At 62.2% G+C, this 56,237-nt stretch carries 56 protein-coding genes (2 of these 56 running past the window's edge); 29 read left to right on the forward strand and 27 right to left on the reverse strand.

The genetic code is table 11. The annotated features are described in order from the left end of the window. The 6 genes from VWZ87_RS06455 to VWZ87_RS06480 all read left to right on the forward strand — a co-directional run. On the forward strand, window positions 1-868 hold the 3' portion of the coding sequence (locus VWZ87_RS06455) for an OmpP1/FadL family transporter (protein ID WP_416536002.1). 290 nt of this gene lie to the left of the window's left edge; the window shows 868 of its 1,158 coding nt (coding positions 291-1,158); its start codon lies beyond the left edge, outside the window; its stop codon occupies window positions 866-868. Between the two features lie 200 nt (window positions 869-1,068). Next, window positions 1,069-1,932: an ATPase gene (locus VWZ87_RS06460; RefSeq protein ID WP_416536004.1), complete on the forward strand. Its 864-nt coding sequence runs from the start codon at window positions 1,069-1,071 to the stop codon at window positions 1,930-1,932. A 65-nt stretch (window positions 1,933-1,997) separates the two neighbouring features. Next, window positions 1,998-2,915, forward strand: a complete 918-nt coding sequence (gene metA, locus VWZ87_RS06465) for a homoserine O-acetyltransferase MetA (RefSeq protein WP_340545472.1) — start codon at window positions 1,998-2,000, stop codon at window positions 2,913-2,915. Continuing rightward, entirely contained in the window at window positions 2,905-3,909 is a 1,005-nt protein-coding gene (locus VWZ87_RS06470) for an alpha/beta fold hydrolase (RefSeq protein ID WP_416536006.1), read from the forward strand. The genes metA and VWZ87_RS06470 overlap by 11 nt, the downstream gene beginning before the upstream one ends. Before the next feature lie 60 nt (window positions 3,910-3,969). Continuing rightward, window positions 3,970-4,839, forward strand: coding sequence for a polyphosphate kinase 2 (gene ppk2, locus VWZ87_RS06475; protein ID WP_416536008.1), 870 nt, complete (start codon window positions 3,970-3,972; stop codon window positions 4,837-4,839). Continuing rightward, entirely contained in the window at window positions 4,832-5,449 is a 618-nt protein-coding gene (locus VWZ87_RS06480; RefSeq protein WP_340545469.1) for a TetR/AcrR family transcriptional regulator, read from the forward strand. The genes ppk2 and VWZ87_RS06480 overlap by 8 nt, the downstream gene beginning before the upstream one ends. Window positions 5,450-5,550: 101 nt before the next feature. On the opposite strand, the gene rpsI is transcribed toward VWZ87_RS06480, so the two are convergent. Continuing rightward, a complete protein-coding gene (rpsI, locus tag VWZ87_RS06485) occupies window positions 5,551-6,036 on the reverse strand; it encodes a 30S ribosomal protein S9 (RefSeq protein WP_416536010.1) in 486 nt (161 codons plus the stop codon). A 5-nt stretch (window positions 6,037-6,041) separates the two neighbouring features. Further along, window positions 6,042-6,500, reverse strand: a complete 459-nt coding sequence (rplM, locus tag VWZ87_RS06490) for a 50S ribosomal protein L13 (RefSeq protein WP_260101830.1) — start codon at window positions 6,498-6,500, stop codon at window positions 6,042-6,044. A gap of 296 nt (window positions 6,501-6,796) precedes the next feature. Between rplM and VWZ87_RS06495 the strand changes: the two genes are divergently transcribed. Next, window positions 6,797-7,321, forward strand: a complete 525-nt coding sequence (locus tag VWZ87_RS06495) for a hypothetical protein (RefSeq protein WP_340545468.1) — start codon at window positions 6,797-6,799, stop codon at window positions 7,319-7,321. 96 nt (window positions 7,322-7,417) lie between these two features. On the opposite strand, the gene VWZ87_RS06500 is transcribed toward VWZ87_RS06495, so the two are convergent. Continuing rightward, a complete protein-coding gene (locus tag VWZ87_RS06500) occupies window positions 7,418-8,833 on the reverse strand; it encodes a PLP-dependent aminotransferase family protein (RefSeq protein ID WP_416536012.1) in 1,416 nt (471 codons plus the stop codon). A gap of 91 nt (window positions 8,834-8,924) precedes the next feature. Here VWZ87_RS06500 and VWZ87_RS06505 point away from each other — a divergent pair, with 91 nt between their 5' ends. The 5 genes from VWZ87_RS06505 to asd all read left to right on the forward strand — a co-directional run bounded on the left by VWZ87_RS06505 (window position 8,925) and on the right by asd (window position 12,078). Beyond that, window positions 8,925-9,158: a DUF1127 domain-containing protein gene (locus tag VWZ87_RS06505; protein ID WP_340545466.1), complete on the forward strand. Its 234-nt coding sequence runs from the start codon at window positions 8,925-8,927 to the stop codon at window positions 9,156-9,158. A gap of 212 nt (window positions 9,159-9,370) precedes the next feature. Further along, complete coding sequence (gene speD / locus VWZ87_RS06510; RefSeq protein ID WP_340545465.1) at window positions 9,371-9,892, forward strand: adenosylmethionine decarboxylase; 522 nt, start codon at window positions 9,371-9,373, stop codon at window positions 9,890-9,892. Then, complete coding sequence (speE, locus tag VWZ87_RS06515) at window positions 9,889-10,743, forward strand: polyamine aminopropyltransferase (RefSeq protein ID WP_416536014.1); 855 nt, start codon at window positions 9,889-9,891, stop codon at window positions 10,741-10,743. Before speD ends, speE begins: the two co-directional genes overlap by 4 nt. 102 nt (window positions 10,744-10,845) lie before the next feature. Continuing rightward, window positions 10,846-11,082 (forward strand): hypothetical protein, encoded by a 237-nt coding sequence (locus tag VWZ87_RS06520; RefSeq protein ID WP_260090384.1) that lies wholly within the window; start codon window positions 10,846-10,848, stop codon window positions 11,080-11,082. A gap of 105 nt (window positions 11,083-11,187) precedes the next feature. After that, entirely contained in the window at window positions 11,188-12,078 is an 891-nt protein-coding gene (gene asd, locus VWZ87_RS06525) for an archaetidylserine decarboxylase (RefSeq protein WP_340545463.1), read from the forward strand. A gap of 3 nt (window positions 12,079-12,081) precedes the next feature. On the opposite strand, the gene VWZ87_RS06530 is transcribed toward asd, so the two are convergent. Continuing rightward, window positions 12,082-12,504, reverse strand: coding sequence for a PaaI family thioesterase (locus VWZ87_RS06530; RefSeq protein ID WP_340545462.1), 423 nt, complete (start codon window positions 12,502-12,504; stop codon window positions 12,082-12,084). Window positions 12,505-12,632: 128 nt separating this feature from the next. On the opposite strand from VWZ87_RS06530, the gene VWZ87_RS06535 reads away from it, so the two are divergent. The 4 genes from VWZ87_RS06535 to gluQRS all read left to right on the forward strand — a co-directional run bounded on the left by VWZ87_RS06535 (window position 12,633) and on the right by gluQRS (window position 16,650). Then, window positions 12,633-13,421 carry an enoyl-CoA hydratase gene (locus tag VWZ87_RS06535; protein WP_340545461.1) on the forward strand — a complete coding sequence of 263 codons (789 nt, stop codon included), beginning with the start codon at window positions 12,633-12,635 and terminating at the stop codon, window positions 13,419-13,421. A 365-nt stretch (window positions 13,422-13,786) separates the two neighbouring features. Further along, window positions 13,787-15,130, forward strand: a complete 1,344-nt coding sequence (trmFO, locus tag VWZ87_RS06540; RefSeq protein WP_416536016.1) for a methylenetetrahydrofolate--tRNA-(uracil(54)-C(5))-methyltransferase (FADH(2)-oxidizing) TrmFO — start codon at window positions 13,787-13,789, stop codon at window positions 15,128-15,130. A gap of 33 nt (window positions 15,131-15,163) precedes the next feature. Further along, window positions 15,164-15,778, forward strand: a complete 615-nt coding sequence (locus VWZ87_RS06545) for a class I SAM-dependent DNA methyltransferase (RefSeq protein WP_416536019.1) — start codon at window positions 15,164-15,166, stop codon at window positions 15,776-15,778. Further along, window positions 15,775-16,650 carry a tRNA glutamyl-Q(34) synthetase GluQRS gene (gluQRS, locus tag VWZ87_RS06550; protein ID WP_416536021.1) on the forward strand — a complete coding sequence of 292 codons (876 nt, stop codon included), beginning with the start codon at window positions 15,775-15,777 and terminating at the stop codon, window positions 16,648-16,650. Before VWZ87_RS06545 ends, gluQRS begins: the two co-directional genes overlap by 4 nt. A gap of 57 nt (window positions 16,651-16,707) precedes the next feature. On the opposite strand, the gene hisI is transcribed toward gluQRS, so the two are convergent. Then, the gene (hisI, locus tag VWZ87_RS06555; protein WP_416536023.1) at window positions 16,708-17,085 is read right to left on the reverse strand and encodes a phosphoribosyl-AMP cyclohydrolase; all 378 of its coding nucleotides are present in this window, start codon (window positions 17,083-17,085) and stop codon (window positions 16,708-16,710) included. Between the two features lie 59 nt (window positions 17,086-17,144). On the opposite strand from hisI, the gene VWZ87_RS06560 reads away from it, so the two are divergent. Continuing rightward, the gene (locus tag VWZ87_RS06560; RefSeq protein ID WP_340545456.1) at window positions 17,145-17,597 is read left to right on the forward strand and encodes an iron-sulfur cluster assembly scaffold protein; all 453 of its coding nucleotides are present in this window, start codon (window positions 17,145-17,147) and stop codon (window positions 17,595-17,597) included. A gap of 368 nt (window positions 17,598-17,965) precedes the next feature. On the opposite strand, the gene VWZ87_RS06565 is transcribed toward VWZ87_RS06560, so the two are convergent. The 5 genes from VWZ87_RS06565 to VWZ87_RS06585 all read right to left on the reverse strand — a co-directional run bounded on the left by VWZ87_RS06565 (window position 17,966) and on the right by VWZ87_RS06585 (window position 23,888). Then, the gene (locus VWZ87_RS06565) at window positions 17,966-18,088 is read right to left on the reverse strand and encodes a hypothetical protein (RefSeq protein ID WP_024097384.1); all 123 of its coding nucleotides are present in this window, start codon (window positions 18,086-18,088) and stop codon (window positions 17,966-17,968) included. 191 nt (window positions 18,089-18,279) lie between these two features. After that, the gene (recG, locus tag VWZ87_RS06570) at window positions 18,280-20,370 is read right to left on the reverse strand and encodes an ATP-dependent DNA helicase RecG (RefSeq protein ID WP_416536025.1); all 2,091 of its coding nucleotides are present in this window, start codon (window positions 20,368-20,370) and stop codon (window positions 18,280-18,282) included. After that, entirely contained in the window at window positions 20,367-22,562 is a 2,196-nt protein-coding gene (gene ligA / locus VWZ87_RS06575) for an NAD-dependent DNA ligase LigA (protein WP_416536303.1), read from the reverse strand. Before ligA ends, recG begins: the two co-directional genes overlap by 4 nt. A gap of 202 nt (window positions 22,563-22,764) precedes the next feature. Next, entirely contained in the window at window positions 22,765-23,484 is a 720-nt protein-coding gene (gene ctrA / locus VWZ87_RS06580) for a response regulator transcription factor CtrA (protein WP_340545454.1), read from the reverse strand. Window positions 23,485-23,609: 125 nt separating this feature from the next. Continuing rightward, window positions 23,610-23,888 (reverse strand): DUF1153 domain-containing protein, encoded by a 279-nt coding sequence (locus VWZ87_RS06585; RefSeq protein WP_040104126.1) that lies wholly within the window; start codon window positions 23,886-23,888, stop codon window positions 23,610-23,612. 149 nt (window positions 23,889-24,037) lie between these two features. On the opposite strand from VWZ87_RS06585, the gene mnmA reads away from it, so the two are divergent. Beyond that, window positions 24,038-25,183 (forward strand): tRNA 2-thiouridine(34) synthase MnmA, encoded by a 1,146-nt coding sequence (mnmA, locus tag VWZ87_RS06590; RefSeq protein WP_340545453.1) that lies wholly within the window; start codon window positions 24,038-24,040, stop codon window positions 25,181-25,183. Between the two features lie 271 nt (window positions 25,184-25,454). Here the strand turns inward: mnmA and lpxB are convergent, their stop codons facing one another. From lpxB to pyrH, 13 genes are all read right to left on the reverse strand, one after another. After that, on the reverse strand, window positions 25,455-26,636 hold the full coding sequence (lpxB, locus tag VWZ87_RS06595) for a lipid-A-disaccharide synthase (protein WP_416536027.1): 1,182 nt from the start codon (window positions 26,634-26,636) through the stop codon (window positions 25,455-25,457). Next, a complete protein-coding gene (locus tag VWZ87_RS06600) occupies window positions 26,633-27,421 on the reverse strand; it encodes an LpxI family protein (protein WP_416536029.1) in 789 nt (262 codons plus the stop codon). Before VWZ87_RS06600 ends, lpxB begins: the two co-directional genes overlap by 4 nt. 4 nt (window positions 27,422-27,425) lie before the next feature. Beyond that, window positions 27,426-28,211 carry an acyl-ACP--UDP-N-acetylglucosamine O-acyltransferase gene (gene lpxA / locus VWZ87_RS06605; RefSeq protein WP_416536031.1) on the reverse strand — a complete coding sequence of 262 codons (786 nt, stop codon included), beginning with the start codon at window positions 28,209-28,211 and terminating at the stop codon, window positions 27,426-27,428. Window positions 28,212-28,216: 5 nt separating this feature from the next. Next, a complete protein-coding gene (gene fabZ, locus VWZ87_RS06610) occupies window positions 28,217-28,681 on the reverse strand; it encodes a 3-hydroxyacyl-ACP dehydratase FabZ (RefSeq protein WP_340545449.1) in 465 nt (154 codons plus the stop codon). Between the two features lie 137 nt (window positions 28,682-28,818). Then, the gene (locus tag VWZ87_RS06615; RefSeq protein ID WP_416536033.1) at window positions 28,819-29,469 is read right to left on the reverse strand and encodes an OmpH family outer membrane protein; all 651 of its coding nucleotides are present in this window, start codon (window positions 29,467-29,469) and stop codon (window positions 28,819-28,821) included. A gap of 5 nt (window positions 29,470-29,474) precedes the next feature. After that, the gene (gene bamA, locus VWZ87_RS06620; RefSeq protein WP_416536035.1) at window positions 29,475-31,871 is read right to left on the reverse strand and encodes an outer membrane protein assembly factor BamA; all 2,397 of its coding nucleotides are present in this window, start codon (window positions 31,869-31,871) and stop codon (window positions 29,475-29,477) included. 125 nt (window positions 31,872-31,996) lie between these two features. Further along, window positions 31,997-32,122: a hypothetical protein gene (locus VWZ87_RS06625; RefSeq protein ID WP_340545446.1), complete on the reverse strand. Its 126-nt coding sequence runs from the start codon at window positions 32,120-32,122 to the stop codon at window positions 31,997-31,999. 188 nt (window positions 32,123-32,310) lie between these two features. Beyond that, window positions 32,311-33,660 (reverse strand): RIP metalloprotease RseP, encoded by a 1,350-nt coding sequence (gene rseP / locus VWZ87_RS06630; protein ID WP_340545445.1) that lies wholly within the window; start codon window positions 33,658-33,660, stop codon window positions 32,311-32,313. Window positions 33,661-33,664: 4 nt separating this feature from the next. Further along, window positions 33,665-34,837, reverse strand: coding sequence for a 1-deoxy-D-xylulose-5-phosphate reductoisomerase (gene dxr / locus VWZ87_RS06635; protein WP_416536037.1), 1,173 nt, complete (start codon window positions 34,835-34,837; stop codon window positions 33,665-33,667). Beyond that, window positions 34,837-35,628, reverse strand: a complete 792-nt coding sequence (locus VWZ87_RS06640) for a phosphatidate cytidylyltransferase (protein ID WP_260103190.1) — start codon at window positions 35,626-35,628, stop codon at window positions 34,837-34,839. Before VWZ87_RS06640 ends, dxr begins: the two co-directional genes overlap by 1 nt. Further along, window positions 35,625-36,383 carry an isoprenyl transferase gene (locus VWZ87_RS06645; protein ID WP_416536039.1) on the reverse strand — a complete coding sequence of 253 codons (759 nt, stop codon included), beginning with the start codon at window positions 36,381-36,383 and terminating at the stop codon, window positions 35,625-35,627. The genes VWZ87_RS06640 and VWZ87_RS06645 overlap by 4 nt, the downstream gene beginning before the upstream one ends. Before the next feature lie 9 nt (window positions 36,384-36,392). Next, the gene (frr, locus tag VWZ87_RS06650) at window positions 36,393-36,956 is read right to left on the reverse strand and encodes a ribosome recycling factor (RefSeq protein ID WP_340545441.1); all 564 of its coding nucleotides are present in this window, start codon (window positions 36,954-36,956) and stop codon (window positions 36,393-36,395) included. Between the two features lie 275 nt (window positions 36,957-37,231). Then, window positions 37,232-37,981: a UMP kinase gene (gene pyrH / locus VWZ87_RS06655; protein ID WP_340545440.1), complete on the reverse strand. Its 750-nt coding sequence runs from the start codon at window positions 37,979-37,981 to the stop codon at window positions 37,232-37,234. A gap of 145 nt (window positions 37,982-38,126) precedes the next feature. On the opposite strand from pyrH, the gene miaA reads away from it, so the two are divergent. The 6 genes from miaA to VWZ87_RS06685 all read left to right on the forward strand — a co-directional run bounded on the left by miaA (window position 38,127) and on the right by VWZ87_RS06685 (window position 47,050). Continuing rightward, entirely contained in the window at window positions 38,127-38,999 is an 873-nt protein-coding gene (miaA, locus tag VWZ87_RS06660) for a tRNA (adenosine(37)-N6)-dimethylallyltransferase MiaA (protein ID WP_416536041.1), read from the forward strand. Window positions 39,000-39,305: 306 nt separating this feature from the next. Continuing rightward, window positions 39,306-40,130, forward strand: a complete 825-nt coding sequence (locus VWZ87_RS06665; protein WP_340545438.1) for an AraC family transcriptional regulator — start codon at window positions 39,306-39,308, stop codon at window positions 40,128-40,130. A 410-nt stretch (window positions 40,131-40,540) separates the two neighbouring features. Then, window positions 40,541-42,211, forward strand: coding sequence for an ABC transporter substrate-binding protein (locus VWZ87_RS06670; protein ID WP_340545437.1), 1,671 nt, complete (start codon window positions 40,541-40,543; stop codon window positions 42,209-42,211). 139 nt (window positions 42,212-42,350) lie between these two features. Further along, a complete protein-coding gene (locus tag VWZ87_RS06675; protein ID WP_416536942.1) occupies window positions 42,351-43,403 on the forward strand; it encodes an ABC transporter permease in 1,053 nt (350 codons plus the stop codon). 14 nt (window positions 43,404-43,417) lie between these two features. After that, entirely contained in the window at window positions 43,418-44,860 is a 1,443-nt protein-coding gene (locus tag VWZ87_RS06680; protein ID WP_340545435.1) for an ABC transporter permease, read from the forward strand. A 102-nt stretch (window positions 44,861-44,962) separates the two neighbouring features. Further along, complete coding sequence (locus VWZ87_RS06685; protein ID WP_416536045.1) at window positions 44,963-47,050, forward strand: dipeptide ABC transporter ATP-binding protein; 2,088 nt, start codon at window positions 44,963-44,965, stop codon at window positions 47,048-47,050. Between the two features lie 27 nt (window positions 47,051-47,077). Here the strand turns inward: VWZ87_RS06685 and VWZ87_RS06690 are convergent, their stop codons facing one another. After that, window positions 47,078-47,452 carry a hypothetical protein gene (locus VWZ87_RS06690; RefSeq protein ID WP_340545433.1) on the reverse strand — a complete coding sequence of 125 codons (375 nt, stop codon included), beginning with the start codon at window positions 47,450-47,452 and terminating at the stop codon, window positions 47,078-47,080. A gap of 292 nt (window positions 47,453-47,744) precedes the next feature. After that, on the reverse strand, window positions 47,745-48,329 hold the full coding sequence (locus tag VWZ87_RS06695; protein WP_340545432.1) for a lytic transglycosylase domain-containing protein: 585 nt from the start codon (window positions 48,327-48,329) through the stop codon (window positions 47,745-47,747). 342 nt (window positions 48,330-48,671) lie between these two features. On the opposite strand from VWZ87_RS06695, the gene ssb reads away from it, so the two are divergent. Then, entirely contained in the window at window positions 48,672-49,199 is a 528-nt protein-coding gene (ssb, locus tag VWZ87_RS06700; RefSeq protein WP_340545431.1) for a single-stranded DNA-binding protein, read from the forward strand. Window positions 49,200-49,472: 273 nt separating this feature from the next. Continuing rightward, window positions 49,473-51,695: a methyl-accepting chemotaxis protein gene (locus VWZ87_RS06705; protein WP_416536047.1), complete on the forward strand. Its 2,223-nt coding sequence runs from the start codon at window positions 49,473-49,475 to the stop codon at window positions 51,693-51,695. A gap of 146 nt (window positions 51,696-51,841) precedes the next feature. Here VWZ87_RS06705 and aroB read toward each other — a convergent pair whose 3' ends face one another. Both aroB and VWZ87_RS06715 read right to left on the reverse strand, forming a co-directional pair. Next, the gene (gene aroB / locus VWZ87_RS06710) at window positions 51,842-52,969 is read right to left on the reverse strand and encodes a 3-dehydroquinate synthase (protein WP_416536049.1); all 1,128 of its coding nucleotides are present in this window, start codon (window positions 52,967-52,969) and stop codon (window positions 51,842-51,844) included. After that, the gene (locus VWZ87_RS06715; RefSeq protein ID WP_340545429.1) at window positions 52,969-53,559 is read right to left on the reverse strand and encodes a shikimate kinase; all 591 of its coding nucleotides are present in this window, start codon (window positions 53,557-53,559) and stop codon (window positions 52,969-52,971) included. Before VWZ87_RS06715 ends, aroB begins: the two co-directional genes overlap by 1 nt. An 81-nt stretch (window positions 53,560-53,640) precedes the next feature. Between VWZ87_RS06715 and VWZ87_RS06720 the strand changes: the two genes are divergently transcribed. The 3 genes in view from VWZ87_RS06720 to VWZ87_RS06730 are tightly spaced (at most 24 nt apart) and all read left to right on the forward strand, a layout consistent with a single transcriptional unit that may run on beyond the window. After that, window positions 53,641-53,790, forward strand: a complete 150-nt coding sequence (locus VWZ87_RS06720) for a hypothetical protein (protein WP_340545428.1) — start codon at window positions 53,641-53,643, stop codon at window positions 53,788-53,790. Beyond that, window positions 53,780-55,528 (forward strand): hypothetical protein, encoded by a 1,749-nt coding sequence (locus tag VWZ87_RS06725; protein WP_416536943.1) that lies wholly within the window; start codon window positions 53,780-53,782, stop codon window positions 55,526-55,528. Before VWZ87_RS06720 ends, VWZ87_RS06725 begins: the two co-directional genes overlap by 11 nt. Before the next feature lie 24 nt (window positions 55,529-55,552). Continuing rightward, window positions 55,553-56,237, forward strand: partial view of a site-specific tyrosine recombinase XerD gene (locus tag VWZ87_RS06730; RefSeq protein ID WP_416536053.1) — the 5' portion only. 323 nt of this gene lie beyond the right edge of the window; 685 of the gene's 1,008 nt are visible here — the first part of the coding sequence; the start codon lies at window positions 55,553-55,555; its stop codon lies off the right edge, out of view.

Raw genomic sequence — 56,237 nt, forward strand, 5'->3', positions numbered from 1 at the left:
GTGGGGGTCGGACGTCAGGTATCCGAGCGCAGATGCCAACCCGATCACACCCGGCTCTTTCCTGCTTGGCGGAACCACAGCGATTGCCGATTCAGAAGCAATCACCGGGATCGTTCGCTACAAGTTCAACGAGAATTTCAGCGTGCACGGTGGTATTCGTTACCAGCAGATCAAGGGCGACATCACCCTGAAAGGGCTTGCCTATAACAGCCCCTTGACACCCGGCAATGATCTCGACGGTTATAACGTCAGAGTAGCGCGTGATGGCGCGGTTGGCTGGCTGGTTGGTGGTGCCTATGAGCGTCCCGACATCGCCCTGCGCCTGGCTGTGACTTATCAATCTGAGATCGAGCATACCTTCGCCACCACCGAAAGTCTGCCGGATGTCCCGGGCACGACCTTCAACGGATCGACGACAACCAAGACTCCTCAGTCGCTTAACGTTGATTTCCAGACCGGTATTGCTAAGGACACGCTCCTGCTGGCCGGTATTCGCTGGGCCGAGCATAGTGTCGTCAAACTGCGCCCCGGCACTGCCAATGTCGATCTGATCGACCTGTCTGACTCGGTGTCCTACACGCTGGGTGTCGCGCGCCGGTTCAACGAAAATCTGGTCGGCTCGATCAGCCTCGGCTATGAAGCCGAAGACAGCGACAATCTGGTGTCGCCGCTGGCCCCGACCAATGGCTACAAGAGCATCTCAGTCGGGCTGCAATACACCAAGGATCAGTTCAAGATCTCGGGCGGCGTGCGCTATACCGACCTTGGCGATGCCTTTGCTGAGACCGGAACGCCGGATGTCGCCCGCGCCTCCTTCAGCGGCAACAAGGCGGTCAGCGTTGGCGTGAAGTTCGGCTACTACTTCTGATCCTGACGTAGACCTGCGTGCGCCACAGGCAGCGCTGGAACAAAGACAGGTACAGGACCAGTTCTCCCCCGCATCCTATGGTGCGGGGGTTTTGCGTGGTCCATCGCCAGCCGCCGCGCCCAGGTCCTCCAGCGCTGCCGATTGACCCGCAGGCCCGGGGCGATTAGCAAGGCAAGGAACCAGAAGGGACCGGATTTCACATGCTCTATTCGTCTGCCGAAGATTGGCGCAATGCGGCGCATAAGCGGGTTTTGTTCTTTGGCATGTCCGGACTGGGCAAGACCTATATCAGCAATATTCTGCGCGGCGCGGGCAGCTGGTTCCACTACTCGATCGATTATCGGATCGGCACCCGATACATGGGCGAATATATCGCCGACAACGCCAAGGCAGAGGCGATGAAAGTGCCGTTTCTACGCGATCTGCTGCTGTCGGATTCGATCTATATCGGCTCCAATATCAGCTTTGAAAACCTGACACCCGTTGCCTCCTATCTGGGCAAGCCCGGCAATCCGGCCAAGGGCGGGCTGGCAATGGCGGAATATACCCGCCGCCAGGACCAGTTTCGCAGCGCGGAACTGAACGCGCTGCGCGATACCGGTTATTTCATCGACCGGGCCGAGCGGCTCTATGACTATCCGAATTTCATCTGCGACACCGGCGGCAGCATCTGCGAATGGGTCGATGCCAATGATCCAAGCGATCCGCTGCTGAGCGAGCTTGCTAAACACACGCTGATGGTCTGGATCAAGGGGGACGACGCCCATACCCAGGAGCTGATCCGCCGGTTTGATCGCGCCCCCAAGCCCATGGCCTATGAACCGGCTTTCCTCGCCCGCGTCTGGCAAGAGTATCTAAAGGAAAACCACCTATCTGAAAACGAGGTGGACCCTGACAGCTTCATCCGCTGGACCTATGCCCAGGCGCTGGCCCATCGCCAGCCCCGCTATGCCGCCATGGCTAAGAACTGGGGCGTGACGGTCACGGCGGATCAGATTTCGGGCATCCGCAACGAGGCCGATTTCACAGATGTGATTGCGGGCGCTCTTGAGGCGCGCGGCTAGGCCTTCTACATCACAGCGCCAAGACTCCGTCCAGAACGGGCGGAGCATAGACCAAAGGACACGACATGCCGATCAAGATCCCTTCTGACCTGCCCGCCTATGACGTTCTCACGAACGAAGGCGTGATGGTCATGTCGCCGGATCAGGCGGCCCGTCAGGATATCCGTCCGCTGCGCATCGGCCTGCTCAACCTGATGCCGAAGAAGATCCAGACCGAGAACCAGTTTGCCCGGCTTATCGGCGCCACACCTTTGCAGATCGAGCTGTCCCTGATCCGCATGACCGAACATCAGACCCGCAACACCGCCGCAGAGCATATGGCGGAGTTCTACCGGCCGTTCCAGGAGATCAAGGACGAGCGTTTTGACGGTCTGATCATCACCGGCGCGCCGATCGAACATCTCGAGTTCGAGGATGTCACCTATTGGGATGAGCTGTGTGAGGTCTTTGACTGGACCCAGACCAATGTGCATTCCACCTTTGGTGTCTGCTGGGGCGGCATGGCGATGATCAACTATTTCCACGGGGTGAAGAAACACCTCTTGGATCACAAGGTCTTTGGCTGTTTCCGGCATCAGAACCTTGATCCCGCATCCCCCTATCTGCGGGGGTTTTCCGATGACTGCGTCATTCCCGTGTCGCGCTGGACCGAAATCCGCCAATCCGAAATTGATGCCCGACCCGGCCTGCGCAGCCTGCTGGGCAGCCCCGATGCCGGCCCCTGCCTCATCGAGGATCCCAGCCACCGTGCGCTCTATATCTTCAACCATTTCGAGTACGACAGCGATACGCTGAAGCAGGAATATGATCGCGATATCGCCAGCGGCACGCCGATCAATATTCCGATGAACTACTACCCGGACGACGATCCCAGCCGCAAACCGCAGAACCGCTGGCGCAGCCACGCGCATCTTCTTTATGGCAACTGGATCAATGACATCTACCAGTCCACCCCGTTTGATATGGCGCAGATTGGGCGTTAAGCGCGTGCTGACAGCCGGTCTAATTCTGGCGCTTGCAGCTGGCGGGACGCTGTGGCGGGCCAAGGCTCGCGAGGCGGACGCCATCGCCGCCTATCCGCCGCTCGGCAGCTTTGTCACGGTTGATGGCCAGCAGCTGCACCTGCTTGATCTGGGGCAGCCGACACCCCGGCCCGACGGGCTGCCTGCGGATGCGGCAGCGCCGGATCTGGTGTTGATCCACGGCGCCAGCGGGCACATCCGCGATATGACCTTCCGGCTGGCCCCGGCCCTCAGCAGCCGCTTCCGGGTGATCATCGTGGATCGCCCCGGGCTGGGCTATAGCGATCCCACCGGTGGCGCGCAGGCGTCCCTCAGCAAGCAGGCCGCCATCATTCGCCAAGCGGTTGCCGCTCTGGGTGCGGAGCATCCCATCGTGCTGGGCCAGAGCTATGGCGGCGGTGTCGCCCTCGCCTGGGCGCTGGATGCGCCCGACAGCCTCTCGGCGCTGGTCACTGTCGGCGCGGTCTCCCATCCTTGGCGGACGCCGCTCAGCACCTTTTACAAGGTCACTTCCTCGCCGCTGGGCCAGCGGCTGGCGGTGCCGCTTCTGACCGCCTATGTGCCCGAAAGCACCATTCGCGACACCCTGACTGAGGTCTTTGCGCCGCAGGCCGTGCCAGCGGGGTATTTCGAACATTTCGGCCCGGGGCTGACCCTGCGCCGCTCCGCGCTGCGGGCCAATGCCCGCCAGCGGGCCGACCTTCTGGCCGAAATCAGAGCGATGGCCCCCCGCTACGGCGATCTCAGCCTGCCCATTGAGGCGGTTCATGGCAGCGCCGACACCACGGTGGGGCTGGATCTGCACGCGCGCCAGCTGGAGCGCGATGTCTCCTCGCTGAACCTCACGGTGCTGGATGGCGTCGGCCATATGCCACATCAGGTGGCCACCGATGCGGTTGTGGCGGCAGTAGACCGGGCGGCGGCGCGGGCAGCTACGGCACGGAATTTGCGTTAAAACGATTCACATTTCGCCGCAAAGCCCCATATAAGGGACAGAAGACAGAAGGAATTTTCTATGCCCCTGCCCTTTGACGGCGCAATCAGCGCGTTCTACGAGACCAAGGCCCCAGAGGAAATCCGCGCCGCGATCAAAGCTTCGCAGAAGGATGACCTGCTGGATCCGGGCTTTCCCTATGACACGCGGATGAGCCGCAAGCGCTATGAGAAAGAGATGGCGCGGCTTCAGATCGAACTGGTCAAGATGCAGTCCTGGGTGCGTGAGACCGGGGCACGTGTCGCCATTCTCTTTGAAGGGCGCGACGCCGCTGGCAAGGGCGGCACCATCAAACGGTTTCGCGAAAACCTGAACCCGCGCGGGGCGCGGATCGTGGCGCTGTCAAAACCCAGCGAGCGGGAACAGACCCAGTGGTATTTCCAGCGCTATATCACCCATCTGCCCGCCGCAGGTGAGATCGTCTTCTTTGATCGCAGCTGGTACAATCGCGGCGTGGTCGAGCCGGTCTTCGGCTTTTGCACCGACGGTCAGCGCGAACGGTTCTTTGATCAGGTCAACGGCTTTGAGGAGGCGCTGGTCGAGGACGGGATTCAGCTGTTCAAGATCTGGCTCAACGTCGGACGCGCCGAACAGCTGCGGCGGTTCCTCTCGCGCGAGACCGATCCGCTGAAGCAGTGGAAACTCAGCCCGATCGACGTCAAAGGGCTGAGCCTCTGGCAGGAATACTCCACCGCCATTACGGATACGCTGACACGTAGTCACACCGAGCACGCCCCCTGGACCATCGTGCGCTCCGACGACAAGCGCCGGGCCCGGCTGGCCGCCATTCGCCGGGTGCTGCACTCCGTCGATTACACCAACAAGGACGCCAAAGCGCTTGGCGATCTGGATGATTCCATCAGTGGCGGACCGGATCTCTGGGATGCCTAAGCGGGGGTATCACCACGGCAACCTGCGCCAGGCGCTGGTCGAAGCCGCACTGAAGCTGATCGAGGCCAAGGGCCCCACCGGCTTTACCCTGTCGGAGGCGGCCAAACAGGCCGGCGTCACCCCGGCCGCGGTCTATCGTCACTTCAACGGGCGCGAGGATCTGATCGCCGAGGCAGGCCGTCAGGGCTATGTGATGTTTGCCGATCTGATGCAGCACGCCTATGACAAATATCAACCTTCGGCCCTGGCGGCGTTTGAAGCGACGGGCCGGGCCTATCTCGCCTTTGCACGCAAACATCCAGGCCATTACATCGCGATGTTCGAAAGCGGGATCTCCGTCAACCGTACGCCTGAGCTGGCCGAGGCCGCCAACCGCGCCCGCGCCATTCTGGAACGCGCCGCCGCAGATCTGAGCAAACATATCCCGGCCGAAAAACGCCCGCCCGCCTCGATGTTCTCGGCGCATGTTCTGGCGATGAGCCATGGCGTGGTGGAGCTCTATGCCCGGAACTCTCCCGGTGCGGCCTCCCCCTTCCCGCCCGAGGATCTGCTGGAGAGCGGCATCGGCATCTACCTGCGCGGGCTGGGCCTGATCGAACCGGACAGCTAAGACTGACCGCTGCGCAGGCTCAGGCAGCATTCGAACAATCCACACAAAGAAAAGGCCGCAGATTGCTCTGCGGCCTTTTCCAAATCCATGTGATCCAGCGATTAACGCTTGGAGAACTGGAACGAACGACGCGCTTTGCGGCGGCCGAATTTCTTACGCTCGACAACACGGCTGTCGCGGGTCAGGAAGCCTGCGGCTTTCAACGCGCCACGCAGCGACGGATCGTACAGCTGCAGTGCTTTGGAGATGCCGTGCTTGACCGCGCCGGCCTGACCGGAGAGGCCACCGCCCTTGACGGTTGCGTAGACGTCGAATTCGCCTTCGACACCGGCAACCTGGAACGGCTGGCGCAGGATCATCTGCAGCACGGGGCGTGCAAAATATGCGTTCAGCTCTTTACCGTTGACGGAGACCTTGCCGGAACCCGGCTTGATCCAGACGCGGGCAACCGCGTCTTTCCGCTTACCGGTGGCATAGGCACGGCCCAGCTCGTCGCGAACGGGTTCGCGCACGATGGTTTCTTCGGCTACGGTTTCTACGCCTGCAACGGCGCCGAGCTCTTCGAGAGTGTTGATCTGATCAGCCATCGGTCTCAGCTCCGGGTGTTTTTCTTGTTCATGGATTTGACATCCAGAACCTCGGGGGACTGGGCTTCATGCGGGTGCTCGGCACTTGCATAGATGCGCAGGTTGGTCATCTGCTGACGCGACAGACGGTTGCCGGGCAGCATCCGCTTGACGGCCTGATAGACAACGCGCTCGGGGTGGGCACCGTCCAGGATTTCCTGTTTGGTGCGGGATTTGATACCACCGGGGTGGCCGGTGTGCCAGTAGAAGTGCTCTTCGCGCTTCTTGCCGGTCATCTGGATCTTGTCAGCGTTGATCACGATGACATTGTCGCCCATATCCATGTGAGGAGTGAAGGACGGCTTGTGCTTACCACGCAGGCGCATGGCGACGATCGAGGCAAGACGGCCCAGCACCACGCCTTCGGCGTCGATGATGATCCACTTCTTCTCGATGTCTGCCGGTGTAGCAGAGAAGGTTTTCATAGCAGGTCAATCCTGTTTGACGTGAAGGGCACCCCCAAAACGGCGCGCCCGAATTCGATGGACGGGGTTTACGGCAGGCCTGCGCATAGGTCAACACCCTGAAATCAGATTAAAGCGTTTAAAAACAGCACCTTACAAAATAGGTATTACAATACCCCATATTTGAGCACCCTCGGATACGCTCCTGCCCCGATCCTGACCGCATCTGTCGTCGCGGAACAGGTCTGGGCGCCTTTTCAGCCGGTGTTTCACACGCTAAAGCTGCACCGGAAAGACAAATTATAGGATCCTACTACATGTTTCGAAAACTTGCTCTGGTTGGCGCCCTGCCGCTGGCCCTTGGTGCCTGCATGCAAAACGCCGAAGTCACCGCCCCCCCGGTAACGGTCGCGCTCAAGAATCAAGGCTCAACAGCGCCGCGCGTTCAGGGCTACAAAGAGCTGACCTTCCGCACGCATGTCGTGCTGGACAAGGAAAAGATGAAGGCGACAGGCGGTCAGCCCAGCAGCGCCAACATGCGCGAAGTTGTAGGCGCCCGGTGCACCGTCGAAAGCGCCGAATTCAAGGCGACATTCATCACCCCGGCTCTCGTCAACGTTCCGGTGCTCAAACGCCGTCCGACCCCGGCCTATGTGCAATGCGACGCGGGCCAACAGTCCGGCCAGACCACGCTTAAACCTGAGCTGAACGGCACAGTGGTTGGCGGGGCCTCGGCAGCAGGTCTTCTGGCCGCTGCCATCACCGCTGGCATCGCTGCTGGTCGCGACAACTGGTCTTTTATCGGGAACCACACCTCGGGCGTGTCGATCCTGGTCGAATAAGCACCCCGGTCGATCACCGCTTACATATAAGGGGGGCCTGAGTGTTCAGGTCCCCTTTTCCTTTGCCAAACAGCCCGCCTCGAGCCGGGCAGCAGTTCAGACGCTGATTTGCTCCGGTGGGTTGTCAAGCAGTGCGCGCAGCCGCAGCATTGCCTCCTCAAACCGTTTGGGCGTGACGTGGCCGTTCACCGCGATCCGCACCGCATTTGGGGCGCGGCCGTCGCGCAGCGCGAATTCATCAGCCGAGCGGATCTGAACCCCCTGCGCCTCTGCCGCGCGGGTGAACGCGGCCGAACGCCAGCCCGATGGCAGCCTTAACCACAGGAAGGGCACGCTGTCCGACCAGACAAGTTCAAAACTGCCCAGAGCGTTGACGGCAATGCGGACGTATTTGGCCATCTCCTTGCGGACATCGCGCACCAGCTGCGGCGTGCGAGGGTCGGACAGCAGGATACGGGTCAGCTCCGCCAGTGGCTGTGCGATTCCGAAATAACTGTATTCCGCCGTGCGCCGCAGATCGGCGCCACGCCCCTTGGGGGCGAGTGCGAACCCCACGCGCAGCGCCGGTGTTATCGTTTTGGAAAATGAGGTGACATGCCAACCCAGCTCAGGAGCAAGCACGCGGTAGCTTGGCGCACGCGCCTCCCCCATCCGGTAGCAGTCATCTTCTATGATCTGGACCTCGTGACGCCGGGCGATCTCGACAATCTCCTTGCGACGCTCCAGCGGCGTATAAAGCCCGGTCGGATTATGCACCTCCGGGCTGGTGCATAGAACGGTGGCGCCTGTCTTGCGAATGGCGAGTTCCAGTGAATCCGGCAGGATGCCCTTGTCATCCATCGCCACCCCCACAACGCGGGCGCGTGCCAGCTCTGCGGCGCGCCGAAACCCAGCATATGAGAGATCTTCGACCAGAATCGTCGGCTGCGGCCCCTCAAGCACGGTTTGCAGCACCGTCAGGATGCCGTTCTGCCCGCCGTGGGTCAGCACGACGTCATTCTGATGCACATTGCCCAGCAGCTCATCCGAGAGCCAATCGGCAACCACCTCGCGTACCGGTTCATAGGCATCGCGTGTGGGGTAGTTCAGGAATTGCAGCGGATCGCCCTGGGACACTTTCACCATCGCCTCGCGCAATGCCGCAACCTGACCAACATCCGCGAGGCGGGGACTGAACAGGCTGACGTGGCCAGGATTACTGGCCTCCAGCAGATGCAGCTGCCGCGACCAGACATCATCCAGCACTTTGGTTTCCGGTTCCGCAACAAAAGTCCCGCGCCCGACCTCCGCCTGCAACAGCCCGTCATCGGTCAGGAGCGAATAGGCCCGCGCCACCGTGCCGGGGGTGATCTTCAGCTGATAGGCCAGCTCCCGCACCGGCGGCAGCTTTGTACCGATACAAAGTGTGCCATCTTCAACCGCCGCCCGGATGGTATCAGCCACCCGTTGATATTTCGGCCCGGATCGCCCGGAAAGATCAGCCGGCAGCTCGTTTGGCCAAATTGTACCCATTACAATCCTTTCTTGGACAAGACGTCGCGCTAATTGTACCCATTGATTGTGATATAAACACAGGATTGTATCAATACAATAGGAAACTACCATGACACAGAACGCAACACCCTCTTCGCCCGACATGATCTATCTTTCCAGCCGCCCCACCCTGCCGGTGCTGGCTGAGATCGCGGTCTCCTTTGCGGTTCTGGTCACCAAATGGACCGTGCGTCAGCGCACGCGACAGGCATTGCGTCAACTGCCGCCGGAACTGCTCAAAGATGTTGGGCTGACCCGCGAGGACGCCGAGTATCAAGGGACTCTTCCGTTCTGGCGCCCATGATCCCCGGGCAACGGAACCACCTGATGACCGGGGCTTGCCCCGGTCTTTTTTATGGCACGATGGTGTTCATTTTACAAAAAACCCCTTGATCGAATCCCGCCCCCACAATAGATGCCCCCTCACTTTCGGTACCGATCCCAACCCCGGACTCTTATCCGGGGGGGCGCTAAGGGCCGGCTGGATTGTCATCTACTGGAACGAAGGGGAGTGTCATGACGGACGCCAACCTCTTCCAACTGGGGATCGGTCTGGAGACAGGCGCCCAAGAGGAAGATACCGCCCGCAGTGCAACCACTGCGATCGTAAACTCACTTGTGGATTCGGATCGCGAAGACCATTTCATCCGTCGGGATGGAAAGGTATTTGCCGGAACCCATCTCATTATCGAGGTCATGAACGGCAGCGGTCTGGATTGCGAAACCCGCATTCAGAACGCCTTCCGCAAATGTGTCGAGGTCTGCGGCGCGACGCTGCTGCACATCCATACGCATAAATTCTCGCCGCAAGGCGTCTCCGGCGTGGCCGTTCTGGCCGAAAGCCATATCTCCGTCCACACCTGGCCCGAGATCGGCTATGGCGCCTTTGACGTCTTCATGTGCGGCGATGCCGAGCCCTGGAAAGCGGTTGACGTGCTGAAAGAAGCCTTCGACACGCCGACGGTTGCGGTGCGTGAACTGCTGCGCGGCGAGGAGTTCCTGGCAAAGGGCATCCTGACCAAGGAAGTGGCGGCATGAGTGATCACACCTGGATCACCGAAGGCCTGCACGCCCATTACGCCCAGCGTTTGCGCGTCGATGAGATGCTCTATGACAGCAATACCGAGCACCAGCGTCTGAAGGTGTTTCAGAACGGCCAGTTTGGCCGCGTTCTGACGCTGGACGACGTGGTGCAGACCACCGAAGGCGATAACTTCATCTACCACGAGATGCTGACCCACGTGCCGATTCTGGCCCATGGCAATGCAAAACGGGTGCTGATCATCGGTGGCGGCGATGGCGGCATGGCGCGCGAAGCGCTGCGCCACCCATCGGTCGAGCATGTCACCATGGTTGAAATCGACGGCGGTGTGGTGGAATTCTCCAAAGAATACCTGCCGATGCTGAGCGATGGCGCCTTTGATGATGCCCGCCTCAATCTGGTGATCAACGATGGTGCGCTCTTCATGAAAGAGAACACCGAGAAATTCGATGTGATCATCGTCGATTCCACCGACCCGATCGGCCCCGGCGAGGTGCTGTTCACCGATACTTTCTATGGCCACGCAGCCCGTTCGCTGACTGAGGATGGCATCATCGTGACGCAGAATGGCGTGCCCTTCATGCAGGGCGATGAGCTGACCGGCACCCTGCGGGCGTTTCAGGCGCTGTTTGCGGATGCCTCCTGCTATCTGGCCACCGTGCCGACCTATGCGGGTGGCCCGATGGCGTTTGGCTGGGGCAGCCATTCGGACAAGGCGCGCAGCGTGAGCCTTGCGGATCTGGAGGCACGTTTTGCCGCCGCGGGGATCGACACCGGCTATTACAACCCGGAGGTTCACAAGGCCGCATTCGCCTTGCCGAACTATGTGAAAAAGCTGTTCCCGTAAGGGGCAGGCATCTGGGGGCTTCGGCCCCCTTTTTCGTTGCGCTGACTTTGCGCTTGCAGCCCGTGCCCTGCCCGGCAGACACTGTTCGCAAGAGAGGTACATATGGCTCATATCAATAAGGTCATCAAATCGGTCAACCTGGACGGTGAGCTGATCTGCACAGATATTTTCCAGCGGCCGGACGGAAGTTATGGCTTTGACGAGTTCCGGCGCGACCCCGAGGACGGGCGCGGCTGGTACAGCATCGGCCACTACGGCGGACAGGTGTTCGCAGACGCAAAAGCTGCGATTGCCGCAGCCAAAACGCAAATTCACTGGCTGCACGATAAGATTGACTAAAGAACACGACCGAGTGGCGATGGTCCTTAATCCCCCTTGGCCCCTTGGCGTGACTGCTGCTTCTTGCTAGGCGCGGCGGGAGCGAAACAAAATCTGGCAGGCCCCATGCAGCGCGACCCTATCCTAGTTGTTGACCGCGACACCGGAGACACCTTTGAAGAGGTCGTTCTGGGTGAAAAATGGATCCGCTGGGCCTATCAGAACGCCAGCGCAAAACCGGTGGAAAAACTGTTGTTCCGCTCCGCCCTGATCAGCCGCCTGATGGGAGCATGGTTTGATTCGTCCCTCTCCAGAGGGAAGATCCAGACCGTGGTCGACGATCTTGCCATCGACATGAGCGAGGCGACGGAACCGACGGAAAACTATGCAACTTTCAACGCCTTCTTTGCCCGCCACCTGAGGCCGGAGGCACGCCCCTACAGCGACGATCCCAGCGAAATCGTCAGCCCCGCCGATGGTCGGGTGCTGGTCTTTCCCGAGCTGGCGGAGGATGTCTTTGTCCCCGTAAAGGGGCATCCGATGTCGGTGCGGACCATGCTGCCCGGTATTTCTGACCGCTTTGTTGGTGGCGCGTTGGCCATCGTCCGGCTCTGTCCTGCGGATTACCACCGCTACCACTTCCCGGCCGCCGGTCGCATCACCGCCGCGCAGGATATTCCGGGCGCGCTGCATTCGGTGAACCCCATCGCGCTTGGCGCAGGTCCGGATGTCTTTGGCGAGAACAAACGCAGCTGGACCCTGATCGACACAGACACCATTGGCAGCTACGCCTTTGTCGAGGTCGGCGCCTTTGGCGTTGGCTCCATCGTCAACACCCGCACCTCGGGCGCGGTGCAGAAGATGGACGAAAAGGGCTATTTCAAATTCGGAGGCTCCACCGTTGTGGTGGTGTTCGAACCGGGCCGCGTGCAGTTCAGTGACGATCTGGTCACCAATAGCGCCAGGGGCCGCGAAACCCTGGTGAAAGTTGGCCAGCCGCTGGCCACCGCGCTCTGACGCCTATCGCTCTGGCGGGATGGCATAGGTCATGGTGGAGCGGGCCACCGGACGCGGATCCCCTTCGGAGAATAACAGCACATCGCCCACCGCCAGCTGGCGTCCCAGTTTCAGCAGCTTGCCTTCGGCAATCAGGGGCGTGCCGCCTGCCGGTTTGCGCATGAAGTCGAACGAGGCATTGGTGGTCACCGCCAGCGCCTTGCGCCCCAGCCGCGACAGAACCAGCGCATAGATGGTGACATCGGCCAGACCAAACATCGACGGTCCTGAAACGGTCCCACCGGGGCGCAGGTGACGCTCATCCACCAGAAGCCGCATCGTGATCCCGTCCTCATCCAGCCGGTCAATCACAAAATCATTGGCCACCTCTGCAAACACCTCATGCAGATAAGCTCCCAACCCTGCGGCATCAAACGCCAAGCCCATGCTGTCTCTCTCCCTCACTGTTGCCGGTTCCCTGCGAGCCGATGTCGCATGGGGTGGCGGCGCAATACCGGTTCCCCCCTAAGTGCAACATGTTCTAACGTTGGCCTTAATCCGGGGAGGGACACAAGATGACAATTTTGGAACGTCACGACAGCAACGGCATCGCCACGCTCCATCTCAACGCGCCCGAGCGGCTGAATGCGCTGTCGGACGGGATGCTGGCCGCACTTCAGGGGCAGATCGACAGCCTGCGCGACGACGACGAAACCCGCGTCGTCATCCTCGCCGGACGGGGCAAGGCGTTCTGCGCGGGCCATGATCTGCGTGAAATGACAGCCGGGCGGCAGGCCGAGGATGGCGGACAGGCCTATTTCGCCGATCTCTTTGCCCGCTGCACCGAGGTGATGCTGGGCCTGCAACAGATCCCGCAGCCGGTAATCGCACAAGTCCACGGTATTGCCACCGCAGCCGGCTGCCAGCTGGTGGCCTCCTGCGATATGGCCGTCGCCGCCGAGGGCACACGCTTTGGCGTCAATGGCGTCAATATCGGCCTGTTCTGCTCCACTCCCATGGTGGCGCTGACCCGGAATATCTCGCGCAAACATGCCTTTGAAATGCTGACCACCGGCGATTTCATTGACGCCACCCGCGCCGAGGAGCTGGGGCTGATCAACCGCATCGCCGCAGCTGAGGATCTGACCGAGACCACAAATGCCCTCGCCCAAACCGTGGCAAGCAAACTCGGCGCCGCCGTCAAGATCGGCAAACGCGCGTTTTATGACCAGCTTCAGCTGCCCACGGCCGATGCCTATGCCCACACCGGCGCCGTCATGGTCGAAAACCTGATGCTGCGGGATACCGTCGAAGGTATTGATGCCTTTCTGGAAAAACGCGACCCGGACTGGAAAAATCGCTGATCTGCTCAAAAAATCTAAAAGACATAGAAAATTTTAGTCTTTGTTTACGATTGGTGATTTATTGTTTCCATGTCAGGTCTTTCAAACAAGGCAAGATCATGGCAAAGATTGGGCAGGGTTGGTGAGACATGGTCACAAACCCCAGCACAATTAGGGTCGCTGATGCGGACCGTCCCTCCACCGGGTCTCTCCCCCGGCCAGACAGTTCCTCAGCGACCCCAATACCCCTCCCGCTCAGACCAGTCGACATTTCCACTGCTTGCAACAGGCTCGCTTGGCCCAAAAGCACCAGTTTTTCGTGCCGATCTGCACAAGCCGCACCGCGCAATATTGCGTGACGGCCCCAGCTGCCCTATGTGGCGGGCATGACAAAAACATTGCATATCGTGGGCGGCGGCATGGCCGGCTCAGAGGCCGCATGGCAGGCCGCACATATGGGCGTAGAGGTGGTGATCCACGAAATGCGCCCAAAGGTGGAAACCTTTGCCCATCAGACCGGCAATCTGGGCGAGATGGTCTGCTCCAACTCTTTCCGCTCAGACGATGACGAGCAGAACGCCGTGGGCCTCCTGCATTGGGAGATGCGCGCAGCTAACGGGCTGATCATGTCCACCGCCGAACAACACCGCCTGCCCGCCGGCGGCGCACTGGCGGTGGACCGCGAGCCCTTTGCCGAAACCGTCACCGCGCGGCTGAAGGCGCTGCCGAATGTCACCGTTTCCTATGAGGAAATCACCGAGCTGCCCGCCGATGGCCACTGGATCTTTGCCACCGGCCCGCTGACTTCGCCTGAACTCGGCAAGGCCATTCAACGTGAGACCGGCGCCGAGGCGCTGGCCTTCTTCGACGCCATCGCCCCGATCATCTACGCCGACAGCATCGACATGTCGCAGGCCTGGATGCAGTCGCGCTACGACAAGGGTGAGACCGAAGAAGAGCGCACCGCCTATCTCAACTGTCCGATGGACAAGGATCAGTACGAAGCGTTCATCGACGCGCTGCTGGCCGCCGACAAGACCGAATTCCACGAGGGTGAGACCGCAGGCTATTTTGATGGCTGCCTGCCGATCGAGGTGATGGCCGAACGCGGCCGTGAAACCCTGCGCCATGGCCCGATGAAACCGGTGGGGCTGACCAACCCGCACCAGCCGGAGGTCAAGGCGCACGCGGTGGTCCAGCTGCGGCGCGACAATGCGCTGGGAACGCTGTTCAACATCGTCGGCTTCCAGACCAAGATGAAATACGGCGCCCAGACAGAAGTGCTGCGGATGATTCCGGGGCTGGAAAACGCCAGCTTTGCCCGCCTCGGCGGCATCCACCGCAACACATTCCTGAACTCCCCCACCCTGCTCGACGCGCAGATGCGGCTGAAATCAAAACCGCACCTGCGGTTTGCCGGCCAGATCACCGGGGTCGAAGGCTACGTGGAAAGCGCCGCCATGGGCCTGCTGGCCGGCCGTATGGCCGCTGCCGAGATCCTGGGCCAGGAACTGCCGGAAGTGCCGCAGGACAGCGCCATGGGCGCCCTGATCCATCACATCACCGGCGGCGCCGAGGCCAAGACCTTCCAGCCGATGAATGTGAACTTCGGCCTGTTCCGCCCGGTCGATGGTCTCAAAGGCGGCCGCCGTGGCCGCAAGGACCGCTACAAGGCCTATACCGACCGGGCCAAAGCCGCGTGGCAGGACTGGCTTGGCAACTTTTCCTAGACGCTTCGGGCGGCGAAGGCATAAACTGTCGTCATGAGCAAAAAGTTCCTCGACAAATCCTATGACCTGGAAACACCGGAAGCGACCCTGGCGCATTACGACCAATGGGCCGCTTCCTACGATGCCGAAATCGCCGAGAACGGTTACGCGACGCCGGGACGGATTGCCCTGGCGCTGGCGAAATTCCAATCGGATATGAGCGAACCCGTTCTGGATTTTGGCTGCGGCACCGGCCTGTCAGGTCTGGCACTGCGCCTCCAGGGGTTTGAAACCGTCGACGGGATGGAGCCCTCCGCCCGGATGCTGGAGCAAGCCCGTGCCAAAGACGCCTACCGCCAACTGACGCAGATCGACGCCGCCGACCGCCAGCCGATCCCCAAGGGCGCTTATCGTCTGATCACCGGCTGCGGCGTTCTGGGCACCGGTGCCGCTCCGCCTGCGGTCTTCGACAGCATCCTGCACGCCCTGCCGCGCGGCGGCCTCTTTGCCTTTTCCTACAATGATCACGCACTGGAGGATCCCGCCTATACCGGCAAGCTCAACGAATGGCTGGATTGTTCGGCGGCACGGCTGCTGTTTCGGGAACACGGTGACCACCTGCCCGGAATCAACCTGAAGTCCACCGTTTATGTGATTGAGAAAGCGTGACATTCGCAACCCGATTTGCGCCATCCCCAACTGGACCGCTGCACCTCGGCCACGCCTATTCGGCGCTTCTGGCACATGATATGGCGCGGGCAGCGGAGGGCATTTTCCTGCTGCGCATCGAAGATATCGACCAATCCCGCTCCCGGCCCAGCTGGGAGGCGCAGATCTATGACGACCTGCATTGGCTCGGCCTCCGCTGGCCGCAACCGGTGATGCGCCAGTCCGAACGGCTGCCACGCTATCGCGCCGCGCTGGATCAGCTTGCGGCAATGGGGCTCACCTATCCCTGCCGCTGCAACCGCGCCGATATCGAGGCCGCCGCAGGCGCGCCGCAAGAAGGCGTACCGCAATTCGGCCCCGACGGGCGCATCTATCCGGGCAGCTGCCGCAGCCGCGCAATGGCCGACGCCGCACCGCAGGACGTGATACGGCTCAACATGGCAAAAGCGCTGGATGCGGCCAGCCTGCGCAGCTTCTCGGAAACCGGCCTATCCCATCAGGGCCGGCACCGGCTGAACCCCGATCAGCTGCTTACCGCGGTCGGCGATATTATCCTCGTCCGCCGCGGCATGGGCAGCGCCTACCACCTCTCCGTAGTTGTCGATGATGCCGATCAACAGATCACCCATGTCGTGCGTGGAGAGGATCTATTCGAGGCTACGCAGATCCACGTGCTGCTCCAGGCACTGCTCGGCCTGCCGACACCCATCTACCACCACCACGGGCTGATGCGCGACAATCAGGGCAAGCGACTTGCCAAGCGCGACGATGCCCGTGCCCTCGCCAAATACCGCGCCGAAGGCGTCAGCCCGTCGCAGATCCGCGCCATGGTCGGCTGCGCTGCGGTGCCCGAACAGACATCTTCTGGCTAGAAATATCCCCGCCGGAGGCACGGCCCGCACCGGGCCGTCCCCTTCAGCCGGTTGCTGTCAGACCATCGGCGCCATCAGCTCGACCTCCTCGCCATCGCGAAGGGCAGTATAAAAACAGCTGCGCCGGTTGGTGTGGCAGGCAGGCCCGGTCTGACGCACCACCGCCAGCAGGCAATCGCGATCGCAATCCACGCGCAGATCGACCAGTTCCTGCAAATGTCCCGAGCTTTCGCCCTTGATCCAGAATGCCTGCCGCGACCGCGACCAATAGGTGACCCGGCCACTGTCCAGCGTCTGTCTCACCGCATCGGCATTCATCCAGGCCATCATCAGGACCTCGCCGCTGCCCTCCTGCTGCGCGATGCAGGGGATCAACCCGGCCTCATTGTACTTTAGGCTAAGAGGATCAAACGACATGGCAAAAACCTTTTGCATCTGGAGACTGGCTCCCTATGTATTGGGAACAGCACGTAAGGGAAAGCCCGAGGTATCCGATGTCCGGCGAGACTGATCTGATAAAACTCTACTCCGCACGGATCCTGGCCCTGGCCGCCGATATCCCGCATCTGGATCGTCTCGACGCCCCGGATGTTACGGTGAAAAAACGCTCGCCCCTGTGCGGCTCGACCGTGACCGTCGATCTTCGGATCGAGGATGGCGCGATTGTCGGATTCGGTCAGGACGTCAAAGCCTGTGCGCTTGGCCAGGCCTCGGCAGCGGTTGTCGGCGAGGTCATCCTGGGTCGCACCCTGCCCGAGGTTGAGCGTGCCCGCCAGCAGCTGAAGGCCATGCTGACCGAAGATGGCCCGGTTCCGGACGCGCCGTTTGACGGGTTCGAAGTCCTGATCCCCGCCCGAGAGTTCAAGAACCGCCACGCCTCGATCATGCTGGCGCTCGATGCCACCTATGAGGCTATGCAGACCCATCAGGAACAGAGCTGCGCCTGATGGTCGCCTGCCGATCCAGCGTTACAAGTTCAACATGTTGGATCAGTCGCGCACGCCAACAAGGCAGATCCGCAGTCATGATCCAAGGCCGCCATCTCAGCCGCCGATTGATATGCCTGCCTCACCAGCGCCCGTGACGACAGCCAGAACAACCCTTCCAAACGGGCCACATGAAAAAACCGCCGCACACCTGACAGGTGGCGGCGGCAGTATGCTCTCTCATGCGGGACCCGAACGGGGCCTGTTGACCTGAGGCAGGTCGGCCAGACCGGCAGGCAAACCGGGCAGGCTTGGGACAGGCGGCCCCGTCCGGCATAAAGAGTGCGATCAGGAAATCTCAAAAACTCAAGGCTGGTCGCCCGGCGTCATCACAGCAGACCCGGCAGGTGCAACCCCGCGACCAGCATCACAACCAGTGCCGCCGCGCCAATGGCGTCTTGCAACAGTGTCGATTGGGCATTCTGAACAGTCGTCTTGATTTGGGTCATCATGGTGCATCCTCCTGTCTGTCTTGCGCTCGCTCTCTGGCGTGTTGTTGCCTATTTGTTCTCATATTCAAACGCGGCTGTAAAGAACTTTATGAGAACATTTGCGAACACATGAGAACACGGCGCAAAAACACAAAGCAGCGTCTCGATCATAAGGGCCGCCGCTGATGAAGGTTTCAGCTCAGGAAGACGTGCTAACCGACAGAAATCAAACGGATCGCCTGATCCTGTTTCATCAGCCACAGAAGAACCCGCGCCGCCTGTCCGCGCGGGCTGGACAGATCGGGATCGCTGGCCAGCAGGGCCCGCGCGTCGCTTTGTGCAACAGCCATCAACCCGGCCTGACGGTCCAGATCGGCGATGCGGAATCGCGGCAGCCCCGATTGTGCGGTGCCGATGACATCGCCCGCACCGCGCATCTCAAGATCGGTTTCGGCAATGCGAAAGCCATCCTCGGTCTCGCGCAGGATCTCCAACCGTTTCTGGCCGCCCTTGCTGAGCGGCGCCTGATAGAGCAGGAGACAGGTCGAAGCCGCATCCCCGCGCCCGACACGGCCGCGCAGCTGGTGCAGCTGTGCAAGGCCGAATATCTCGGCCCGCTCGATCACCATGATCGACGCATTGGGCACATTGACTCCGACCTCGATCACCGTTGTGGCCACCAGAACCTTGGTCTCTCCAGCCTGAAAGGCAGCCATCGCCGCGTCTTTCTCCGCCGGGGGCATCTGTCCGTGAACCAGCCCGACCACGCCCTCTCCCAGCGTCGCCCGCAGATGTTTGAACCGCTCCTCGGCGGCGGTCAGATCCATCACCTCGGATTCCTCAACCAGCGGACAGACCCAGTAGCATTGCCGCCCGGCTTCGATGGCGCCGCGCAGATGGCTGACCACCTCCTGCATCCGCTCGGTGCTGATAACCGCAGTCTTGACCGGTTTGCGACCGGGCGGTTTTTCATCCAGTACCGAAACTTCCATATCGCCATATTGCGTCAGCGCCAGCGACCGCGGAATCGGTGTTGCGGTCATCACCAGCACATCCGCGCCTTTGCCCTTTTCCGCCAGCTCCATGCGCTGGCGCACGCCAAACCGATGCTGTTCGTCGACAATCGCCAACCGCAGATCCCGAAACACCACATCCGGCTGAAACACCGCATGGGTGCCGACCAGAATATGAATGTCCCCCCGCGCCAGCGCCGCGCATTTTGCGGCCCGCTCCCGGCCCTTGTCGCGGCCTGTCAGGAGTTCCAGAACCACGCCTGCGGTTTCCGCCAGCGGGCGCAGCGCCTCCAGATGCTGACGGGCCAGAATTTCGGTCGGCGCCATCATGACACCCTGCCCGCCTGCTTCAACTGCGACCAGCAAAGCCATGAAAGCAACAAGAGTTTTGCCAGCGCCGACATCGCCCTGCAACAGACGGTTCATCCGCGCGCCAGCCGCCATATCGGCGGTGATCTCCGCAATTGCGCGGGCCTGCGCATTGGTCGGCCGATAGGGCAAGGCCGCAAGCACCCGCGATTGCAACGCCCCGCTGGCCAGGCTGCTGCGCCCCGGCAACGTCCGATCCCGCAGCCGCGCCAGCGCCAGTGTCAGCTGATGGGCAAACAGCTCATCATAGGCAAGACGTGTCCGACCGGGTGCCTCTGCTGCCAGCGCATCCGGCCCGTCGGGGTTATGCGCAGCGCGCAGCGCCTGCTGCCAGCTTGGCCAGGATTCCTTGGTGATCTGCGAGGGATCTGCCCATTCGGCCAGCTCCGGCAAGCGCGATAGCGCGCTTTGCGCCGCCTTGAACATGGTTTTCTGCGACACACCATGGGTCAGGTGATAGACCGGCTCAAAATCGGGGATCTCGGCAGCCTCTGCCAGCGGCAGCATATGGTCAGGGTGCACCATCTGCGCCATGCCATCAAACAGTTCCAGTTTGCCCGACACCACCCGGCGCGCCCCCTCCGGCAGCTGGGCCTCCAGATAGCGGCTGCGACCGTGGAAAAATACCAGCTGGAATTCCTCCTCGGCGTCGCTCACCTGGATCCGGTAGGCGCCCCCCTTGTTCCGCGCCGGCCGATGCGCGCCGATGGTCACCTCAACCGTTGCAACCGTGGGAAAATCAAGCCCGCGAATACTATCGCGCCGCCGTCGATCCACCACCGAATAAGGCAGCGAAAACAACATGTCACGCGGCGTTTCTATATCAATCTGCGCAAAATGCTGCGCCGTCTTCGGGCCGATACCCTGAAGCGTTTCCAACCCGGCAAACAGCGGGAAGAGGATCTCTGGTCTGCCGCTCATGCGCCCGCAATCAGCTCCAGCCAGCCGTCTTCGTCGAGGATCCGCACACCAAGATCGCGAGCCTTCTGCTCCTTTGACCCCGCACCGGGACCTGCGACCAGAATATCCGTCTTTTTCGACACCGAGCCGGCCACCTTCGCCCCCAGGGCTTCGGCGCGTGCCTTAGCTTCGGCGCGGGTCATTTTCTCCAGCGTCCCGGTAAAGACCACCGTCAGGCCGGTGACCGGGCTGTCGTTCTTCGGAGCTTCGGGCGGAATGATCAACAGATGGCCGCGCAAGGCGTCGAAGGCCGCCCGCTCATCGCTATTGGCAAAAGCATCGGAAAGCGACAGACCCAGCGTTGCGCCAATGCCGTCAATCCCGATCAGATCCTCCCATGCCGCGGTGGCCCCCGCAGGCACGTTCAGCGCCGCAATGGCCCGGTCTCGCGCTTCCTTGATGCGGGCGCGACGGCCCTGCTGGGCTGCTGCAACCCGCTCGGCCTCCTCGGCCTCATCCGCTGCGCGCTGCGCCAGGGCGGCCGGGCGGGCCAGATCAACAGCCGCCGCCATCGCGTCCCAATCCGCATAATGGAGCGCCAGATCGCGCGCGCCGACCTCGCCCACGTGGCGAATGCCAAGACCAAAGATCAGCCGGGCCAGCGCGATGTTGCGCTTCTCGTCAATCGCGGCGAAGAGGTTGGCGGCAGAGGTCTCGCCCCAGCCATCGCGGTTTTTCAACTTGGCCAGATTCTGCGCATCCCGCGCCTGAAGGGTAAAGATATCGGCCGGCGTTTTGATCGCCAGACCCGCGTCACTGTAAAAGGCTTCGATCTGCTTGGCGCCCAGACCTTCGATATCGAAAGCCTTGCGCGAGACAAAATGCTTCAGCTTCTCAACCGCTTGTGCCGGACAGATCAAGCCGCCGGTACAGCGTCGCACCGCGTCGCCCTCCTCACGCACGGCCGGGCTGCCACATTCCGGGCAAACGGTCGGAAAGGCGAAGGCAACCGCGCTCTCGGGACGTTTGGACAGATCCACATCGGCAATCTTCGGGATCACATCCCCGGCGCGGTAGACCTGAACCCAGTCGGCGACCCGGATATCCTTGCCGTCGCGGATCTCTTCGCCCTTGGAATCCAGCCCGGCGATATAATCCTCATTGTGCAGCGTCGCATTGGAGACAACAACGCCGCCCACCGTCACCGGCTGCAACCGCGCCACCGGGCTGAGTGCGCCGGTCCGTCCAACCTGAATGTCGATGCCCTCCAGCCGCGTCCAGGCCAGTTCAGCCGGAAATTTATGCGCAATCGCCCATCGCGGGGTGGTTGAGCGGAAGCCGAGACGGTCCTGCAAGGCCAGCGCATCCACTTTGTAAACCACGCCGTCGATATCGTAGCCAAGCGTCGCCCGCTGTTCCTCGATCAGGCGATAATGCGCAATCAGCTCGGTTGTGCCCTTGCAATATTTGGTCAACGGGTTGGTCTGAAAGCCCATGCCCTTCAGGCGTTCAAGCGCTGAAAACTGCGTATCGGCGAGCGGCTCCGACAGCTCGCCCCAGCTGTAGGCAAAAAAGCGCAGCGGCCGCGACCGGGTGATTTCAGCGTTCAGCTGCCGCAGGGATCCCGCCGCCGCATTGCGCGGATTGGCGAAGGTTTTGCCACCCTGTGCGGCGTGCCGATCATTCAGCGCCGTAAAATCCGCATGGCTCATGTAGACCTCGCCGCGCACCTCAAGCACCGCCGGAGCATCGTCGATCCGCTGCGGAATATCGGCAATGGTCAGGGCGTTTTCGGTGACATTCTCCCCCACCGCCCCGTCGCCACGGGTGGCCGCATGGATCAGCCTGCCCGCTTCATAGCGCAGCGACAGCGACAGCCCGTCGATCTTCGGCTCCGCCGTATAGGCCAGCGGGTCCTCGGCGCCGAGGCCAAGATATTTGCGCAGACCTTTGTCGAAATCGCGCACGTCCTCGTCGTCAAAGGCGTTGCCCAGCGACATCATCCGCTGTGCATGGGTGATCTTGCCAAAGCCGGAGGCTACCGGCGCACCAACCGTCTCCAGCTCGGTTGCGATCTCAGCCAGATCGGGAAATTGCTCCGCCAGCGCGCGGTAGCGGCGTTTCTTAGCGTCATATTCCGCATCGCTGATCTCGGGATCGTCGGCCTGATGATAGGCAAGATCGGCGGCGCGCAACTGCTCCTGCAACGCCATAAATTCGCGGCGCGCCTGATCCTTGGTCAAACCGTTCAAATCGCTGTTGCCTGACTGTGTCACGTCTGTCGCCTCGCTTTATCTTAGCTAGGTGATAGGACGGTGACGCCATCGCGTCCAGCCACAGCGCAGGTGACAGACGTGAAAAATCCCGCCGTAGCGGGATCGTTCGGGAACCGGGTGAGATGAAGGTCGCGCCGGATCAGGCGCCAACAGCCATCCGGTGACCCCCAGTCAGCTGATCGTCCTGCGGATCGCGCAGCACATAACCGCGGCCCCAGACTGTTTCGATGTAGTTATCGCCACCTGTCGCCGTGCTCAGCTTCTTGCGCAGCTTGCAGATAAAGACGTCGATAATCTTCAGCTCGGGCTCATCCATGCCGCCATAGAGATGGTTCAGGAACATCTCCTTGGTCAATGTGGTGCCCTTGCGCAGGCTCAGCAGCTCCAGCATCTGGTATTCCTTGCCGGTGAGATGCACGGCCTTGCCTGCAACTTCCACCGTCTTGGCATCCAGATTGACCGAAATCTTGCCGGTGTTGATAATCGACTGGGAATGCCCCTTGGAGCGGCGGATGATGGCGTGAATACGGGCCACCAGTTCCTCGCGATGGAAGGGTTTGGTCAGATAATCATCGGCGCCAAAGCCAAAGCCCTTGATCTTGTTTTCGGTGTCATCTGCACCGGACAGGATCAGAATGGGCGTCTCGATACGGGCCATGCGCAGCTGCCGCAGCACCTCGTGGCCGTTCATATCGGGTAGGTTAAGATCCAGCAGGATCAGATCGTAATCATAGAGTTTAGCAAGATCGATCCCCTCTTCGCCGAGATCGGTCGAATAAACGTTGAGGTTGGCATGAGTCAGCATCAACTCAATGCTCTTCGCCGTTGTTGGATCATCCTCAACAAGAAGAATGCGCATATTATTTTCTCCGCCTGTACACTGTTTCCCTCAGGTCGAATTAACCTTGGTGGAAAAAAGTTAATGGCCCGTTACCATGATGGTTAATTTGCGCGTTCACCTCAAGTCTGAATGATTTTTTTGCGTCAGGATTTACGATAGTCTTTGAGACGGGTGGCTTTCAGGGCGTCCTCGCCAAAGTCCGCAACAGCGGAAACCCAGCTGCGAAACTCCTCTTCGGAGAGGCTGTATCTGCGCAATGCCTCGCTTTGCGGGATCAAGCCGTAGAGGACACCGCGCACAACCGCCGCCTTGCGTGAGGCCACCCAGCGCCGCGTGGTCTTTGGCGGCAGATCCGCGCGCGTCATCACCGTGCCATCCGGCAGGGTCACAGCGCGCGGGCCATCGACTTTCTTCAAGAACATCTTTTCTTCCTTCGTGTGGAGCATAGAAATTGGTCCGTCCCCACATTTCGCGCAAACGCCTTAAGGAGGGGTGAACCTGCCCCCTTGAGGATCATTAGGATTTTCCTATATTCTGCGGTGTCTTTCCCACATATCCGAGGAGTCGCCTGATGGCGCAGGATGCCAATCCCCAACTGAATTCGCTTGGCTTTGCCAAACCACCGTCGGAGACGCGGGTGGTTGTCGCCATGTCGGGTGGCGTCGACAGCTCTGTTGTTGCTGCACATTTGGCCGATGAAGGCTATGATGTTGTGGGCGTGACGCTACAGCTCTACGACCATGGTGCGGCGCTTGCAAAGAAAGGCGCCTGCTGTGCGGGGATCGATATCCATGATGCGCGCCGAGTCGCCGAGGAGCGCGGCTTTCCGCATTACGTGCTGGATTATGAGAACATTTTTAAGGATGCGGTGATCGATGAGTTCGCCGACAGCTATCTGGCTGGCGCAACCCCGGTACCCTGTATCCGCTGCAACGAACGGGTCAAGTTCAAGGATCTGCTGGAAACCGCCCGCGATCTGGAAGCCGACTGCATGGCCACCGGCCACTATATCCAGCGCAAGGATGGGCCAAACGGGCCGGAGCTGCATTCGGCCGAGGATGCCAACCGCGACCAGAGCTATTTCCTGTTCTCCACCACCCCCGAGCAGCTGGACTATCTGCGATTCCCGCTGGGACATCTGCCGTCAAAGGACGCCACCCGCGAGATGGCGGCACAATATGGTCTGGCGGTGGCCGATAAACCCGACAGCCAAGACATCTGCTTTGTTCCCAATGGTGATTATGCCAGCGTGATCGAGAAACTGCGCCCCGGCGCGGCGGAGCCGGGGGACATCGTTCATGCCGATGGCCGGGTGCTCGGCCGTCACAACGGTGTCATCCACTACACCATCGGCCAGCGTCGCGGCCTCGGCATCGGCGGGCTGAGCGAACCGCTTTATGTGGTGAAACTGGATGTGGACAAGAAACAGGTGGTCGTTGGGCCCAAGGACTTGCTGGCCACCCGCACCATCCCGGTGCGGGAAATCAACTGGCTCGGCGATGAGCCTTTCACCAGCCGCGACGAATGGCATCTGAAGGTCAAGGTCCGCTCGACCCGGCCCCCGCGCGATGCGGTGATCCGTCCGATCTCGGAGACCGAAGCCGAGGTCGAACTGCTGACCCCGGAAGAGGGTATTTCCCCCGGACAGGCCTGCGTGTTCTATGCTGAGGAGGGCAGCCGTATCTTTGGCGGCGGCTGGATCTGGCGCGGCTACTGACACGGCCAGGAACACGGTGCGTCTGTCAGGGAAGGCGCAGCCTCCGCGCGATACGCGCGGCTTGTCCTTGACAGGCCCTCCCCAAATCCAAAATCGAGATAGCGCCTGAGGGCAGACCTGCCCTTAGGCGCGTCTCAGCAAAATATAATCCACCACAACACCACGCCCAACGGCACATGCTCAGTTACCCGCATTGCGGCGCGCACCGCGCGGGTGCATAGCGCCCGCGCTACGAGAGGCCACCTGCCGGAGGCTCTGCATCCGGCAGGCTTCAGGAGACGGCGGAGGTCTGCGCAGACAGACGATCCAACACTGCGCGGGCCGCGCGCAGACCGGGGTCTTCGCCCCCCTCGCCCAGCCGCTCCATCGTGATCGCCATGGCAGAGGATTGCGCGGTAGGCGCCGCCTTGACCTTGATCAGCGCCTTGGCGATAGCCTCCGGCGTACACTCAGGGCCGAGGCATTCCGGCACCACGCGTGTATCGCTGACCAGATTGACCAGCGTGACGGTGTCAATCAACGCCATGCGCCGCATGATATGCCAGGTGAGCCACTGGAATTTATAGGCAATCACCATTGGGGTGCGCGCCGCCGCCAGCTCCAGCGAGACCGTACCAGAAGCCGCAAGCGCCAGATCCGCCGCCGCAAAAGCCGCGCGTTTATGTGCCTTGGCCACCTCACCGTCCAGCGTATTGGGGTCGATCACCACCGCGGTATCCGACCATTCCGCAAGATGGCTGCGCACCAGATCGGCAACCGGAGCTGCGGCCGGCACCACGATCCGGTATTCGGGATGGCTGTCCTGAAACTGTTTCAGGGCCGCACCGAATACCGGCGCCAGACGTGTCACCTCAGAGCGCCGCGATCCCGGCAGCGCCAGAATGCAGGGCGCCTCCTCCAGCTGGTACTGGCTGCGAAAGGCGGCAATCTCCTCCGCCGTGGCCTGTGGCTCCCCCACAACGGGGTGGCCAACGAAATCGCACTCCATGCCAGCCGCTTCCATATAGGGCGGCTCAAACGGCAGCAGCGCCAGCACATGATCGATGACCCGGGCCATTTTTTCGGCCCGCTTGGGGCGCCAGGCCCAGACCGATGGCGCCACATAATGTACCGTGCGAATACTGCTGGCTTCTTTCACCAATGCGGCGACCCGTAGGGAGAAATCCGGGCTGTCGATGGTGATCATCACATCCGGCTTCATGTCCAGAACCGCCTCTGCGGTTTCGCGAATGCGGCGCTTCAGCTGGCGGTATTTCGGCAGCACCTCGGCCAGCCCCATGACCGACAGCTCCGACATATCGAAGCGCGACTTTAGGCCTTGTTCAGCCATCAGCGCGCCGCCAACCCCCTCAAAGATGATATCCGGGCGCAGCTGCCGCAGACCTGCCATCAGCGCACCGCCAAGGCGGTCCCCAGAAGGCTCGCCTGCGAGGATGAACACCCGTAGGCTCATGCGCTGCGCAGCCAGAGAAACAGCCCGAGCCGGTTGCAGGTGGCCACCACCTCATCCTGATCGAGCACGATAACACCGCCTGCCTCCAGCACGATCCCCGACAGCCCAGCCTTGGCCGCCAGCTCAACCGTCTGCACGCCGATCGTGGGCAGATCCGCGCGGCGGTCCTGTCCGGGTTTGGGCGCCTTGAACAGCAGACCTCCGGTGCCGTCAGGCCGGTTCTGCAACGCCGTCAGCATCCAGTCGGTGCCAAAGAGGTTCTCGACCGCAATCGCCTGTCCGCGCCGCACCGCGCAGGACTGGCCGACATCGGCGCGGCACATGGCCTCGACAACCTCTGCGCCGCGTTCTGCATCGCGCCGGTCCAATTCGCCGGGCTGCACCTCGGTCGGGATGCCCTCGGCCATCACCAGATCTGGTGCTACCTCATGGGCAGCGCGCACGCACATGCCCGCCTGCTCAAAAAGGCCGATGATTGCGCGCAATGCCCCGTCGTCACCTGCGGCAATCGCCCCCTGCAGGATCGGAACCAGCGGCATGGTCTCGGCATCAATCTGCGATGGATCAATGGCCGGGCGGCGCACTGCGCCCGCCAGGCAGATCTCGCGCACGCCGCTGGCCGACAGGCGCGCGATAAAGCTGCCGAGCTGTTCCAGGCGAAAGGTCAGCTCCGACTCAATGTGATCGGGCTCGGAGCCGCGCATGGCACAGACCAGCGGCCGGTCGGACAGGCGCGCGGCCAGTTCGGCAGGCAGTGCGCCCTGCCCTGCAATCAATGCCAGCATGGTCTCAGCCTCCCGGCGTCAGGAAAGAGCGGTCACTCTCGCCGGTAATGAAATCAACGATTTCCTGCACGTATTCGCTGTCGCTCTCTGCGCCAAGACGGCGCGCGCGCTCCTGAAACGTGCCCTCGCCCTGGGCCAGCATCTGAAAGGCCGCCCGCAGCGCGGTGATATCCGCACGCTGCACGCCCCGGCGTTTCAGGCCGACAAGGTTCAGCCCGTCCAGCTCACCGCGCGGCGCCTGCACCAGCCCGTAGGGAATCACATCATTGGTCACCATCGTGACCGCGCCGACAATGGCGCCGTGACCGATGCGCACCCATTGGTGAATGCCGGACAGGCCGCCGATGATGACGTCATCTTCCAGCACGCAGTGGCCCGCAACCGCAGCGGAATTCACCACGATCACACGATCTCCGATCTGCGCATCATGGGCGATGTGGCAGCCGGCCATAAACAAGCCGTCATCACCGATCCGCGTGATCCCGCCGCCGCCTTCGGTGCCGGCATTCACCGTCACATGCTCCCGGATGCGGTTGCGCTTGCCGATCACGGTCTTGCAGCGCTCGCCCTTGAACTTCAGATCCTGCGGAATCTCGCCCAGCACGGCAAAGGAGAACACCGTGGTATCCTCTCCGATCTCGGTATCTCCGGCGACGACCACATGGGATTTCAGCTCAACCCGGTCGCCGAGCACGACCTCAGGGCCAATCAGGCAGAACGGACCAATGACGCAATCGGCGCCAATCTTCGCCCCTTCTTCGACCACCGCGCTGGGATGGATCCGGGTCATCTGTGTCAATCCTTCTGCACGTCGATCATGGCCGAGAACTCGGCCTCCGCCGCAGTCTCACCATTGACGGTTGCAACACCCTTGAACTTGAAGATCTTGCCACCGGGCTTACCACGTGTGGTCTCCACCCGCATCTCCAGCACATCGCCGGGGATCACCTTGCGGCGGAATTTGCATTTGTCGATGTTCATGAAATAGATCAGCAGCTCGGTGTCGATCATATCCATGCCTACGCCCAGCATCACGCCCGCAGTCTGTGCCATCGCCTCGACGATGGTGACGCCCGGCATAATCGGCGTGCCCGGGAAATGGCCCTGGAAATGCGGCTCGTTCATGGTGACGTTCTTGATCCCGCAGGCCGAGGAATAGCCGTCGATCTCGACCACCTTGTCGACCAGCAGAAACGGGTAGCGATGCGGCAGGATCCGCTGGATCAGGTGAATGTCGGCGCTTTTCAGCTCGGTTGTCATTGCGGTTTCCCCGTTTTCTGAATGTTAGGTATGTCCTAGCAACTGCCCACAGCTTCGGCAAGCGGCAGACCCGGCGATGGCTGCACGGTCGGCGCCCTGCCTCCGCCTGAGGCAATCGCCAGCCGGGCGCGGTAAGCCTATTCGCCGGTGGCCTCGGGCAGGCTCTCACGCCCGTCGCCGAGCACTTCGTTCACCCGCGCAATCGCCAGATCGGTGACATCCGCGGCATCCGCGCTCAGAAACACGCTGGCGTGTTCCAGAATGGCCCCGGCCCCGGCTTCCAGCATGATCTGTTGCAGCACAGGCAGCGAAGCGGTGAAGAAATCACGCCGCGCATCTTCGCCGATCTGGTTGATATCGCGCAGTTTCTGATCCTGTTGACGACGGGTTTCCTGCACCTTTTTGTCAAAAGCATCGGCCAGAGCGCGAAACGCCGCAGGATCCATGCTGCTGCGGCGCTCGGTCAGCTCAAGTTCCTCTGCACGCAGCTCCGCCTCGATCCGGCGGTTTTCGGCCGTCAGGACCGCACCCTCGGCATCCAGTTCCTGGGAAACACGCTGACCAAAGGCGCTCTCGGCATAGAGCCGCTCGGACTGGATGGTCAGCAGCCCGGTCTGCGGTGCGCCCAGCTGCAATGTCTCGCCAAAGGCAAAGCCCGCCCCCGGCGACGCCGTCTCCTGCGCCATCGCAGGCAGCACCAGCAGCGGCAGCATCGCAAGCCCGCGCACAAAAGGCGCCAGCATCTCAGCCAGCGCCCCCGTGTGCCGTGTGTCCACAGCTCGTGTCATTGCGATCAGAACCGCGCCTGCAACGTCAAATCAAAGCTCTGCTCTTGGTCGAAGTCTTCTTTCTTCAGCGCCTTGGAGAAATTGAACCGCAAAGGACCAAATCCGGTTGTCCACAACAGCGAGAAGCCGACCACATGACGGTACGACCCGCCGCGCCCGACAATATTGCTGCCCGCCGCGCCGGTATCGGCATTGTTCAGACCCCAGAGGTTGCCCACATCATAGAACAGACCGCCACGCAGGCCGATCTCTTCTGGCAGGCCCAGCGGGAATTCCGCATCGAAGCGGGCCGCCGCGTAATAGTTGCCGCCGAGGAAGTCGTTATAGGTCCCGCCTGCGCCATTGGGCGACTGGTCCCGTGGACCGATACCACCCGGTTCAAAACCACGCAGGATATTGGGCGACAGGACAAACCGATCAATGGAGCGGCTGAAGCCATCCCCCTGCCAAGCAAAGGCGCCTGCCTCGATCGTTGCCCGCAATGTCACCTCTTCGTTGAAGACACGACGCTGGGCGATGATCTTTGCGGTGGTGCGCAGATACTCGGAATCCCCGCCAAGCCCGGCATAATCGGCCCCAACCTGGAACAGATAGCCCGAATTCGGATCCAGTCCGTTCAGGCGGCTGTCAACAGTATAGGTAAAGCCGATGGAGCTGGCGTTGATCGCACCCTGGTTGATCTCGCTACGAACCACAGGACCGGCCAGCGGGATCCCGGCGGAATCATCACCACGGGTGATCATCTCATCCTCATCCCAGGTGTACCGGATCTGAAGGCTGCTGTTTTCCGAGGTTTGGAAGGTCAGCGCGGGCGAGAAGAACGCACGTTTGGTGTCGTAAAGCGCAAAGCTGGAATCCGTCTCAGACAGACCCAGATCCAGATCGAGACGCAGGTCGCGCCCCAGAAGATAGGGCTCGGTGAAGCCAAGCGTGTATTCCTCGGCGTCCTGAGCGGTCGAGATATTGAACGAAAGGCGCTGCCCCCGACCAAGGAAGTTATTCTCCGACAGGCCGATGCTGAGACCGAAGCCATCGTTGACCGAGTAGGCACCACCAAGGCTCAGCGCACCCGTAGGCTTTTCCTCGACGTCCACATCGACAACCACCTCACCGGCGCTGCTGCCTTCGCGCACGTCCACCTCGGCGGTTTCAAAGAACCCCAGCGCACGGATGCGTTCAGCGCTTTCGCGGATTTCGCGCGGATTGAACGGGTCGCCCTCGACGGTGCGGAACTGCTGACGGATCACCCGGTCCAGCGTGGTTGTGTTGCCTTCGATGTCGATCCGCTCAACGAACACGCGCGGACCACGGGTCAGCACAAAATCCACGTCCAGCGTCAGCTCGCGATCATTGCGGCTGATCCGCGGCTCGGCCCGCAGGAAATCAATCCCCTTGCGGATCGCATATGTTTCCAGGCGCCGGATGGCATTTTCCACCACGCTCGGCGAATAGGTTACCCCGGGGCGGACCCTCAGAACCTTGCGGAACTCATCGGCGTCAGCTTCCGACATCTCGCTGGTGACCGAGATTTCGCCAAACTCGAACTTCTGGCCCTCGCTGATATCCACCACCAGGAAGGCGGCGTCGCGTTCTTCGGTTACCTCGGCATTGGTGCTGTTGATACGCACGTCAACATAGCCGCGCGACAGGTAGAAATCGCGCAGCACCTGCTTGTCGAATTCCAGACGGTCCTCGATCAGCGTATCGGCGCGGATGAAGGTGCGCAGCAGACCGGCCTGTTTGGTCTCCAGCACGCGGCGCAGACGCCGATCGGAATAGACGCGGTTGCCGATGAAGGACACGCGCTCGACCTCGATGGTGTCACCTTCGGAGATTTCGAACACCAGATCGACACGGTTGTCGCTGCGCCGGATGATCCGCGGTGTCACGGTTGTGGCCAGACGTCCCTGTGCACCATAGGCTTCGGCCAGATTGGAGGCATCACGCTCGGCGACCGTGGGGTTGAACACCCGGCGCGGCGCCGATTCGATCAGCTCGGCCATGGCATCGTCCTTGATGCGGCGGTTGCCTTCAAAGCTGATCTTGTTGATGGTCGGAAATTCGGTGACCTTGATCACCAGCGTATTGCCCTGCGGAACAATCTCGACGCTTTCGAATACGCCGCTGTCCAGAATGCGCTGATAGGCATCGTTGAGCTGCCCGGCGCTCACCGATTTGCCCCGCTCAATGCCGGTATAGGCCACAATTGTTGAGGTCTGGATGCGTTGATTGCCCTCGACCTGAACGTTTGTGAAACTATAACTCTGCGCCACTGCGAACTCTGGCGTCAGGACAAATCCCAAGGCAACAGCCAGCGCTACAGCAGATGCGTTTCTATACAAAATATGGGCACCTAATTTGCGCCCCCCACAGGATCTACCTGTGTGCTTCCCCCGAACCATCAGTCAAAACCCGATTTTTTTACAGCTTAATCCGTGCGTATCGGGTTTATCAGCGCTTGTCAAAAACAACAAAAAGGCGCGCGGGAGGACCCCACGCGCCAGATTGCTTGCAACAGGTTGAAAACTCAGAGACTGCCGATCCAGGCCCCAGCCACCAGCGCTCCCAAAATCGTCGCCACAGACATGGCGCGGTCCCAGTTCAGGCGCATAAAAAGACCCAATCCCGTATTGGTAATATGCAGGCTGCTCATGGCGTCCACTCTCCCGTTTATCTAAAAAAAGATCCCACATCCGCCACAACCGCGCCGCGATCTGCGGCACCGCTGCCCACCGGCGGCTTACCAAAGGATTAACAGGGGAATGTGGCGACAGTTTGGCGCGCCCTGCTGCTGCGGGATCTGCCGACCAGCCGGATCGTGGCCGGTCGGCAAGAAAGCGCCTAGCAGAAGATATCGTTGAAAAGCGCAAACATCATCAGGCTGAGGATGGCGGAGATGCCAACCGCCATCAGTACCCGCATCACCGCATCATTCGGCGGCTTACCGGTCACCGCCTCATAGGCGTAGAACATCAGATGCCCGCCATCCAGCGCCGGGATCGGGAACAGGTTCAGCAGGCCAACGGCAGTGGAGAGCACGGCGATAAACCGAATGAAGCTGGCCGCCCCCTGGCTTGCCATCGCACCAGAGGTCTCGGCAATGCCAATCGGACCCGACAGGTTGCAGGTGCTGATCGCACCGGTGATCATATGTTTCAGCCCGGAAAGCGACATTTCGACCACGCCCCAGACCTGCGCCGCGCCACCGCCAAGCGCCTCTCCAAGGCCCAGGCTCTCGGTCGCAGGCTCAAACGCCAGACCACCGACAATGCCCATACGCCAGCGGGTGGCAAAGCCACCATCCGCCTGCGGCTCATCCACACGGCGGGGCGCCAGAGCCATCTCGAACTCTTCGCCAGCGCGCCAGACCTTCAGCAGCAACACCTTGCCCTCGGCGCTTTCAACCGCACGTTTCAGCTGGTCAAAGGCAAAGATCGGCGCGCCGTCCACGGCGGTGATCACATCGCCCGGCTGCAGGTCGATGTCAGACGCGGCACTGCGCGGTGCCACGCCACGCACATGCGGCGGCCAGGGATACGGTCCTTCGACCTCGGTCTGCTGGCCGTCGCGCAGCACGGTATAGGTTAGAGGCTGCTGTTCCGGCACCGCATCGCGGAAGGCCGCAAAGGCGGTGTTATCCTCCAGCGAGGGAACATCGACACCGTTGATCTGCAACAGCGCGTCACCTTCGCGCAGGCCGGTTTGCAGCCCCGGCAGCGGCACCAGCCGCTCCACCGTCAGCGGATCGCGCATGGTGCCCTGCACCATGAAAACACCGGCAAAAATCAGCGCGGACATGATGAAGTTGAACACCGGCCCCGCCGCGACGGTGGCCGCCCGCGCCCAAAGCGGCGCGCCGTGCATCGTGCGCCGCAGCGCCACCGGATCAGCCGCCGCATCCGCCATTGCCGCGCTATCCTTGCCCGAGGCCGCATCCGCATCACCAAGGAACTTCACGTAGCCACCAAACGGCAGCAGCGCCACCTGCCAGCGGGTGCCGCGCTTGTCCACCCGCGAAAACAGCACCGGACCGAATCCCAGCGAGAAGACCTCGGCATGGATCCCGGACCAGCGCCCGACGATGTAATGGCCATATTCATGCACAGCCACGATCACCGACAGGGCCACCACAAAGCTGGCAATCACATAGAGATACCCGCCAAACTGCGGAAGAAAGGAGACGAGATCCAAGGGCTTACCTTACATATTTCAAAATTGCATTGTCGGCGTCCATACGGGCGAGATGGTCGGTCCGGCGCACCGTATCAAGTGTCATTGCCTCATCTAGCCCGCGATCTGCACTGTCAAATTGATCCAGCACCCGCGCCACCACCTCGGCCATGTCCAGAAAGCCGATGCGCCCGGCGATGAAATGATCCAGCGCCCGTTCCTTGGCGGCATTGAACACCGCCCCCATCAGCCCGCCCCGCGCCATCACATCATAGGCCAGCCGCAATGCCGGATAGCGCGCGGGATCAGGCGCCCGAAACGTCAGCTGCGCCAGCCGCGCCAGATCCAGCCGCTCCACCGGCAGCTCGCGCCGTTCGGGCCAATGCAGCGCATAACCAATGGCATGGCGCATATCCGGCGCGCCGAGATGCGCCATCAGCGCACCGTCGCGAAAACCGACCAGCGCGTGAACGATGGATTCAGGATGCACCACCACTTCGATCTGGTCTGGATCGACGCGAAAAAACTCACGGGTCTCAATAACTTCCAGCGCCTTGTTGAACATGGACGCACTGTCGATAGTGATCCGCTGGCCCATGTCCCAATTGGGATGCGAGGAGGCCTGTGCCACCGTGGCGGTCTTCAGCTGCTCCAGCGGCCAGTCGCGAAACGCCCCGCCAGAGGCGGTGATCACCACACGTTCCACCGCCGCGATGTCTTCACCGACCAGCCCCTGAAACACCGCCGAATGTTCGCTGTCCACGGGCAGGAGCCGCGCATTATGGCTGCGGGCGGTCTCCAGCAGCAGCGCTCCGGCGCAAACCAGCGATTCCTTATTCGCCAGCGCCAGAGTCGCGCCCTGCTTCAGCGCCTCGAGCCCCGGAGCAAGGCCAGCCGCGCCGACAATCGCCGACATGACCCAATCCGCAGGTCGCGACGCCGCCTCGACCAGCGCCGCCTGCCCGGCGGCCGCCACGATGCCCGAACCGTCCAGGGCGGCCCGCAGCTCCGGCAGCTTGTCATCATAGGCGGTCACGGCGATATCGGCACGCAGCGCTCTGGCATCCTGTGCCAGCTGGGCAATATTGGCGCCACCGGTCATCGCCACCACATTGTAGTCACCGGGGGCCCGCCGGATCAGGTCAATCGTATTCTGACCAATGGATCCGGTGGCCCCGAAAATCGAGATCTTGCGCATCAGATCGTCCCGCCGGGCAAACCCCACAGGCTGAGTACCAGCAGCACCATGGCCGCCGCGCCCAGCATACCGTCAAAGCGGTCGAACAGCCCGCCGTGGCCCGGGATCAGGCCGCTGGAATCCTTCACAGCCATCTTGCGTTTCAGCGCGCTTTCGGCAACGTCACCGGCCTGGCTGGCCATGGAGACCAGCACCGACAGCAGCACGACGCCAAAGCCAAGCCCGCCCTGCACCGCAAAGACCGCACCAACAGCTGCGGCCGCGATCCAGCCCGCAGAGGTGCCGGACCAGGTTTTCTTCGGGCTGACACGCGGCCAGAATTTCGGCCCGCCAAAGGTCTTACCGGCGAAATAGCCCGCAATATCCGTGGCCACCACAACCGAGATCAGCCAGATCATCCAATCCAGCCCCAGCGCGCTGCGCATCCAGATGAACGCATAGGCCGCGAACAGCACCCAAAGCGCGAAACCGATGTAAATGCCCCGGCGGATGTCGATGGCCAGCGCGCCCAGCACCGCCGGTATCAGCAGCAGGCCAAGCGCCCAGCCGCCGCCCATTAGCGCTGCGGCCAGCACCGCCCCCATCGACAGGACGCCGAGCGGCAGCGCCAGCCCCTGACGATCAGGCACCACCATGCGCAGCAATTCCCAGATCATGCCACCACAGGCCGCCGCGATCAGCAGGTCAAACACCACGCCCCCGCGCCATACAGCCCAGCCACCCACGACGATCATCACGATGGCGGAGATCACCCGCGGCATCAGATCGGCCCAACGTCCCGCGGCGCTCATGTCTTCACCGCGCCAAACCGGCGATCCCGCTGCCCGTAGCTGCGGCACAGCCGGTCCATCTCGTCGGCGGTGAAATCCGGCCACAGCGTGTCGATGAACTCATATTCCGCATAGGCCGACTGCCACAGCAGAAAGTTGGAGATCCGCGCTTCACCGCTGGTGCGGATGACCAGATCTGGATCGGGCAACACATGGGTATCGAGATAACGTGGCAGGGTTTCCTCATCCACATCCGCAGGGTTCAGGCGCCCCGCTGCCACATCCTCGGCCAGCCGTTTGGTGGCCCGCGCCACCTCGTCACGGCTGCCATAATTCAGCGCGATGGTCAGGTGGGTACCGTCATTGCAGGCGGTCTCCTGCTCCAGCTGGTCCATCAGCGCGACCAGCTTTTTGTCCAGCCGCACCCGGTCCCCGATGAAACGGACCCGGACATTGCGCTGCGACAGCGCTTTCATCTCCTTGGAGATATAGCGGCGGAACAGGCTCATGAGGCCTGCGACCTCCACCTGTGTGCGCTTCCAGTTCTCGGTCGAGAAGGCAAAGATGGTGAGGTATTTCACCCCCAACGCGGGGCAGCATTCCACCACCTCGCGCACCCGTTTGGCGCCCGCGTGGTGACCGAACAGACGCGGACGGCCCCGCGCCTGCGCCCAGCGGCCATTGCCATCCATGATGATGGCAACATGTTTCGGGCCGCGTTCCGGTGCGGGGTCGCTCTCATCCGGCGCCAGGACGGTGTCTGTGCTCTGTGACATAAGCAGGTGTCAGACCTGCATAATTTCGGCTTGTTTGGTTTCCAGAGCCGCGTCGACAACCTTAATCATCTTGTCGGTCAGCTCCTGAACTTCGCCTTCCCAGAGCTTCTGGTCGTCCTCGGACATGCCGTCGGCCTTGGCTTTCTTGATCTGGTCCATCCCATCGCGGCGCACATTGCGGATCGACACCCGCGCGTGCTCGGCATACTGGCCGGCCACTTTGGTCAGCTCGCGGCGACGTTCTTCGTTCAGCTCGGGGATCGGCAGCATGATGATGGTGCCATTTAGCTGCGGGTTGATGCCCAGACCGGATTCACGGATGGCTTTTTCGACCTTGCCGACCAGCGCCTTGTCCCAGACGTTGATGGTGACCATGCGCGGCTCCGGCACGTTGACGGTGCCAACCTGGTTGATCGGCGTCATCGAGCCATAGGCGTCCACCATCACGGGCTCCAGCATCGAGGCGGAGGCACGACCGGTCCGCAGCGACGCGAATTCGGTTCTGAGATTGGCCATGGCACCATCCATGCGGCGCTGTAGATCATCGGTATCGAGAATAAAATCGTCAGACATTCTGCTCTCCCCTGACTTGAGGCGGTGTTTGCATTGCTCATAAGACATTGGTGCGGCGTTGTATAGCGATCTTGCCGCAGATTTGAAGCGGCCACAGGCAGGGTTCTGCCCTTCTCCGGGACGGCCCGGCACCGCAGCCGGTCAGCCGCCGCCGCACAAGACCCGCCGCCAGCGCCGCGCGCCACATGAAAAAACCGCGCGCCGGATCTCGATCCGGGCGCGCGGCTCATTGTGCATGTGGCAAGGGCAAGTGCGCCCCGCCCCCCCCGGCGCGGTTAGCCGTGAACCTTCGTGTAGGTCCCCTTGCCCGCCAGAATGCCCCGGAAGCCGCCCGGCTCATCCAGCGGGAACACCATCAGCGGCAGGTTGTTGTCGCGCGCCAGCGCAATGGCCGAGGCATCCATCACCTTCAACCGCTTGGCCAGAACCTCGTCGTAGCTGATGGTGTCATAACGCACCGCGTCGTCATGCTGCGCGGGATCCTTGTCATAGACACCATCGACGCCATTCTTACCCATAAAGATCGCCTCGCAGGCCATCTCATTGGCGCGCAGCGTGGCCGCGGTATCGGTGGTGAAATAGGGGTTGCCGGTGCCTGCGGCAAAGATGCAGACCCGTTTCTTTTCAAGGTGACGCACGGCGCGGCGGCGAATGTAGGGCTCGGCCACCTCATCCATGCGAATGGCCGAGATCACCCGGGTAAAGACGCCCAGACCTTCCAGCGCCGACTGCATCGCCAGCGCATTCATCACCGTGGCCAGCATCCCCATGTAGTCGGCCGTTGTCCGCTCCATCCCCTGGGCCGAGCCGGACAACCCGCGGAAGATATTGCCGCCGCCGATCACCATGCAGATCTCCACGCCCATGTCGCGCACGGATTTCACCTCCTGCGCGATGCGCTGGACGGTCGGCGGATGCAGGCCAAACCCCTGGTCCCCCATCAGCGCCTCGCCTGAGATTTTCAGCATCACACGTTTATAGGTTGCCGCCGGCGTGGCCTCCGGCTGATCGTTTGTAAGGGGCATGTTGCGCTCCGGAATATGACGGGGTTAATTTGCGCGCAAAATGAAGCAAATCGGCGGCAGGATCAATGCGGCCTGAGATGTTTTTGGCGCCCCACCGCAGCAACGCCCCGCGCGCCGCAGAACATCCAAAGAACAGGACGCCCGCATGACCACCGCAACCCAGCTGCCAGACATCCCGCCGCACCAGCCGGTGCTGATCGCCGGGCCAACCGCCTCCGGCAAATCGGCGCTGGCGCTTCAGATCGCCGAAGCTCAGGGCGGCGTGATCGTCAATGCCGATGCCAGTCAGGTCTATGACTGCTGGCGGGTGATCACCGCCCGCCCCTCGCCCGAGGAAGAGGCGCAGGCCCCGCATCTGCTCTATGGCCACCAGCCTTATGACGCCGACTATTCCGTCGGGCATTGGCTGCGCGAGGTACTGCCGCTGCTGGACCACGGCCCCCGTCCGATCATCGTCGGTGGCACCGGGCTTTATTTCAGCGCCCTCACGCAGGGCCTTGCGGAGATCCCTGCCACCCCGGCCGAGGTCCGGGCGCAGGCCGATCTGCTGTCGCTTGAGGATATGCGCGCGGCGCTGGATGCCGTGACGGCTGAGCGGATCGACCTTCTCAATCGCGCCCGGGTGCAGCGCGCCTATGAGGTGCTGACTGCGACCGGTCGTGGCCTGGCCGACTGGCAGGCCGAAACACCGCCGCCGCCGCTGCCGCTGGATCGCTGCACCGCGATTGTTTTTGACACCGACAAGGACTGGCTCGAAGCGCGCATCCGCCGCCGCTTTGATGCGATGATGGAGGCCGGTGCGATGGAGGAGATTGCCGCCATGCAGGATCGCTATGATCCCGCGCTGCCCTCCTGCCGCGCAATTGGCGTGCCGGAGCTGATGGCGCATTACCTGGGCGAGATGACCGAGGCGGAGGCGCGCGAGCGGGCCTCGGTTGCGACCCGGCAGTTTGCCAAACGTCAGCGCACGTGGTTCCGCGCGCGAATGAAGCAGTGGACGCCCTACCGTCCGGCCTGAGGGCCGTCCGAACAGCCTCGAAAACACCGTCTGAACGCCGCCTTGGTACTGCCCGGCACCCCGGCTTGCGTCCGGTCGATAGCGCTTTCGCTGGCCAGAATGACATCGGCGGCACAGTGCGCGGAACAGATGTGGACAAAATGTCCAGATGACCGCGCGTCATACGCACATTGTTGCCCAAACCCCATGCAGAGACCTGCAATTCTATTAAATCCTTAAGCATTTTTCGGCAAAAACTTGCCAGAATCAATTTTTCATGTCCATTTGCGCCAACCGAAAATACGAGCATCACATATCAACCAGCCTATGCCTTTTGACCCCACCCATATCGGCGAGATCACAGTCGCACCGCTGTCGCAGCTGACTCCCGATGGGCCTTGGCAGGTCGAATTGGCACATGACCGCCCCGAAAATCTGCTGATCTGGATCACCCGTGGCCAGGGGCGGGTCTTTCTGAACGGGCAGCAGCGTGGCTTTGGCCCCAACAGCGCCATCTTTGTTCCGGCCGGGACCCTGTGGTCGCTGGAGCTGGGTCGGCAGTGCATCGGCCAGGTCATGAATGTGCCCACCTCGACCCCGATGGATTTCCCCGATGCCGCCGACACGCTGCGCATCCCCGATGCTCAGGATCAGGCGGTGATCAACAGCATGTTCCAGGCCATGCAGGCCGAACAGCAGGATCGCCCCGCGCTGTGGTATCGCGCGATGCAGGCCCATGGCACGTTGATCGCAATCCACATCCGCCGCCTGATGGCGGAACGCAGCAGCACCAGCGGCAAACCCACCGCTGCCCAGCGGCTGGCTCAGGGCTATTGCGGGCGCATTGTCGAATGCTATGCCCAACATGCCAGCATGGCCGATCATGCCGCCGCGCTGAATGTGACGCCGACACATCTGACCCGCGTCTGCAAATCCGAAACCGGCAAGACGGCGGGCGCCCTGCTGACCGAGCGCCAGCTGCACGCGGCGCGCAGCCTGCTGATCAACTCTGAATTGCCGATGCGCGATATCGCCTCGACCCTCGGTTTTGGCAGCGCCGCCTATTTCACCCGCTTCATCACCCAGCACACCGGTGAAACCCCAAGCCGTCTGCGCAAACAGGCGCGCGAAAAGCTGAAACGCGCCGCCTGAGATATCAGGCCGCACCAGATCTCCGCCGCACCGTGTCCACCGGGGGCGCAGCGGCGCCGCGCCTGCGCGCCTGCACCACCTCGCGCCGAATTCCCCAGCCCCTGGACCGCGCTAAACGTCCACGAGTCACCCCGGCGACAGACGCGCGGCCTTCCGGCTGACTGTGCACATATGCCCAGTACTAAAACTTTCGGACTGGCCTCCCTTGGGGAAAAACACAAAACCGACACCAACAATGTCGCAAAAGTCATGTGAAACGTCGACTTCTTACATTGACCTCACCCGCGATCTGGGGCCGAATGATCAAACGGGGAAACAATCTTTGAACACAGCACCTCAAACGGCGCCAGCCAGCTCAGATGGCCCGCCGTTCCAAAAGCGAAAACTTGCGGTGCAACAGGGAGAGCTACATGACAAAAGACACCATCACCGGGACCGATATCCACCCGGCGGCAAAGATGTATGCGACAGAAACCCTTGCTGGGAAGATGGATCGACGCGAATTCATGGTCCGCGCCACCGCGCTTGGCGTCAGTTCGGCTGCGGCATACGGCCTCCTTGGGCTTGACGCCCCTGTTCAGGCCGCAGGTCATGAACAGACCGGCGGCACCCTGCGCATGCAGATGGAAGTGCGCGCCCTGAAGGATCCGCGCACCTATGACTGGGCGCAGATCGCAACCTTTACCTCCGGCTGGCTGGAATTCCTGGTCGAATACAACAGCGATGGCTCCTTTGAGCCGCTGCTGCTGGAAAGCTGGGACGTCAACGAAAACGCGACCGAGTTCACCCTGCATGTCCGCAAAGGGGTGAAGTGGAACAATGGCGACGATTTCACCGCAGAGGACGTGGCCCGCAACATCACTGGCTGGTGCGACAAGAGCGTCGAGGGCAACTCGATGGCAGGCCGTATGGCGTCGCTGATCGACGCGGAGACCGGCCAAGCCGCCGAAGGCGCCATCACCGTTGTCGACAGCCATACCGTGCTGCTGAAAACCAACACCCCGGACATCACCATCATTCCGGGGATGGCTGATTATCCCGCGCAGATCACCCATGCCAGCCATACCGGCGACACCATGCTGGAGAACCCCATCGGCACCGGCTACATGCTGCCTGAGTCGATGGAAGTCGGCGTGAAAGGCGTCCTCGTACGCAACGAAGACCACGAATGGTGGGGCACCGCAGCGGGCAAAGGCGGCTATCTGGACCGGATCGAATTCATTGATTACGGCACCGATCCGGCGTCGTTCCTGGCGGCCTATGAGGCCGAAGAAATTGATATGAACTGGGAATCCGTGGGGGAATACGTCGATATCTTTGACGGCATCGGCCTGAACCGCTCGGAAATCGCCTCCGGCTTCACCATCGTGATCCGCCCCAACCAGCTGGCCGAGGTCAACGGCACCAAGCCCTATGCCGACAAGCGCGTGCGCCAGGCGATTGCCATGGCGGTGGACAACACCGTCTGCCTTGAACTGGGCATGTCCGGCTATGGCATTCCGGCAGACAACTGCCATGTCGGCCCGATGCACCCCGAACACGACCCGACTGTGACGCGGCTGCCGTTTGACCCGGCCAAGGCCAAGGCGCTGATGGAAGAGGCGGGCATGCTCGACTATGAGCACGAGCTGCACTCCATCGACGACGACTGGCGCCGCAACACGACCGACGCGGTCGCAGCTCAGCTGCGTGACGCGGGCTTCAAGGTCAAACGGACCATTCTGCCCGGCTCGACCTTCTGGAACGACTGGGCGAAATACCCGTTCAGCTCCACCAACTGGAACCACCGCCCGCTCGGCACCCAGGTTCTGGGACTGGCTTACCGCTCCGGCGAAGCCTGGAACGAAGCCGGTTTTGCGAATGAAGAGTTCGACAGCCTGCTGGCCGAAGCCAACGCACTTGCAGATGTCGATAAACGGCGCGAAGTCATGGCCAAGCTACAGGCCATCATGATTGACGAAGGCGTTACCATCCAGCCCTTCTGGCGGACCGCCATCCGCCACCACACCGACAATGTGGTCGGCGTCGACAAGCACATCGCCGATCTGCCCCAGATCTACAAATGGGCTTTCAAGGCCTGATCTGACACAGCGGGCCGCGCCGCACGGCGCGGCCCAAAGCTTCTGGCCGCAAGAAAACGCTCAATAGCCAGGCAGGCCGCCGACTGCGGCCTGACCATTGGCCTAACTCAAGGCGTACAGCCACCAACGGGAGCATTCCATGGGACTGTTCATCCTCAGGCGTGTCGGGATCATGATCCTGACCGCGCTCTGCCTGACCTTCACCGTCTTCACGCTGACCAATCTCTACCCGAACCTTGAAAAACTCGCCAAGACCCAAGGCAACTTCCGCATGTCGGACGAGGCGGTTGCCAGCTGGCTGGAAAAGGGAGGGTATCTGCAACCGATGCCGGTAAAATACGGCCAATGGCTGGGAGTGCTGCCGGGCTGGACCACGGTGACAGATGAGGGGACCACAGGGCGCTGCATCACCGGGGTTCAACCCGCCGAAGAGGCAGCCGCCGCCCCACGTTTCTGCGGCATTCTTCAGGGCGACTGGGGCCATTCGAGCGTTTTCAAGGATGATGTCAGTTCCATCATTGCAACGCGCCTTGGCAATACCGGTTTTCTGATGATGTGGGTTCTGATCCTGATGGTGCCCTCGGCGCTCTTGATCGGGATCCTGGCCGGGATGCGCGAAGGCTCGGTCACGGACCGCACACTGTCAACCGCCTCGATCCTGACCACGGCAACCCCGGAATATGTCTCCGGTGTGATCTTCATGGCGGTCTTCACCTCCTCTGCCGTTGGCTTGAAATGGTTCAAGGGCACAGCAAATTCGGCGATGGTCGACGCCAATTTCGAAAACTTCTTCCTGCCGGTAATGACCATCGCCCTTTATGGCATCGGCTACATCGCCCGGATGACCCGCGCCTCCATGACCGAGGTGATGACCGCACAGTATATCCGTACCGCCCGGCTCAAGGGCGTCAGTTTTCCAAAAATCGTCATGCGTCACGCGCTGCGGAATGCGCTGATCGCCCCCTTCACGGTGATCATGCTGCAGTTTCCCTGGCTGCTGAACGGCGTGGTGATTGTCGAGACCCTGTTCAACTACAAGGGCTTCGGCTGGGCGCTGGTCGAGGCGGCTGGCAATAATGACATCGAACTGCTCTTGGGGATTTCGGTGGTCTCTGTCGTTGTCGTGCTGCTCACGCAGCTGATTTCCGACATTGGCTATGTCTATCTCAATCCCCGTATCCGGATTTCCTGAAGGAGGAACGCAGCATGGACCCTCTCAGCTGGACCGGAAGTCTTGCCTTTCTGAACCCGGTGCTGATCCTTGCCCTTGTGGCACTGGCGCTCTGCATCATTGCCTGGCTGGTGCTCAGCATCGTCACGGTCAGCCCGACAACAATGATCAACGCCCATGGCAGCGCCGGTCTCGCGACCACACCCGATGTGCTGGCCGGCAGGGCGGTGCGCCTCAGCTTTCTTGCGGTGATCGGACTGATCCTGATCTATATCCTCTTCGGCGTGCTGTTTGGCGCCAGCGGCGGCATCGTCGGTGCCATGGCGCGGCTGCTGCTCCCGGTCTGGATCGCGCTGGTGGTGCTGTTTGCGGTGTCGATGACCTTCAAGCGGCGCCTAGGTCTTTATGGCAAGCTGTTCGACAGCCCAATCGGTATGATCGGCTTTGCGCTGGTGATGTTCTGGGTCTTTACCGGTGTGCTGGGCGCGATGGATCTGATCTCACCGCACGACCCGCTGACCCAGGTCAGTGGCCTCAAGAACAAGCTGCCCGGCACCCCCCTGCCCGGCGCCGAGGCCGACAGCGGCATTGCGGCCTGGTATCTGCTTGGCGGTGACAACCTGGCACGCGACGTCTTCAGCCGCCTGATAGATGGCGCCTGGGTGGTGGTGCAGATCGCGCCGCTGGCCACGGTGTTTGCCTTTATGGTGGGGATCACGCTGGGGCTGCCTGCGGGCTATTACGGCGGCCTGTGGGACACGGTGCTGTCCTTCCTCGCCAACCTGATCCTGGCCTTCCCGGTGATCCTGCTGTTCTACCTGCTGGTCACCCCGGAGATCATCGCAACCGGGCTGCCTCAATATATCGCCGTGGTGCTCTTTGCCTTTCCGCTGATCTTTGTCGGGGTGCTGATCCACTCGCGCTTCCGCACCCGGCCGCAGCACAGCGCGCTCTGGCTGGCCGTCGTGCTGATCCCGGGCCTGCTGGGCTATCTGTCGCTGATCAATGAGGCGGGATCCAAGATCACCTTCTGGCCGCTCGATCTCTTTGACGTGCCGGGCGGTATTCTGGTGGTCTTTGTCTCGGTAGTCTTTGTCAATTCGCCCACCGTGTTCCGCATCGTGCGCGGGCTCACCATGGACATCAAGACCCGCGACTATGTCGCCGCCGCCCAGACCCGGGGGGAACGGCCCTGGTACATCATGCTGTGGGAAATCCTGCCCAATGCGCGCGGGCCGCTGATCGTCGATTTCTGCCTGCGCATCGGCTACACCACCATCCTCCTCGGCACGCTGGGCTTTTTCGGACTGGGCCTGCCACCGGAAAGCCCTGACTGGGGCAGCACCATCAACGACGGGCGCAAGCTGCTGTCGGTCTACCTGCACCCGCCGCTGCCGCCGGCCCTGGCGCTGCTGAGCCTGGTTCTGGGGCTGAACCTCCTGGCCGATGGCCTGCGCGAAGAAAGCCTGCGCGATTGATCCGAACCGGTCGGACCGGGGGCCAGCCCCCGGACCCCCGGGATATTTTGGGGCCAGAAGAAGGGCAGACCACCCTTCCAGCTCCAACAGGGAGATAAGACGATGAACAAACTGGCAGATTATGACGGCCCGATCCTGGAAATCGACAAGCTGTCGATCTCCTTTTTCACCCGGTTGCGCGAAATTCCGGCGGTGATGGATTTCTCCGTCACCGTGCAGCCCGGCGAGGCGGTGGGGCTGGTCGGGGAATCGGGCTGCGGCAAATCCACAGTGGCGCTTGGCGTGATGCAGGATCTGGGCAAGAACGGCCGCATCACCGGCGGCTCCATCAAGTTCAAGGGCCGCGATCTGGCGGAAATGAGCGCCGAAGAGCTGCGCGATGTGCGCGGCAATGAGATCGCGATGATCTATCAGGAGCCGATGGCCTCGCTCAATCCGGCGATGAAGATCGGCAAGCAGCTGATGGAAGTGCCGATGATCCACGAGGGCGTCAGCAAGGAAGAGGCCTATCGGCGCGCGCTGGAGGTGGTGAGCGATGTCCGCCTGCCCGACCCTGAGCGGATGCTGAATTCCTTTCCGCATCAGCTGTCGGGCGGCCAGCAGCAGCGTATCGTGATCGCCATGGCCTTGATGTCGAAACCGGCGCTGCTGATCCTGGATGAGCCAACCACCGCGCTCGACGTGACGGTGGAGGCCGCCGTGGTCGAGCTGGTGAAGGATCTGGGCAAGAAATACGGCACCTCAATGCTGTTCATCAGCCACAACCTCGGGCTGGTGCTGGAAACCTGCGACCGGCTCTGTGTGATGTATTCCGGCGAGGCGGTGGAGCGCGGCTCCATCCATGATGTCTTTGACGAGATGCAGCATCCCTATACCCAGGCGCTGTTCCGCTCGATCCCGCTGCCCGGCGCGGATAAGAATGCCCGCCCCCTGGTGGCGATCCCCGGCAATTTCCCGCTGCCCCACGAACGCCCGCCCGGCTGCAACTTTGGCCCGCGCTGCGACTATTTCGTGGCCGGGCGCTGTGATGCCCAGGATATTCCGATGGCAGCCGTCCATGGCAACGACCGCCACCACACCCGCTGTCTGCGCCATGATGAAATCGACTGGAACGCCCCGATTGCCGCCGCTGTGCAAAAGGAAAAACCCGAGGTCGGCAAGGTGGTCCTGAAAATCGACAATCTGCGCAAATATTACGAGGTCTCGGCCAATGCGCTGTTTGACAGCGGCGCGCGCAAGGTGGTGAAGGCCAATGAAACCCTGAGTTTCGAGGCCCGAGAGAGTGAGACCCTGGCCATCGTCGGCGAGAGCGGCTGCGGCAAATCCACCTTTGCCAAGGTGCTGATGGGGCTGGAGACGGCGACCGATGGTGCCATCGAACTGGATGGCAAGAATATCGAAGCCACCCCGATCGAACAGCGCGACACCCGCACGGTGTCCGATGTGCAGATGGTGTTTCAGAACCCGTTCGACACGCTGAACCCCTCGATGACCGTGGGCCGTCAGATCATGCGGGCGCTGGAAATCTTTGGCATCGGCGACAGCACGGCGGCGCGCCGGGAGCGGATGCTGGAGCTGCTGGATCTGGTCAAGCTGCCGCGGGCTTTTGCCGACCGGATGCCGCGCCAGCTGTCAGGCGGGCAGAAACAGCGCGTCGGCATTGCCCGCGCCTTTGCCGGTGGCGCCCGCATCGTGGTGGCGGATGAGCCGGTCTCGGCGCTGGATGTCTCGGTGCAGGCGGCGGTCACCGATCTGCTGATGGAAATCCAGCGCAAGGAGAAGACAACGCTCCTGTTCATCTCCCACGACCTCAGCATTGTGCGCTATCTCAGCGACCGGGTGATGGTGATGTATCTCGGCCATGTGGTGGAACTGGGCACCACCGATCAGGTCTTTGCCCCGCCCTATCACCCCTATACGGAGGCGCTGCTGAGCGCCGTGCCGATCGCCGATACCTCGGTTGAGAAACGCCATATCGTGCTGGAAGGCGATATTCCCTCGGCGATGAACCCGCCGCCCGGCTGCCCGTTTCAGACCCGCTGCCGCTGGAAGTCGAAGGTGGCCGATGGGCTCTGCGAACGCGAGGTTCCGCCGGTCCGCATCCTTGCGGGGGGCCATCAGGTGAAATGCCATCTCGACGATGCCGAACTGGCCCAGATGGAACCGGTGATCAAAATCGCCGCCGAGTGATCGGCGGTCAGGGCGCCTGGGAAACGATTAGCCCAGCAGCAGCATCACGATGATCAGCAGGTTCATCGAGGCAAACTGCATCAGTCGCGGCATATCGTGGCGGCGCAGCACAGCATAGGCGGCCAGCGCAATAGAGGCCGCCGCCCCGGCGAGAGAGGCGCCGCCGATCAGCAGCCCGATCTGGCCGGTATTGGGTCCCCAGGGCGCGCCGGGCGTATAGATCCCCTTGAGGCCGACACCGATCAGTATGCCCAGAATGGCGCCCGCCAGCGTGAACTCCACGCCGCGGATCGCCAGCGGTGCGCGGTCGGCAATCACACTGTCAACGATCTGCGGCGACGGGCCGGACTGGGGCTGCCATTGCATCTGATTCAGGCGTTCGTCGAAGCGTTTGAAAGACACCGGGATATTCCTCTTCTGAAGCTTCCGATTAGTTGCCAAGAGATTAAGGCAACTTTCTGGCAGTCAGACGGAGTTAACGCGGCATTAAGGAAGATTATCAGCGTATTAATGCCGATCCCCCGGACGATCGGCAAGCTGCTGCCGAAACTGCGTAGAATTTCAGATTTGAAGCTCAGATTTCAAACAGAGAAAACACGCAGACCCCCGGTCAATTGCGCCCCCAGCGCGCAGGCCCGGCGTGGTCAGGCTGCTGCGCGACGGTCACCCTGGCGCAATCCCCTGCCGGAGGGGCTTAGCTGCCCCAGATCTTCTTCACGTAGTTCTGGGTCTCGCGGTAGGGCGGCACACCGCCATGTTTGCGCACCGCTTCGGGGCCTGCGTTATAGGCCGCCAGCGCCAGCCGCCAGGATCCGAACTTGCGGTACTGCCGGGCGAGATAGCGCGCGCCACCTTCCAGGTTCTGCCTGGGATCTGTGGCATCCACCCCAAGCGCCTTGGCGGTGGCGGGCATCAGCTGTGCCAGCCCCAGCGCGCCCTTGTGGGATTTTGCCGTCGGGTTCCAGCCGCTTTCCTGCTGCACCAGTCGCAGAAACAGATCCTCCGGCACGCCGTGTTTCTGCGCCGCGGCCCGCGCAATGTTCAGATACTGGCCCCGATATTTGCCACTATACGGCAGGCTGCCGTGTTTGGAGGGCGTATGGATGGTGGGCGGTTGCAGGCGGATCGAATTCTTGTACTGCCCGGCAGCGCGCTCATCCAGAACCCGCGCGTGCGAGGCAAACAGCTTGCGCTGGCTCTTTGTGCTGAACATATCTGCCGTTGCCATCTGGCCCGATACAACACCGGCCAGCGTGACCCCCACCAACAGCCTACGCATAAAACGCCCTGCCCTGTCCCTGTTTTTCCGTATCCTGGATTGCGCGAAACTATATCCGGATTGACTAAAAAGAAAAGAACCTTCGCGTTTCCTGCGGCTGCGGCCGGTGATGCGGGCGCCTCTCGCGCAAAATATGAGGATGACCTCAGATATCGCGGCCAGCCGACTTTCATGTGGCGACCCGGAGCGGTAGTGTGGCCGCCAACCCGGCGCGACCAGATTCGGACCGGACAGATTTCATACCCCGACGGGGCCCGCCGAAACCGCTGAGCTGGAGGGGTAGACCACCCGGCTTTTGCTGATTTTCGCGACTCCGAACGACCAGACCAAGAGGACAGACCCATGGCAGGCTCAGTCAACAAAGTAATCCTGATCGGCAACCTCGGCCGTGATCCCGAAGTGCGCAGTTTCCAGAACGGCGGCAAGGTCTGCAACCTGCGGATCGCAACCTCCGAAACCTGGAAAGACCGCAACACCGGCGAGCGTCGCGAAAAAACCGAATGGCATTCGGTCGCGATCTTCTCCGAAGGTCTGGTGCGCGTGGCAGAACAATATCTGCGCAAAGGCTCCAAGGTCTATATCGAGGGCCAGCTGCAAACCCGCAAATGGCAGGACCAGAGCGGCCAGGACCGCTATTCGACAGAGGTGGTCTTGCAGGGCATCGGCGGCACGCTGACCATGCTTGATGGCCGCAACGAAGGCGGCCAGGGTGGTGGCAGCGGCTATGGTGGCGGTCAGGGCGGCGGCAGCTATGGCGGCGGCGGTGGCTACGACAGCGGCCCCAGCGGCGGCGGTCAGGGCGGCGGCTTCGGCGGCGGCAACCAGGGCGGCGCATCGCATAATATCGACGATGACGAGATCCCGTTCTAAAGGCGAATCACAGTCACGAACCGGCGCCAAAAGCCCGGTCGACTGGTGTTTTTCCTGCGCAGACCTCCATCGGTCTGCGCATTTTTTTTTGCAAAACCCTTAGTTCCCATAGCGATAGCGGCGGCGATTGATCCCAGCCAATAACCAGCAAAACAAGGCGATTTTGAATTCATCTTTTATCTAAAATCTCTATCGGGCGATAAAATACATATTCTATTAGCACCTCGAACCTACGGTTTTGCGGACCGATAACGTTAAGCCGGAGCGTAGAGTATGATCAGCCGACTGTTGCAGCGTATGTCCATCCGGGCAAAGATTATGACCCTCATCGGGTTGCCTCTCCTTATTATTATCGGGATATCCGGCGCGGTGCTGTACACGCTGAACAAACGGGCGAGTTTCGACACCACGCTGACCCGGGACATCATGCTGACCGCGAGCGAGCTGGTTCATAATCTACAGCTGGAGCGCGGCATGTCTGCGGAGTTCCTCGCCACCGAGGCGACCGCGCTCCCTGCCCGGCTGGAAACCCAGCGCCAGACATCGCAGGAGTTGCGCGAGCATATGCTGGAGGTGATCGAAACCGCCGATCTGTCACAGTTGCACGACAACACGCGTGTCTTCGTCAGTCTCGCCCATGACGAGCTGGAAGCCCTGGATGACATGCGCCTCAAGATCGCGGATCGGGCCATCAGCGCGCCGGAAGCGGTCGAATTCTACAGCAAACTAAACCTCCACCTGCTGGAAACCGCCCTTGCCTTTGAGGTGTTGGTCCACGACACCGAACTGGCCGAGCGTGCGATGGCCTTTACCTATTTTCAGATGGCCAAAGACGCCTATGGCATCCAGCGTGCGGTCGGTGCCCAGGGCTTCGCCAACGGCTGGACCGAAAACCTGCAATCACGGATGCTCATTTCCTATATGCAGTCAAAAGAACGCATGCGCGTTTTCCATGAGCTGTCCGACAGCGAAAGCGTCGAGCTTTTTGACGGTCAGGCCGCAGGCGAAACCTATCAGGCCTTTGCGAATATCCGGTCGGATGTGCTCGCCGGTCGCGCCCCTCAGGACCTGACCGCCGAGGAGTGGTTCGAGATCGCCACCAACGCGATTCAGATTGTCAAAGAGGTCGAAACCGAGATCCGCGATCAGCTGATGGCCGATTTCGAGGCTTTCGACAGGTTCAACAACAATGCCTTCTACCAGACGTTGGCTGGCCTCTCCTTTGTGATCGTGGCGATAAGCCTGGGCGCGCTGGTGATGGCCCGCGATATCGCAGGCGGGGTGCGGATGGTAACCACCGCGCTGGAGCGCATCAGCTCCGGTGAGCTGGAGATCGACATCTCCGGCAAATCGCGCAAGGACGAGATCGGCAATATCGCGCGACAGGCCGAAATCCTGCGCGGTCACGCCCTCGAAAAACGCGCGGCCGATGATCATCTGGACCGCGCGATGGCCGAACAGAAACTGGTCTCCGACGCCATCGCAGAAGCGCTGAGCCAACTCAGCAACAAGGTGCTGGTCTACCGTCTGAAAGACCATTTCCCCGAAGATTTCAAAAGCCTGCGCATGGATTTCAACGAACTGGCCGCCTCGCTACAGGATGCGATGAGCACCGTCCGCAGCGCCGCCCTGTCGGTTGGCGACGACAGCCAGACCATTGCCGCCAATATGGATGATCTGTCCCGGCGCACCGAATCGCAGGCCGCCGCGCTCGAACGCTCCACCCATGCCATGAACGAGATCACCACCAGCGTTGGCGAATCCGCCAGCAACGCCAAGGAGGCCGAGACCATTGCCGGCACCACTCAGGACAAGGTCAACGATTGCGAAGAGATCGTTCAGAAAACGGTGACCGCGATGGAGGAGATCCGCGCCTCCTCCGACGAGATTTCCCAGATCACCAAGGTGATTGAGGATATCGCCTTCCAGACCAATCTGCTGGCGCTCAATGCCGGGGTCGAGGCGGCGCGCGCCGGTGAGGCCGGCCGTGGCTTCGCCGTTGTCGCCAGCGAGGTGCAGCGGCTGGCACAGCGCTGCTCCGATGCGGTGTCGCAGATCGACGAAATCACCGCCCGCAGCTCGGCGCAGGTCAATACCGGATCCAGCCTCGTCGGCTCTGCCGGCAGCGCCATGTCCGAGGTCAGCACCCAGGTGAGCGCGATTTCCGAATTGATCGTCTCGATTGCAAAGGGGCTGGAGACCCAGTCGACCCAGCTGAGCGAGGTGAACCACGCCGTCGGCGAGATGGAACAGATGACGCAGACCAATGCCGCCATGACCGAGGAGACCACCGCCTCGGCCACGCAGCTGTTCCAGCAGGCACGCGAGCTGAACACGATGATCGGCGCCTTTCAGCTGGAAGGCACAGCAGCCCCCGCCTCAGCGCAGGAGGAGCACAGCGACGCGGAGATGGCGGCGCAGATGGCCGCCGCCGCCGAGCATGACGCCGCAGATATCGAAGCTGGCGTTGACGACGACGAATCCTGGGTCGCCTGATCCTCAGGCCAGCCAGCCAGGTCAGATCCTCATCCGGCATATGACACAGCCCCCGCCATGGCAGGGGCTGTCGTCAGTTGAACGGCGTGCCGAGCAGCGCGCCGTCACGTCGGGATCAGGTCTGGCCAGCGCCGCCGCTCAGGCCGTCACCGCTGCGCCAGCGCCTCGCGCAGCACCTCCAGCACCGCCTCCGGCGGCACGTCCCCGGTGACAAAAGCATGGCCGATGCCGCGCGCCAGAATGAACCGCAGCTGGCCATCGACCACCTTCTTGTCCTGCCCCATCAGCGCCAGCAGCGCCTCGGCATCCGGCAGGTCGCCGGGGATATCGGCGAGGTCGGTCTTCATCCCCATCGCCTTCAGATGCGCCCGCACCCGGCTGGGGTCTTCCTGGCTGCACAGGCCCAACCGCGCCGACAGCTCAAATGCCAGCGCGCAGCCGATCGCCACCCCTTCGCCATGCAGCAGCCGGTCACCATATCCGGTGGCCGCCTCCAGCGCATGACAGAAGGTATGGCCAAGATTAAGCAGCGCGCGGTCGCCCTGTTCGGTCTCGTCACGCACCACGATATCGGCCTTCATCTGCACCGAGCGGGTCACCGCCTCCACCCGTGCCGCGCGCGCACCGGCCGCCAATGTCGGCCCCTGCGCCTCCAGCCAGTCGAAAAACGCCGCATCCCCCAGCAGCCCGTATTTGACCACCTCGCCATAGCCGGCCAGAAAATCGCGCGGCGTCAGCGTGCTCAGCAGCGCGGTATCCGCCAGCACCAGCGAGGGCTGATGAAAGGCCCCGATCAGGTTCTTGCCCTGCGGCGCATTGATGCCGGTCTTGCCGCCGACGGAGCTGTCGACCTGCGCCAGCAGCGACGTCGGGATCTGCACAAACCGCACCCCGCGGCGCAACACAGCCGCCGCAAACCCGGCCAGATCGCCGATGACGCCGCCGCCAAAGGCGATGACGATGTCATTGCGCTCGACCTTCTGCTCCAGCAGCCATTCCACCGCGCGGCTGAACTGCGGCCAGCCCTTGGTGCTTTCTCCGGGGGGCAGCGCCAGCGCCGCCATCTCGATCCCCGCCTCCGCCAGCCCGGCCTGCAAGGCCTCCAGATGATGCGCAGCCACCGTCTCATCGGTCAGCACCGCCACTTTCGGACGGCGCAGCAATGGTTGCAGCCGCGCGCCCACATCCGCAAGAAGATCCGGCCCGATCACCACGTCATAGGCCCGCTCGCCCAGGTCGACATGCACAACCCGTTCCAAGCTGAACTGCACCATCATATCCACTCCAGCACGTCCGGGCGGGCGCGCAGCGCCTCGATCACCCGGTTCACCATTTCATCTATCGACGCCTGCCCGTCCGACACCACGGTCAGATCCGCCTGCGCATAATAAGGCACCCGTTCATGATAAAGCGCCGACAGCGTCGCATGGGGATCCTTGGTGCGCAGCAGGGGCCGCGTGTCGCGGTGTTTGACCCGGTTCCACAGCACCTCAAGATCCGCATTCAGCCAGATCGCAACCCCGCGTTCGGAGATGATCCTGCGGTTTTCCTCGGCCAGGAACGCACCGCCGCCGGTGGACAGCACGCCACGCTCCTCATCCAGCAGACGCCGGATCACCTGGCGCTCCTTCTGCCGAAAGAACGGCTCGCCATCGCGGGCAAAGATTTCGGGAATGGTGCGGTTGGCCGCGGCCTCGATTTCGTGATCGCTGTCCAGAAACGGGGCCTTCAGACGGGCAGCAAGGGCCCGGCCCACGGCCGTCTTCCCTGCCCCCATCATCCCCACCATGACGATGGTCTTCTTCAGCGCTCCGGGCACCCGGCGGTCACCCGCGCCACTGAGTGTTTGCTCTTTTTCGCTCATTCTTCAGTGAATGACGTGATATTGCTAAAAAGGCCATATATAACTTGCACAAAAGCCAAAGAAGCAGTCAGCGGGACACCCATGGGGCGATTGATCAAATACCTACTTTATTTAGTTATACTGGCAGCGATCGGATTGGTGATCTATGCCTATGTCGGGCCGTGGTTCGGGGCGGATTTCGACGCCCCCACCTCCGAGGTCCGCAAACCGGTGGTTCTGAATGCCGACTAGAAAACGGCGCGGTGAGTCGGCCCCTGCGCGCTCTCCCTCGGGCAGAGAATGCGAGGCCGCCCCCGCCCTGATCACCCAGCGACTGGCGCAGATCGCGTCTCTGACCCGCCCCCTGACGCTGAGCCTCGGGGTGGCGGTCGGCGTTGGCCTTGCCGCTTCGGCCCCGGCACAATCGCACGCGACCACGCGCCCCCCCGCACCCGCTGCCACCCCCCCATCAACCACGCCCCCCGCGGCCAAGACGCCGCGACCGGGCAGCCGGGCCGCAAAACCGGATGATCCGCTCGCCGCCATCGACTGGCTGGCCACGCCGGCGCCGGATGCAGGGCTGCCCGGCACCGTTCTGCTGGAACCACCCGTTGCCGGGTCTGCCCAACGCCCCGAGGTCACCGTGACGCCGCTCGCCAGCCTTGTTGCGCCCGTCGGCCTTGTCAAACCCGCCTCCACCGGACTGCCTGTCGACCTGTGGCGCGGCAGCAGCGCCGAGGAGCTGGCCACCCTGCTGGCCGCCGTGCCTGTGCGCAACTCCCCGGCGATGCAGTCGCTGATGTTCACCCTGCTGCTGTCGGAAACCCGCCCGCCTGCCGAGGGCGGCGAGACGCTGCTGCTGGCGCGGCTGGACCGGCTGATGGATCTTGGCGCCCCGGACCCGGCGCAGGCCCTGGCCGAACAGGCAGGCCCCACCCGCAGCACCGCCCGGTTCAAGCGCTGGTTCGGCGCCACCCTGCTGACCGGTGACGAGCAGACCGCCTGCCGTGCCCTGCAGGAACAGCCGCATCTGGCGCCCGATTACGCCGCCCGCATCTTCTGCGCCGCCCGGCTCGGCGACTGGCCGACCGCCGCGCTGCTGCTGGAGGCCGCCCATGCGCTTGAACTGGTCGACAGTCGCCAGCTCGATCTTCTGGACCGCTTCCTCAACCCCGATGTGTTCGAGGATGCCGCCCCCCTGCGAGCGCCCAAATCGCCGGATCCGCTGACCTTCCGCCTGTATGAAACCATCGGAGAACGCCGCCCGACCGCCAATCTGCCCCGCGCGTTTGCAGCGGCAGATCTGCGCGATATCGCCGGCTGGAAGGCGCAGCTGGAAGCGGCTGAACGGCTGACCCGCATCGGCGCGCTGAACCCCAATCATCTGCTGGGTCTCTACTCCGAACGCGCGCCCGCGGCGTCCGGCGGCATCTGGGACCGGGTTGCGGCGCTGCAACGCTTTGAAACCGCACTCGAAACCGGCAGCGCCGAGGCCGTCAGCAAGACCCTGCCAAAGGTCTGGCAGGCCATGCGCACCGCTGAGATCGAAACCGCCTTTGCCGATCTTTTTGCCGACCGGCTGGCGCGGATCCCGCTGGAGGGCAGCGCCGCACAGCTGGCCTGGCGCATCCGCCTGCTGGCCCCGACCTATGAAACCGCCTCCCACAGCCTGCCGGATCTGAAGGGCCACGCCGCATTTGTCGCGGCGGTGGCGCAGGGCGTGCCCACGGCCGAGCTGGCACATAGCGGTCTTGAGCAGGCGATCGCCGCCGCCTTTGCCCCCGAAAGTGCTGCCCCCCGCAAGCTTCAGCGCCTGCTGGACAATGGCCAGCTCGGCGAATCGATCCTGCGCGCGATGCAGCTCTTTGCCCAGGGCGCCGAGGGCAATCTCGGCGATCTCACCGATGCGCTGGCAACCTTCCGCGCCGTCGGACTCGAGGATACCGCCCGCCGCGCCGCCTTGCAGCTGCTGCTGCTGAACCGTCGCTAGGCCCGCCGCCATGGCCCCTCCCCGATGAGCAGCCCCGCCCATGCCCCGCAGGATGATCTGCAATGGATCTCCACCTTTCTGGATGCGCAGGCCGCCGATCTCGGTGCGGCGCGCAACACCTTGCTGGCCTATGGCCGCGATCTGAAGGATGTCGCCAGCTGGCTTGCCCATAAAAACCTCGGTTTTGGCAGGGCCTCCCGCGATGATATCGAGGCCTATCTGATCTCCTGCGACGCCGAAGGGCTGGCCCGCGCCACCCGCGCCCGCCGCCTCTCCGCGATCAAGCAGATCTACCGCTTTGCGTTTGACGAAGGCTGGCGCAGCGACAATCCCGCGATCCAGATCAAGGGGCCGGGACGCCAGAAGGCGCTGCCCAAGACCCTTGAGGTGATCGAGGTCGACCGGCTGCTCTATGCCGCCCGCCAGTCTGGCCGCAGCACCGCCGACCGGCTGCGCAACACCTGCCTGATGGAGCTGCTCTATGCAACCGGCATGCGGGTGAGCGAGCTGGTTGGCCTGCCGGTGGCGGCCGCGCGGGGCGATCCGCGCATGTTGCTGGTGCTGGGCAAGGGCGGCAAGGAACGCATGGTGCCGCTGTCGCCGCCGGCCCGCGATGCGCTGGCGGCCTGGCTTACCGCGCGCGACACCGCTGAGGAGGCCGCCGTAGCCAAAGGGGCCGCCCCCTCGCGTTTCCTGTTCCCGTCGCGTG

Source organism: Phaeobacter sp. JH20_37 (assembly GCF_048056015.1).
Lineage (GTDB): Bacteria > Pseudomonadota > Alphaproteobacteria > Rhodobacterales > Rhodobacteraceae > Phaeobacter > Phaeobacter bryozoorum.

Coding starts and splice junctions, on each gene's coding strand:
- VWZ87_RS06560 (WP_340545456.1), top strand. CDS start 17,145: ATGTCCGGCGAGACTGATCTGATAAAACTCTACTCCGCACGGATCCTG.
- VWZ87_RS06675 (WP_416536942.1), top strand. CDS start 42,351: ATGGGACTGTTCATCCTCAGGCGTGTCGGGATCATGATCCTGACCGCG.
- fabZ (WP_340545449.1), bottom strand. CDS start 28,681: ATGACAACCGAGCTGAAAAGCGCCGACATTCACCTGATCCAGCGGATC.
- ssb (WP_340545431.1), top strand. CDS start 48,672: ATGGCAGGCTCAGTCAACAAAGTAATCCTGATCGGCAACCTCGGCCGT.
- VWZ87_RS06565 (WP_024097384.1), bottom strand. CDS start 18,088: ATGATGACCCAAATCAAGACGACTGTTCAGAATGCCCAATCGACACTG.
- hisI (WP_416536023.1), bottom strand. CDS start 17,085: ATGCAAAAGGTTTTTGCCATGTCGTTTGATCCTCTTAGCCTAAAGTAC.
- pyrH (WP_340545440.1), bottom strand. CDS start 37,981: ATGCCCCTTACAAACGATCAGCCGGAGGCCACGCCGGCGGCAACCTAT.
- bamA (WP_416536035.1), bottom strand. CDS start 31,871: ATGGTTCGGGGGAAGCACACAGGTAGATCCTGTGGGGGGCGCAAATTA.
- dxr (WP_416536037.1), bottom strand. CDS start 34,837: ATGCGCAAGATCTCGATTTTCGGGGCCACCGGATCCATTGGTCAGAAT.
- lpxB (WP_416536027.1), bottom strand. CDS start 26,636: ATGAGCCTACGGGTGTTCATCCTCGCAGGCGAGCCTTCTGGGGACCGC.
- aroB (WP_416536049.1), bottom strand. CDS start 52,969: ATGGTGCAGTTCAGCTTGGAACGGGTTGTGCATGTCGACCTGGGCGAG.
- VWZ87_RS06505 (WP_340545466.1), top strand. CDS start 8,925: ATGACACAGAACGCAACACCCTCTTCGCCCGACATGATCTATCTTTCC.
- speD (WP_340545465.1), top strand. CDS start 9,371: ATGACGGACGCCAACCTCTTCCAACTGGGGATCGGTCTGGAGACAGGC.
- VWZ87_RS06715 (WP_340545429.1), bottom strand. CDS start 53,559: ATGAGCGAAAAAGAGCAAACACTCAGTGGCGCGGGTGACCGCCGGGTG.
- trmFO (WP_416536016.1), top strand. CDS start 13,787: ATGACAAAAACATTGCATATCGTGGGCGGCGGCATGGCCGGCTCAGAG.
- VWZ87_RS06480 (WP_340545469.1), top strand. CDS start 4,832: ATGCCTAAGCGGGGGTATCACCACGGCAACCTGCGCCAGGCGCTGGTC.
- VWZ87_RS06720 (WP_340545428.1), top strand. CDS start 53,641: ATGGGGCGATTGATCAAATACCTACTTTATTTAGTTATACTGGCAGCG.
- frr (WP_340545441.1), bottom strand. CDS start 36,956: ATGTCTGACGATTTTATTCTCGATACCGATGATCTACAGCGCCGCATG.
- VWZ87_RS06600 (WP_416536029.1), bottom strand. CDS start 27,421: ATGCTGGCATTGATTGCAGGGCAGGGCGCACTGCCTGCCGAACTGGCC.
- VWZ87_RS06640 (WP_260103190.1), bottom strand. CDS start 35,628: ATGAGCGCCGCGGGACGTTGGGCCGATCTGATGCCGCGGGTGATCTCC.
- VWZ87_RS06545 (WP_416536019.1), top strand. CDS start 15,164: ATGAGCAAAAAGTTCCTCGACAAATCCTATGACCTGGAAACACCGGAA.
- miaA (WP_416536041.1), top strand. CDS start 38,127: ATGACCACCGCAACCCAGCTGCCAGACATCCCGCCGCACCAGCCGGTG.
- rplM (WP_260101830.1), bottom strand. CDS start 6,500: ATGAAAACCTTCTCTGCTACACCGGCAGACATCGAGAAGAAGTGGATC.
- speE (WP_416536014.1), top strand. CDS start 9,889: ATGAGTGATCACACCTGGATCACCGAAGGCCTGCACGCCCATTACGCC.
- asd (WP_340545463.1), top strand. CDS start 11,188: ATGCAGCGCGACCCTATCCTAGTTGTTGACCGCGACACCGGAGACACC.
- VWZ87_RS06460 (WP_416536004.1), top strand. CDS start 1,069: ATGCTCTATTCGTCTGCCGAAGATTGGCGCAATGCGGCGCATAAGCGG.
- lpxA (WP_416536031.1), bottom strand. CDS start 28,211: ATGACCCGGATCCATCCCAGCGCGGTGGTCGAAGAAGGGGCGAAGATT.
- VWZ87_RS06695 (WP_340545432.1), bottom strand. CDS start 48,329: ATGCGTAGGCTGTTGGTGGGGGTCACGCTGGCCGGTGTTGTATCGGGC.
- VWZ87_RS06725 (WP_416536943.1), top strand. CDS start 53,780: ATGCCGACTAGAAAACGGCGCGGTGAGTCGGCCCCTGCGCGCTCTCCC.
- metA (WP_340545472.1), top strand. CDS start 1,998: ATGCCGATCAAGATCCCTTCTGACCTGCCCGCCTATGACGTTCTCACG.
- mnmA (WP_340545453.1), top strand. CDS start 24,038: ATGGCGCAGGATGCCAATCCCCAACTGAATTCGCTTGGCTTTGCCAAA.
- VWZ87_RS06685 (WP_416536045.1), top strand. CDS start 44,963: ATGAACAAACTGGCAGATTATGACGGCCCGATCCTGGAAATCGACAAG.
- ppk2 (WP_416536008.1), top strand. CDS start 3,970: ATGCCCCTGCCCTTTGACGGCGCAATCAGCGCGTTCTACGAGACCAAG.
- VWZ87_RS06585 (WP_040104126.1), bottom strand. CDS start 23,888: ATGTTCTTGAAGAAAGTCGATGGCCCGCGCGCTGTGACCCTGCCGGAT.
- VWZ87_RS06500 (WP_416536012.1), bottom strand. CDS start 8,833: ATGGGTACAATTTGGCCAAACGAGCTGCCGGCTGATCTTTCCGGGCGA.
- VWZ87_RS06625 (WP_340545446.1), bottom strand. CDS start 32,122: ATGAGCAGCCTGCATATTACCAATACGGGATTGGGTCTTTTTATGCGC.
- VWZ87_RS06670 (WP_340545437.1), top strand. CDS start 40,541: ATGACAAAAGACACCATCACCGGGACCGATATCCACCCGGCGGCAAAG.
- VWZ87_RS06615 (WP_416536033.1), bottom strand. CDS start 29,469: ATGACACGAGCTGTGGACACACGGCACACGGGGGCGCTGGCTGAGATG.
- VWZ87_RS06530 (WP_340545462.1), bottom strand. CDS start 12,504: ATGGGCTTGGCGTTTGATGCCGCAGGGTTGGGAGCTTATCTGCATGAG.
- VWZ87_RS06665 (WP_340545438.1), top strand. CDS start 39,306: ATGCCTTTTGACCCCACCCATATCGGCGAGATCACAGTCGCACCGCTG.
- VWZ87_RS06495 (WP_340545468.1), top strand. CDS start 6,797: ATGTTTCGAAAACTTGCTCTGGTTGGCGCCCTGCCGCTGGCCCTTGGT.
- ligA (WP_416536303.1), bottom strand. CDS start 22,562: ATGGCGTTGCAGGAGCAGTTGCGCGCCGCCGATCTTGCCTATCATCAG.
- VWZ87_RS06535 (WP_340545461.1), top strand. CDS start 12,633: ATGACAATTTTGGAACGTCACGACAGCAACGGCATCGCCACGCTCCAT.
- ctrA (WP_340545454.1), bottom strand. CDS start 23,484: ATGCGCATTCTTCTTGTTGAGGATGATCCAACAACGGCGAAGAGCATT.
- rpsI (WP_416536010.1), bottom strand. CDS start 6,036: ATGGCTGATCAGATCAACACTCTCGAAGAGCTCGGCGCCGTTGCAGGC.
- VWZ87_RS06705 (WP_416536047.1), top strand. CDS start 49,473: ATGATCAGCCGACTGTTGCAGCGTATGTCCATCCGGGCAAAGATTATG.
- VWZ87_RS06645 (WP_416536039.1), bottom strand. CDS start 36,383: ATGTCACAGAGCACAGACACCGTCCTGGCGCCGGATGAGAGCGACCCC.
- VWZ87_RS06520 (WP_260090384.1), top strand. CDS start 10,846: ATGGCTCATATCAATAAGGTCATCAAATCGGTCAACCTGGACGGTGAG.
- recG (WP_416536025.1), bottom strand. CDS start 20,370: ATGAGCGGCAGACCAGAGATCCTCTTCCCGCTGTTTGCCGGGTTGGAA.
- VWZ87_RS06680 (WP_340545435.1), top strand. CDS start 43,418: ATGGACCCTCTCAGCTGGACCGGAAGTCTTGCCTTTCTGAACCCGGTG.